Origin of the sequence: Nocardioides sp. NPDC000445 (genome assembly GCF_040300245.1) — a bacterium.
Classification (GTDB): Bacteria; Actinomycetota; Actinomycetes; order Propionibacteriales; family Nocardioidaceae; genus Nocardioides.
Map to the genome: position 1 here is coordinate 1 of NZ_JBEPDH010000031.1, position 53024 is coordinate 53024.

The 53024-nt window shown below is 67.3% G+C and carries 44 protein-coding genes and 1 pseudogene; 16 read left to right on the forward strand and 29 right to left on the reverse strand.

Annotation, left to right across the window (positions count from 1 at the left end; all coding sequences use genetic code 11):
• On the reverse strand, positions 1-205 hold a 205-nt coding region (locus ABT304_RS28845; protein ID WP_350720601.1), incomplete at its 3' end, for an aldehyde dehydrogenase family protein.
• 99 nt (positions 206-304) lie between these two features.
• Here ABT304_RS28845 and ABT304_RS28850 point away from each other — a divergent pair.
• On the forward strand, positions 305-958 hold the full coding sequence (locus ABT304_RS28850; RefSeq protein WP_350720603.1) for a TetR/AcrR family transcriptional regulator: 654 nt from the start codon (positions 305-307) through the stop codon (positions 956-958).
• A gap of 3 nt (positions 959-961) precedes the next feature.
• Here ABT304_RS28850 and ABT304_RS28855 read toward each other — a convergent pair whose 3' ends face one another.
• Both ABT304_RS28855 and ABT304_RS28860 read right to left on the reverse strand, forming a co-directional pair.
• Positions 962-1588, reverse strand: a complete 627-nt coding sequence (locus tag ABT304_RS28855) for a hypothetical protein (protein WP_350720605.1) — start codon at positions 1586-1588, stop codon at positions 962-964.
• An 84-nt stretch (positions 1589-1672) separates the two neighbouring features.
• Positions 1673-2896, reverse strand: a complete 1224-nt coding sequence (locus ABT304_RS28860; RefSeq protein WP_350720606.1) for an MFS transporter — start codon at positions 2894-2896, stop codon at positions 1673-1675.
• Positions 2897-2922: 26 nt separating this feature from the next.
• Here ABT304_RS28860 and ABT304_RS28865 point away from each other — a divergent pair, with 26 nt between their 5' ends.
• Positions 2923-3579, forward strand: coding sequence for a FadR/GntR family transcriptional regulator (locus ABT304_RS28865; protein ID WP_350720608.1), 657 nt, complete (start codon positions 2923-2925; stop codon positions 3577-3579).
• A 10-nt stretch (positions 3580-3589) separates the two neighbouring features.
• Here ABT304_RS28865 and ABT304_RS28870 read toward each other — a convergent pair whose 3' ends face one another.
• The 9 genes from ABT304_RS28870 to ABT304_RS28910 all read right to left on the reverse strand — a co-directional run bounded on the left by ABT304_RS28870 (position 3590) and on the right by ABT304_RS28910 (position 19308).
• Complete coding sequence (locus tag ABT304_RS28870) at positions 3590-5017, reverse strand: phytoene desaturase family protein (RefSeq protein ID WP_350720610.1); 1428 nt, start codon at positions 5015-5017, stop codon at positions 3590-3592.
• 22 nt (positions 5018-5039) lie between these two features.
• Positions 5040-7175, reverse strand: coding sequence for a DUF5005 domain-containing protein (locus ABT304_RS28875; protein WP_350720612.1), 2136 nt, complete (start codon positions 7173-7175; stop codon positions 5040-5042).
• Positions 7176-7257: 82 nt separating this feature from the next.
• Complete coding sequence (locus ABT304_RS28880; protein ID WP_350720614.1) at positions 7258-10833, reverse strand: TIM-barrel domain-containing protein; 3576 nt, start codon at positions 10831-10833, stop codon at positions 7258-7260.
• Between the two features lie 85 nt (positions 10834-10918).
• The gene (locus ABT304_RS28885; protein WP_350720616.1) at positions 10919-11770 is read right to left on the reverse strand and encodes a class II fructose-bisphosphate aldolase; all 852 of its coding nucleotides are present in this window, start codon (positions 11768-11770) and stop codon (positions 10919-10921) included.
• A gap of 1 nt (position 11771) precedes the next feature.
• A complete protein-coding gene (locus ABT304_RS28890) occupies positions 11772-12680 on the reverse strand; it encodes a 1-phosphofructokinase family hexose kinase (RefSeq protein WP_350720618.1) in 909 nt (302 codons plus the stop codon).
• The gene (locus ABT304_RS28895; protein WP_350720620.1) at positions 12677-13618 is read right to left on the reverse strand and encodes an ROK family protein; all 942 of its coding nucleotides are present in this window, start codon (positions 13616-13618) and stop codon (positions 12677-12679) included. The genes ABT304_RS28890 and ABT304_RS28895 overlap by 4 nt, the downstream gene beginning before the upstream one ends.
• 4 nt (positions 13619-13622) lie before the next feature.
• Complete coding sequence (locus ABT304_RS28900) at positions 13623-14543, reverse strand: SIS domain-containing protein (protein WP_350720622.1); 921 nt, start codon at positions 14541-14543, stop codon at positions 13623-13625.
• A gap of 91 nt (positions 14544-14634) precedes the next feature.
• Positions 14635-15417 carry a DeoR/GlpR family DNA-binding transcription regulator gene (locus tag ABT304_RS28905; protein ID WP_350720624.1) on the reverse strand — a complete coding sequence of 261 codons (783 nt, stop codon included), beginning with the start codon at positions 15415-15417 and terminating at the stop codon, positions 14635-14637.
• Positions 15418-15462: 45 nt separating this feature from the next.
• Complete coding sequence (locus ABT304_RS28910) at positions 15463-19308, reverse strand: endo-alpha-N-acetylgalactosaminidase family protein (protein WP_350720626.1); 3846 nt, start codon at positions 19306-19308, stop codon at positions 15463-15465.
• 104 nt (positions 19309-19412) lie between these two features.
• Here ABT304_RS28910 and ABT304_RS28915 point away from each other — a divergent pair, with 104 nt between their 5' ends.
• From ABT304_RS28915 to ilvD, 3 genes are all read left to right on the forward strand, one after another.
• Positions 19413-21221, forward strand: coding sequence for a glycoside hydrolase family 35 protein (locus ABT304_RS28915; protein WP_350720628.1), 1809 nt, complete (start codon positions 19413-19415; stop codon positions 21219-21221).
• A 73-nt stretch (positions 21222-21294) separates the two neighbouring features.
• Entirely contained in the window at positions 21295-22683 is a 1389-nt protein-coding gene (locus ABT304_RS28920) for an outer membrane protein assembly factor BamB family protein (RefSeq protein ID WP_350720630.1), read from the forward strand.
• Between the two features lie 130 nt (positions 22684-22813).
• A complete protein-coding gene (ilvD, locus tag ABT304_RS28925) occupies positions 22814-24499 on the forward strand; it encodes a dihydroxy-acid dehydratase (RefSeq protein WP_350720632.1) in 1686 nt (561 codons plus the stop codon).
• Here ilvD and ABT304_RS28930 read toward each other — a convergent pair.
• Positions 24489-25292: a helix-turn-helix domain-containing protein gene (locus ABT304_RS28930; RefSeq protein WP_350720633.1), complete on the reverse strand. Its 804-nt coding sequence runs from the start codon at positions 25290-25292 to the stop codon at positions 24489-24491. The genes ilvD and ABT304_RS28930 overlap by 11 nt on opposite strands.
• A gap of 9 nt (positions 25293-25301) precedes the next feature.
• On the opposite strand from ABT304_RS28930, the gene ABT304_RS28935 reads away from it, so the two are divergent.
• Together ABT304_RS28935 and ABT304_RS28940 are read left to right on the forward strand one after the other, a co-directional pair.
• Positions 25302-25676: a DUF4345 domain-containing protein gene (locus ABT304_RS28935; RefSeq protein ID WP_350720635.1), complete on the forward strand. Its 375-nt coding sequence runs from the start codon at positions 25302-25304 to the stop codon at positions 25674-25676.
• A 98-nt stretch (positions 25677-25774) separates the two neighbouring features.
• Entirely contained in the window at positions 25775-26257 is a 483-nt protein-coding gene (locus ABT304_RS28940; RefSeq protein ID WP_350720637.1) for an NUDIX hydrolase, read from the forward strand.
• 334 nt (positions 26258-26591) lie between these two features.
• Here ABT304_RS28940 and ABT304_RS28945 read toward each other — a convergent pair whose 3' ends face one another.
• From ABT304_RS28945 to ABT304_RS28955, 3 genes are all read right to left on the reverse strand, one after another.
• Complete coding sequence (locus ABT304_RS28945) at positions 26592-27275, reverse strand: uracil-DNA glycosylase family protein (protein WP_350720639.1); 684 nt, start codon at positions 27273-27275, stop codon at positions 26592-26594.
• 517 nt (positions 27276-27792) lie between these two features.
• Positions 27793-30771 carry a TrlF family AAA-like ATPase gene (locus ABT304_RS28950; protein WP_350720641.1) on the reverse strand — a complete coding sequence of 993 codons (2979 nt, stop codon included), beginning with the start codon at positions 30769-30771 and terminating at the stop codon, positions 27793-27795.
• A gap of 545 nt (positions 30772-31316) precedes the next feature.
• Positions 31317-32042, reverse strand: a complete 726-nt coding sequence (locus ABT304_RS28955) for a TetR/AcrR family transcriptional regulator (protein ID WP_350720643.1) — start codon at positions 32040-32042, stop codon at positions 31317-31319.
• A gap of 141 nt (positions 32043-32183) precedes the next feature.
• On the opposite strand from ABT304_RS28955, the gene ABT304_RS28960 reads away from it, so the two are divergent.
• The 3 genes and pseudogenes from ABT304_RS28960 to ABT304_RS28970 all read left to right on the forward strand — a co-directional run.
• Positions 32184-32969 (forward strand): aminotransferase class IV, encoded by a 786-nt coding sequence (locus ABT304_RS28960; RefSeq protein ID WP_350720645.1) that lies wholly within the window; start codon positions 32184-32186, stop codon positions 32967-32969.
• Positions 32970-32981: 12 nt separating this feature from the next.
• Positions 32982-33488 (forward strand): helix-turn-helix domain-containing protein, encoded by a 507-nt coding sequence (locus ABT304_RS28965; protein ID WP_350720647.1) that lies wholly within the window; start codon positions 32982-32984, stop codon positions 33486-33488.
• Positions 33489-33503: 15 nt separating this feature from the next.
• Positions 33504-33911: pseudogene (locus tag ABT304_RS28970) on the forward strand (formylglycine-generating enzyme family protein); the annotation flags it as partial.
• A gap of 74 nt (positions 33912-33985) precedes the next feature.
• On the opposite strand, the gene ABT304_RS28975 reads toward ABT304_RS28970, so the two are convergent.
• On the reverse strand, positions 33986-34363 hold the full coding sequence (locus ABT304_RS28975) for a nitroreductase family deazaflavin-dependent oxidoreductase (RefSeq protein ID WP_350720649.1): 378 nt from the start codon (positions 34361-34363) through the stop codon (positions 33986-33988).
• 1 nt (position 34364) lies between these two features.
• A complete protein-coding gene (locus ABT304_RS28980) occupies positions 34365-34820 on the reverse strand; it encodes a nitroreductase family deazaflavin-dependent oxidoreductase (protein WP_350720681.1) in 456 nt (151 codons plus the stop codon).
• 79 nt (positions 34821-34899) lie between these two features.
• On the opposite strand from ABT304_RS28980, the gene ABT304_RS28985 reads away from it, so the two are divergent.
• The 3 genes from ABT304_RS28985 to ABT304_RS28995 all read left to right on the forward strand — a co-directional run bounded on the left by ABT304_RS28985 (position 34900) and on the right by ABT304_RS28995 (position 36469).
• The gene (locus ABT304_RS28985; RefSeq protein ID WP_350720650.1) at positions 34900-35283 is read left to right on the forward strand and encodes an MmcQ/YjbR family DNA-binding protein; all 384 of its coding nucleotides are present in this window, start codon (positions 34900-34902) and stop codon (positions 35281-35283) included.
• A 96-nt stretch (positions 35284-35379) separates the two neighbouring features.
• Positions 35380-35934: a putative glycolipid-binding domain-containing protein gene (locus tag ABT304_RS28990; RefSeq protein WP_350720652.1), complete on the forward strand. Its 555-nt coding sequence runs from the start codon at positions 35380-35382 to the stop codon at positions 35932-35934.
• Between the two features lie 124 nt (positions 35935-36058).
• Entirely contained in the window at positions 36059-36469 is a 411-nt protein-coding gene (locus ABT304_RS28995; RefSeq protein WP_350720654.1) for an MmcQ/YjbR family DNA-binding protein, read from the forward strand.
• Between the two features lie 337 nt (positions 36470-36806).
• Here ABT304_RS28995 and ABT304_RS29000 read toward each other — a convergent pair whose 3' ends face one another.
• The 5 genes from ABT304_RS29000 to ABT304_RS29020 all read right to left on the reverse strand — a co-directional run bounded on the left by ABT304_RS29000 (position 36807) and on the right by ABT304_RS29020 (position 40609).
• The gene (locus ABT304_RS29000) at positions 36807-37232 is read right to left on the reverse strand and encodes an MmcQ/YjbR family DNA-binding protein (RefSeq protein ID WP_350720656.1); all 426 of its coding nucleotides are present in this window, start codon (positions 37230-37232) and stop codon (positions 36807-36809) included.
• A gap of 128 nt (positions 37233-37360) precedes the next feature.
• Complete coding sequence (locus ABT304_RS29005) at positions 37361-37888, reverse strand: hypothetical protein (protein ID WP_350720657.1); 528 nt, start codon at positions 37886-37888, stop codon at positions 37361-37363.
• The gene (locus ABT304_RS29010) at positions 37881-38246 is read right to left on the reverse strand and encodes a hypothetical protein (RefSeq protein ID WP_350720659.1); all 366 of its coding nucleotides are present in this window, start codon (positions 38244-38246) and stop codon (positions 37881-37883) included. Before ABT304_RS29010 ends, ABT304_RS29005 begins: the two co-directional genes overlap by 8 nt.
• 359 nt (positions 38247-38605) lie before the next feature.
• Positions 38606-39091, reverse strand: coding sequence for a toll/interleukin-1 receptor domain-containing protein (locus ABT304_RS29015; protein ID WP_350720661.1), 486 nt, complete (start codon positions 39089-39091; stop codon positions 38606-38608).
• A 624-nt stretch (positions 39092-39715) separates the two neighbouring features.
• A complete protein-coding gene (locus ABT304_RS29020) occupies positions 39716-40609 on the reverse strand; it encodes a restriction endonuclease (RefSeq protein ID WP_350720663.1) in 894 nt (297 codons plus the stop codon).
• A 278-nt stretch (positions 40610-40887) separates the two neighbouring features.
• Between ABT304_RS29020 and ABT304_RS29025 the strand changes: the two genes are divergently transcribed.
• The 3 genes from ABT304_RS29025 to ABT304_RS29035 all read left to right on the forward strand — a co-directional run bounded on the left by ABT304_RS29025 (position 40888) and on the right by ABT304_RS29035 (position 43489).
• On the forward strand, positions 40888-41403 hold the full coding sequence (locus ABT304_RS29025) for a hypothetical protein (protein ID WP_350720665.1): 516 nt from the start codon (positions 40888-40890) through the stop codon (positions 41401-41403).
• A gap of 328 nt (positions 41404-41731) precedes the next feature.
• Positions 41732-42379, forward strand: coding sequence for a ricin-type beta-trefoil lectin domain protein (locus ABT304_RS29030; RefSeq protein WP_350720667.1), 648 nt, complete (start codon positions 41732-41734; stop codon positions 42377-42379).
• Between the two features lie 192 nt (positions 42380-42571).
• Positions 42572-43489, forward strand: a complete 918-nt coding sequence (locus ABT304_RS29035) for a tyrosine-type recombinase/integrase (protein ID WP_350720669.1) — start codon at positions 42572-42574, stop codon at positions 43487-43489.
• Between the two features lie 185 nt (positions 43490-43674).
• On the opposite strand, the gene ABT304_RS29040 is transcribed toward ABT304_RS29035, so the two are convergent.
• The 6 genes from ABT304_RS29040 to ABT304_RS29065 all read right to left on the reverse strand — a co-directional run bounded on the left by ABT304_RS29040 (position 43675) and on the right by ABT304_RS29065 (position 52316).
• Entirely contained in the window at positions 43675-44241 is a 567-nt protein-coding gene (locus ABT304_RS29040; RefSeq protein WP_350720670.1) for a hypothetical protein, read from the reverse strand.
• A 186-nt stretch (positions 44242-44427) separates the two neighbouring features.
• Positions 44428-48522, reverse strand: a complete 4095-nt coding sequence (locus ABT304_RS29045) for a YobI family P-loop NTPase (protein ID WP_350720672.1) — start codon at positions 48520-48522, stop codon at positions 44428-44430.
• Positions 48523-48826: 304 nt separating this feature from the next.
• A complete protein-coding gene (locus tag ABT304_RS29050; RefSeq protein ID WP_350720673.1) occupies positions 48827-49384 on the reverse strand; it encodes a hypothetical protein in 558 nt (185 codons plus the stop codon).
• Positions 49385-49566: 182 nt separating this feature from the next.
• Complete coding sequence (locus ABT304_RS29055) at positions 49567-49899, reverse strand: hypothetical protein (protein ID WP_350720675.1); 333 nt, start codon at positions 49897-49899, stop codon at positions 49567-49569.
• Positions 49900-50063: 164 nt separating this feature from the next.
• Positions 50064-50681 (reverse strand): GIY-YIG nuclease family protein, encoded by a 618-nt coding sequence (locus ABT304_RS29060; RefSeq protein WP_350720677.1) that lies wholly within the window; start codon positions 50679-50681, stop codon positions 50064-50066.
• A gap of 117 nt (positions 50682-50798) precedes the next feature.
• Positions 50799-52316, reverse strand: a complete 1518-nt coding sequence (locus ABT304_RS29065; protein ID WP_350720679.1) for a patatin-like phospholipase family protein — start codon at positions 52314-52316, stop codon at positions 50799-50801.
• Between the last annotated feature and the right edge of the window lie 708 nt (positions 52317-53024).

Consider the following 53024-nt stretch of genomic DNA (forward strand, 5'->3'; position numbering starts at 1 on the left):
CGTCGTACGCCGCCCGCGCCGCGCGCACGGCCGCGTCGACACCGGCGGCGCCGGCGTCGGCGACCTCGGCCAGCAGCGTTCCGGTGGCGGGGTTGCGGTTCTCGAAGGAGCCCTCCGCGGTGTCGACGGAACGGCCGCCGATGAACGGTCGGGTCCGGGGCCGGACTTCGGCGGCGATCTCTCGCCAGTCCTGGTGGGTGTGCACAAGCAAGTCCTTTCTTTGCGCTTCACCGCAAATATGAGCCTCGCCACACCAGGTGTCAATCATTCGCCCACAGATTTCACATACGCGTTACGGTTGAGCATGGCTCGACGCAAGGACCAGGCCGCTCGGCGCGAACATCTGACCGCGGCAACACTCACCGTGATCGCGGCCCACGGCCTGGCCGGCGCCACGATGAAGAACATCGCCGCCGAGGCCGGGATCTCACCGCGCCTGATCGCCTACTACTACCCCGAGCTCGACGGCCTCATCGAGGCCGCCCACCAGGCCGCGACCGACCGCTACTACTGGTCCCGGCAGCGCGCGATCGAGGGCGACCTCTCCCCCGCCGAGAAGCTCGGCCGGCTGATGTACTCCGGTCTTCCCCGAGGTGAGGACCTTCTCCTGAGCCAGGTCCTCGACGAGATCTCGGTCAACGCGAGCCGCAGCCCGATGCATGCGACCCTGATGACGCTGCTCTTCGACCGCGAGGTCTCGCTCTACACCGCCGTGCTCGAGGTCGGGCGTGCCACCGGCGTCTTCACGCTGACCGACTCGGCCGAGGCCATCGCCCGCAACTTCGTGGCCCTGGAGGACGCCTTCGGCCTCCACCTGCTCGCCCACAACTCGTCGCTGACCCTCGAGCGCGCCGAGCAGCAGCTGTCCAGCTACGCCCACTCCGCCCTCGGCGTACAGGTCGCTCCGATCGACCCCGAATTGCCCAAGAAGGCAAAGAATCCGCCGGCTGCGAGGTAGTGGTCAGGCAGCCGCGACCTGGGCCGGTCGCGCCGTACGCGACAGCGCCTCGACACCCCAGCAGGCCAGGCAGCCGACGAGCGGGATGGCGACGGTCGACACCATCATGAAGAGGTCGGACACCACCAGCGGGCCGCCCAGCGTCTCCCAGGCTCTGTCCGCCCACCCGATCCACCCGATCATCAGCACCCCGGGCACCACCAGCCCGACCACCCACAGGAGGCCCCGACGCCGCGCGATCCCCCACGCGGCCGTCAGGCACAGCACGGTGATCACCATCTGGAGCCGGATCATCCACAGCCACCACTCGCCGACTGGCAGGTCGATCGCGCCGCGCGCCATGAGGAAGCTCGCGATCAGCCAGAAAGTGTCGAAGATCCACGGCACGAGCAGGAGGAGCGGCGCAGTGATCCGACGGACGAACGTTCGTCCACGCCACACCAGTACCGCTGCGTACGTCAGGTAGACCAGCGTGAACAGCACACCCCGGAACGCGTAGATCTCGGGATGGCCGAGCTCCCACTGGAGCCGGCTCAGCAGCACCAACCGCAGGGCCTCCGCTCCCGCGACGATCACCACCGCCACCACCGAGAGTCCGACCCGATCCGTCCGCTCCGAGATCTCCGCCATGCCCAGCAGTATTGCGGGTCTGACGACGTACGGGCGGGTGGACGACCGACGTGTCGGTCATTCCAAGATCAGCGAGCCGAGCAGTCAGTCCTCGGCAGGGTCTCCGATGAGGACCGGGCGCCCGGCGACGTACCCGGCGAAGATCTGGACGAGCGCGAGCCCCAGCAGGAGCGCGATCGGGACCGACCACGAGCCGGTGGACTCGCGCAGCAGGCCGACGAGGAACGGGCCGGCGGCAGCGAGCAGGTAGCCGATGCTCTGCGCCATCGAGGACAGCGCGGTGGTGCCGGCGGTCGTCGCGGTGCGGATGCTGAACAGGGTCAGGGCCACCGGGAAGACCGCGCCGCCGATGCCGACGAGCACGGCCCAGAGCCAGGCGCCGGCGACGGGAGCGAGCCAGAGGCCGGCGAACCCGATCGCCAGCAGCGCGGTCAGGACGGCGATCAGGTGGCCCTGGGACGACGCGCGGATCGCGAGCGAGGGGGCCAGGAAGAACACAGGTACGCCGACCAGGATGCTCACCGCGAGCAGCAGCCCTGCCGTCGCGTGGCTGAAGCCGGCGTCGGCGTAGATGCTCGGTAGCCAGCTCATCACCACGTACGCGAACAGTGACTGGGTGCCGAAGACGACCGTCACGGCCCACGCGGTGGGCTCGCGCCACAGCGCGATCCGGGTGCCACCGCCGCGGCGGTGACCGCGGTCGCGCAGGTGGGGCAGCCACGCCAGCAGGGCCAGTGCGGCGAGCAGCGCCCAGACGCCGAGGCCGGCCCGCCAGCTTCCGGCGGCGTGGGCGATCGGCACCGTGACCCCGGCCGCGATCGCCGCGCCCAGCGACATCACCGCGCTGTAGGCACCGGTGACCGCGCCGACCCGGTTCGGGAAGCCCTCCTTGACCACGGCGGGAAGAAGTACGTTGGCGAGCGCGATGCCGGCGCACGCGACGAACGTGCCGGCGAGCAGCAGCCAGGGGGCGCCGATCACCCGGACCAGCAGCCCGGCGACCAGCAGGCCGAGCGCGACGCCGATGCCACGATGCACGCCGAGCCGGCGCGCGAGCGTCATCCCCGTGGCACCGACGACCGCGAAGCAGAGCACCGGCAGCGAGGTCAGGAACGCCCGGGTGCCGGCCGAGAGCCCGTCGAGACTGTCGAGCAGGGCACCGAGGGACGTGATGCCCCCGCGCAGGTTGGCGGCGACCAGCAGGACCGCGACCAGCAGCCACACCGTCGACCGAACGGCTCTGTTCGACGGCGGAGAATCAGGGCGGGACTGGATGCGGGAGTTCACGCCCTCTAGGATGCCAGACATCGGATGATTGGATGAAAGGACGGCACGTGCCGCTCTCCACCACCACGCCTCGCTCCCTGGTCGACCAGGCGATCGACGGCATGCGCACCCTGCTCGCCGACGGCGAGTGGGCCGTCGGCGCCCGCATCCCGCCCGAACCCGAGCTCGCCGCGGCTCTCGGCGTCAGCCGCAACACGGTGCGTGAGGCCGTACGCGCCCTGGCCCACACCGGCGTGCTGGAGGTGCGCCGCGGGGACGGGACGTACGTCGCCGCCTCCAACGAGGTGGCCGCGATGATGCGGCGTCAGGTCGGCCGGGTCGACCTGGCGCACGTCCTCGAGGTCCGCCACGCGATCGAGACCCGCGCAGCGGCGCTGGCCGCCGAGCGTCGTACCGAGGACGACCTGCGATCCCTGACCGCCATCATGGAACGGCGCGCCACTGCCGTCGCGACCGGGGACGCGGACGCCTTCGCCGAGGCCGACGCGGAGTTCCACCTGGGCGTGGTCACCGCGACCCACAACCCGCTCCTCATCGAGCTCTACGCCGGCTTCGAGGACACCCTGCGCGCGACCATCCACCTCGACGACGAGACGGCCGAGATCGCCGACGAGCACCTCGCCGTCTTCGACGCGATCCGCGCCCAGGACCCCGGTGCCGCCGCGGCCGCTGTCACCGGCCTCCTCCACACCCTCGCGCGCTGACCGGGCCTGGTCAGCCCAGCCGCTTCAGCGCGGCCTCGGCCGCATGGAAGCCGCCCATGCCGTGGACCCCGCCGCCCGGCGGTGTCGCCGAGGAGCACAGGTAGACGCCCGGGACGCCGAGGGCGTACGGATCGAGCGCAGGGCGCGGCCGGAAAGCGATCTGGAGAGCGGTGTTCGCGCCGGCGCTGATGTCGCCACCCACCCAGTTGGGGTTGTACGTCTCGAACTCGGCCGGCGTACGTGTGGAGACCGCCACGATGCGCTCCCGGAAGCCGGGCGCGAAGCGCTCGATCTGGCCGAGGATCGCCTCGGTGGCGTCGCCGTCGTAGGCGTGCGGGACGTGGGCGTAGGCGTAGATCGGGTTGACCGAGCCGCGGGACCGGGTCGGGTCGGCGAGGTACTGCTGTCCGAGCAGGACGAAGGGCCGCTCGGCCATCACGCCGCGGGTCGTCTCCTTCTCGATGGCGGCGATCTCGGCGGCCGTGCCTCCCAGGTGCAGCGTGCCGGCGCGACGGCACTCCTCGTTCGTCCACGGGATGTCGCCCTCGATCGCGATGTCGACCTTGAAGGCCGCCGGACCGTAGCGGTATCGGCCCAGCGCGCGACGCACGCGGGCGGGCAACGTGTCGCCCACGATCTCGAGCACGCCGGCCGGTGCGGTGTCGAGCAGGACGACGTCGGGGCGACCGCCGGCGAGGTCGCGCAGCTGATCGAGGGAGGTGACCCGGACCCCGGTGACCACCTTCCCGCCGAGCTCGGCGAGCTCGGCCAGCAACGCGCGGGTGATGCTCTCACTGCCGCCTTCGGCCACCGGCCACCCCACAGTGTGGGTGGCCGCGGTCAGCATCAGGCCGACCGAGCTGCTGAGCGGGGTGTCGAGGCGCCCGAACGCATGGGCGGCGACCCCCATGAACAGCGCGCGAGCCGGGTCGTCCTGGAACCGGCGGACCGCCCAGGTCGCCGGCTGCAGGGCGTCGATGCCGAAGCGGCCCAGGACGACCGGGTGGCGCGGCACGTGCACCACCGGCTGGAACACCTCTGCGATGAGCGCCTCGAAGTTGCCCGTGGCGTTGGCGAAGAGCCGGTCCCAGCGGTCGGCATCGTCGCCCAGCGAGCGCCGGGTCAGCTCCCGGTCGCGGGCCGCGACCCCCGCCCGGCCGTCGTCGAGCGGGTGCGCGAGATCGATCTCCGGCCACAGCCAGCGCAGGCCGTGCCGCTCCAGCCCCAGCGAGGCGAAGAAGGGCGAGGCCACCCCGGTCGGGTGGAACGCGGCGCAGTCGTCGTGGAGCACACCGGGGACGGTGCGCTCGCTGGTCCGGGTGCCACCCCCGGGTCGGTCGTACGCCTCGACGACGGTGACGTCGATCCCGGCCTGGGCGAGACGGATCGCGCCGGCCAGCCCGTTGGGACCGCTGCCCACCACCACTGCCGTGCTCATGGCGTCAGCGTACGCAGGCTCGTCAATGCCTCGGGAGGAGGACGCGGATGAACGTCGGCCGATACAGGAGCGGGTTGCGCAGGACCGCGCCGAAGTCGGTGCTGTTGCGGCTGTAGGAGACGACCACCGAGCCGGGCTCCTCGAGGATGTCGGGGTGGGCCAGCGGCATGTAGCGGAGCTCGCCGCGGGCCACTCCGGAGGGAAGGGTGCCGACCGGCGGTTGCGCCCGGAACGGACCGGTCGGCGACGACGAGGTCCAGAAGACGAGGTCGTCCCCGAGGAACTCGTCGCTCTTGCTGAAGGCGTACCAGCGCCCGTCGCGCTCGAAGACGCTCAGCGTCTGGGAGACGCCGTCGGCGGCAGGGATCACCTCGCTCGAGGATCCTGCCCGCTTGGTCCAGGCCGCGCCGTCCCAGTAGGTCCAGCGGTCGGGGTCGGCGACGTGGTCCGGCGCGACGCGGGCGACGTGCAGGGCGAACCCGGTGCCGAGCGGCGGATCGGGCTCGCGGGCGGTGCCGTAGAGATAGAGCCACTCGCCCGAGACGGCCGCCGCGGCGCCCCACATCGGCCGGCGCGTGTCGGCGTCGTCGGCACCGATGTCGGTCACGGCGATCAGCTGCGGGACTCCCCCGTCCGGGACCACGAACTGGGCGATGGCCGGTCCGAGTGCCTCGAAGCCGAACGCATCCTCGGAGTCGGTCGTACGCACCCGCTGCGCGGCCACCACGACGAGGGCGTATCCCGGCTTGTCGAGCGTGGTCACCGACATCGGCCAGTAGCCCACGCCGTCGTCCCGGTCGGGGATGATCGCGCCGCCGGACTCCGGGAGGACGACCTGCAGACAGTCGGGCTCGACGAGCAGCATCGAGTTGCGTACGAAGCCGGCGCCGGAGAACTTCTCGTCCCGCAGGGTGTCGCCGAACATCCAGATGCTCCGGCCGTCGCCGAGCTCGGCGCTCACCCCGACGTCGCCGCCCTGGAGCGCCGGCTCGGCGCGGAGCCTGGTGATCCGGTTGAGGTCGTCGACGTCCTCGACGGGACCCGAAGGTACGCACTGGGTCGTCGAGGCGAGGCTGGCCAGCGGTCGCGGCACGGTCTCGGCACGCAGCGCGGAGGTCAGCGCGGTCGCCAGCACGGTCAGGCAGGTGGCCGAGACCAGGACCAGCCCGAGGGTCCTGCGCCACCCGCTCATCGACACAGGTTCTCCGTCGGGCGCGACGAGACCCCGGACCAGCCATCGGGTCGCCACCAGCACGACCAGGCCGAGCAGCGCCGAGCCCATGATCGTCACCACCGGTTGAGCGATGCCGGTGCGAGCGTCGACGGCCCACAGCAGCGACTCGCCCGCACCGGCGATCGTCCATCGGGAGCCGGTCGCCCACGGTTCGGTGAGCAGCAGACGGTCGCCGGCGAGGACGAGGGGCGCCGGCCCGGCGACGATCATCGCGGCCGCGAACAGCAGACCCGGCAACCCGCCGATGACCTCGCAGGCGAAGGTCAGCGCCCCCGCTGCGACCACCGTCGCGGCGAGGACCGATGCGACGAGCAGCCGTTCCCCTGCCGGTTCCGGCGCGGCGAGGAACCAGCCCCAGATGCCCGCTCCCACCGCCAGTGCGGCGAGCGCCGTCAGCCGCGCCAGGAGCCGAGGCAGCGTACGTGCCAGCGGCCCCCACACGAGCGAGACGACGCACACCAGCAGGAAGCCGGCCAGCGCGGTCGCGAAGGTGATCTGGGCCCACGACCGCTCCTCGTGCCGGTCATCGGTCGGGGCGAGCGCGACCGTCCGGCCACGGCTCGCCTCGATCCGCGCGACCTCGGCGTGGATCTCGCGCGCGAGCTCGTGCCGGTGAGCCGCCGCGATCCGCAGCTCGTCGCGCGTGCCTGACAGGTCGAGGTGGAGCGCCGCGACGACGTCGCCGCTCTCCAGCAGCTCCGCCGCCTCGGCCGGGTCGTCGACCCCTCCGGCCGTGAACGGCCGCCCGGGCACCGCGTTGACCTGCTTCACGAGGGGCGCCGTGACGACGTCGGGACCGACCAGCACGACCGGCACCTCGTGCAGCTCACCGGAGTCGGCGCGAAGCCCGGTGACGATCCAGCCCAGGGCGATCAGCACGAGGACAGCGCACAGCAGGACCTCACGACGACTCCCCGGCCGCACCCCTCACCGCCCTCCTCGGTCACCGCACGACGCGGTTCGTGAGGGTCATGTAAGCAGTGCGACCGGGTCGCCCGCCACCGGCCTAGTTCGGCGTGGCGCGCCAGCGCTGGGAGCCGGCAGCGGTGTCTGTCTGCTGGATCACCAGACCGTTGGCGCCGGCGGCCAGGCTGAGACCACTGTGCTTCGCCGAGAACTTCAGCGATGCGCCGTCGGCCACGATCACCCACCGTTGGTTGGGCGTGCCCGTGCAGGTGTACTCCACGACCGGGTCGCCGCTCGTCTTCGAGCTGTAGGCGACGTCGGCGCACAGACCGGTGCCGGCGTTCTTCAGCTGGTAGCTGCCGTCGTCCTCGTTGCGGGTGACCACCCACTTCTGCGACGCCGCCGCTCCGACGGCCGACGTGGTCAGCTGACCGTTGCTGGTCGCACCGGCGGCATCGAGCGCGAGCCCCGAGGCGACGTTGCCCAGCGAGTACTGGCCGTCCGCCAGGGCCGGCGGCACGATCTCCTCGTCGCCGACCGTCATCGCGAACACGTGCACGGCGGCGTTGGCGGGCAAGGTGACCGCGGCGATCTCCTTGGCCGGGTCGGTGCGCAGGGTCTTAGTGAACAGGCGGTAGGAGACCGTCGGATATGCCGGACCGTTCGGGGTGTTCTTCCCGAGCGTGGTGACGGCCACCTTGGCGCCGTAGCTGTCGGTCGCCGCGCAGCACCAGTTGGGGAAGCCGAGCGTCCCCGTGGAGGAGGTGCCGTCGGAGTAGTGCACCGTCGCCTTCGCGGAGGCCGACAGGCTGGTGCCTGTCCCCAGGAACGCCAGCGCGTTGCCCTTGCCGCTGATCCGGATGGTCTCGCCACCGGAGGCGACGTTGTCCTGGGTGCCGGGTTCCGAGTCCGGCCAGGTGAAGTCGAAGCCGTTCGCGCTCACCGTCGCACCCGGTGTGACCCCCTTCTCGGCGAGCTTGTCGGCGAGGAAGCTGCTGCCGCCGCCGTCGATGTCACCCGGTCCGGGATCCTCGGCCCGGGTGACACCCACGTTGTTGAACGCCGAGGCCAGGTCCGGATGCGCGACCGTGGTCGTGGCCGAGTCCGTCACGGCGTACGTCCGGTCGTGGGCGACGTAGGTCGCGGTCGCGTCGATCTTCACCCGGCCGGGTGAGGCGTCTGCCGGCGGCGTGACGCTGAACGTCGCGGTGCGGGAGGCACCCGGCGCGAGCGACCCGGACACCGCGTCTCCCGGGCGTACGTCCCAGCCCTCAGGCGCGGCGGCCGTGATCGAGCCGAGCTGCACCCGGGATCCGGTGTCGTTGGTGAAGGTGGCGGTGACGTCCGAGGCCTCACCGGCGACCGAGATCGCGGCCGTGGCGGCGTCGAGGGTCACGTTGCGGTCGGCCGGGTGGCCGCCGCCGACCGCCGAGGACCCGTTCAGCGCGACCACAGCCCCGGTGGAGGTGGACAGCTTCCCGGTCTTCACCTGGGTGATGCCCGTCGCGGAGTCATGGAACCAGCCGGTCGCCGCGCCCTCGAGGTCCTCCTTCGAGGCCCGCTGCGGCAGCTCCTCGCCGTCCAACTCGACGCTGCCCGGCTCGGCATCGGCGTGCACGCTGAGCCCGTACTCGCGGGAGGCGGGCTTGCCGGCGTACGAGCCGTCCACCTCGCCCAGCCGCACCACGACCCGCCCGCGGCCCTGCGACGGGGCGTCGACCTCGAACTTCTGCGTGGCGGACTCGCCGGAGGCGTGCGCCTGGCTGCGCCCGTCGTCCTCGTAGTTCACGAAGGACGAGGCACCCTGCGGGTAGATGTCCAGGTCGAGGCGGCCCGACTTCTTGCCCTGCTGCCAGTCGAGCGTGCCCTCGGGGAACTGCGGCACGACCGCACCGGCGCGTACGAAGAGCGGGAGCGTGTCCAGCGGAGCCTTGTAGCCGTCGATCGTGGTCGGTCCCTGGTAGACCCGGCCGCTCCAGTAGTCGACCCAGGTGCCTTCGGGGAGGTAGATCCCGTCGCGCGTGGTGGCGTCCTCGTAGACCGGGGCGACCAGGAAGTCGTCACCGGCGAGGAACTCGTACTTGACCGCGTCGCCCCAGGTCTTCGGGTCCTCGGGGTAGTTGAGGTAGAGCGGCTTGACCGCTCCCACGCCGTTGCGGTTGGCCCGCATCGTGTGCGTGTAGAAGTAGGGCAGCAGGCGCTCGTGCAGGCTCAGGTACTTCCGGTTGATCGAGGTGTACGGCTCGCCGTAGCGCCACGGCTGCTTGTCGGAGGCCGCCCACCCGCTCATCAGGTAGGTCATCGGCAGGAACATCTTCCACTGCATGTCGCGGACGTACGTCTCGGCGCTGCCGCCGAAGATGCCGTCGACGTCGCCGGTGGCGAGGTGCTGGCCCGACATGGTGGACCCGGCGTACGTCGGGATCTGCCAGCGGATGTAGTCCCAGCTTCCGGACTGGTCGCCGCTCCACACCGCGGCGCAGCGCTGGGTGCCGGCCCAGCCCTCGACCGTGAGCACGGTCGAGCGGTCGGCGCTGTTGGTCTCGATGCCGTCGCGGGCCTGCTCGCAGGCGTCGAGCGCGAAGCGGTAGCCGGGGCCGACCCAGGCGACGTCGGTCTTGCGGACGCGGACGCCGGCGGCCACCTCGGTCTCCTGCTCGGTCAGGTCGTCCTCGGTCCACAGGCCGAGCTCGGCGCCGTGGTCGTTCAGCATGTCGCCGGTCTCGGCGAGGTCCTCGTAGCCGCAGCCGTAGCCGTCGTTGACGAGCATCCAGCCCAGCGGCATCTCGTGCTCGGCGTAGCCGTCGGCGATCGCCTTCGAGTCCCGCAGGGTCTCGCGCTCGCCGCGGTTGGCGTTGTGGAGGTAGCAGTCGGCGTCGCCGACCTCCAGGGCGTACATCGGCACCGCGACCGGGCGTCCGGTCAGCTCGGTGTAGGAGTCGATGACGCGCTCGGCGTCGCCGACGAAGTAGTAGGCGTCGAAGCGCTGCTCGTCGTGGGTGGTCGTGGTCGGCGCACCGAAGTCGTAGCTGCCGGCCGCGAAGGTGTTGCGCAGCACGCCGTAGCCGCGGGAGGAGACGTAGAACGGGACCGCGTTCGGGTTGCCGCCGTCGTTCCAGTTGAAGTCGCGCGAGATCTTGATCGTCTCGCCGCGGTGGCTGAACCGGCCGTTCTGCATGCCGCCACCGAAGAACTGCTCCTCGGCGCCGCGCTGCAGGTGCTGCGCCGTGCTCTTGTCGTCCCAGGTCAGCGGCGAGGCCTCGGCCATCAGCACCTTCCCGTCCGGGTCGGTCAGTCGCAGGGTGATCGGCTGCTTGGTCACGGTGAGCACGGCCTCGTCGGTGCTGATGACGTACGCCGCACCGGTCTCCTTCACCGAGGACTGCCCACCGGGGTAGTCGCGCTTGACGACGATGTCCGCGTCGGGGGCGCCGGGCTCGGTGGGGTCGTCGTTGGCCGGGTCGGTGAACTCGCCGTCCGGGGCCAGGCGTACGCGCACCATGTCGGCGTCCTCGAAGGTCACGCGCAGCGCGGCCTCGCCGGACTCGAAGGTGTAGCTGTCGCCGTCGCGCTCGAAGCCGGTGACGTCGCCGAGCTCGCTCGCCTCGGCGGCCACGGAGCTCACCGGGCTGAGCGCGACCAGTGCGGCGGCCAGCGCCACCCCTGGGACCAACAACCGTCTGATTGAGTGATTGAACATGATCGCCTCACGCCCTAAAGAGTCAGAATCAATCGTAAGTTGGAGGCGACTGTAACGCAGGTCACACTGCCCGGTCCACCCTTGGTCCGCCGATCAGAGCGAGCAGTCGCGCGGCCTCGCCGGCCACCGCATCGCGGCCGGCGCCGAGGTACTTGCGCGGGTCGACCTTGCCCTCGTCAGCGATCGCCGCGCGGACGGCGCGGGTGAAGGTCGCGTTGAGGTGGGTGGCGATGTTGACCTTGGTCATCCCGGCGGCGATGGCCGCGACGATGCCCTCGTCGGGGACCCCCGAGGAGCCGTGCAGCACGAGCGGCACGTCGACGGCGGCGGCGAGCCGGGTGATGAGCTCGTTGTCGAGCGAGGCCGTACGGGTCGTCATCGCGTGCGAGGAGCCGACGGCGACCGCGAGCGCGTCGACACCGGTCGCCTCGACGTACGCCGCGGCCTCGGCAGGCCGGGTGCGGACCCCTGGTGCGTGCACGCCGTCCTTGCCGCCCACCTCGCCGAGCTCGGACTCGACGGAGGCGCCACGCTCGTGGCACCAGGCCGCGACCTTGGCCGTGGCGGCCACGTTGGAGTCGTAGTCGAGCTTCGAGGCGTCGAACATCACCGAGGGACACCGCAGCTCGACGGCCTCCTCGACGAGCTCGACCCGGGTCGCGTGGTCGAGATGTACGCAGACCGGCACCGTCGCACTCTCCGCGATCGCGATGGTCGCCCGCAGCAACGGCGCGAGCCGGCCGCGGTAGTCGACGGTGTTCTCGGAGATCTGCAGCACGACCGGACGGCCGGCCTGCTCGGCGCCGGCGACGATCGCCTCGGCCAGCTCGAGCTGGATGACGTTCATCGCGCCCAGGCCGCGGCCGGTGCCGCGGGCGTGGTCGAGCAGCAGCGACATCGGTACCAGGGGCATGTCAATCTTCCTCGTGGTCGATTCGGCTGACCCTGACGTCGGCCAGGAACGATGCGTACGCGTCAGGGTCGATCTCGCCGGCGACCGGGGTGACCACCGCGGCGGCGCCCAGTGCGGCGGCGTCGCGAAGGATCTCCGGCCACGGTCTGCCGTGGGCCAGGCCCCGGGCGAGACCGGCGGCGGCCGCGTCCCCGGCGCCGGTCGGGTTCCCGGTGACCCCGGCGGGCGGGCTCACCTCCCAGCAGCTGCCGTCGGCGTACGCGACCAGCCCGTGGTGGCCGCGGGTCAGCACGACCGGGCCACCGTGGCGGGTGGCGAGCTCTGCGACCGCAACGGCCGGGTCATCGAGGGGCCGGCCCAGCAGGCGCGCGGCCTCGTCCTCGTTGGGAGTCAGGACGGCGCCGGTGCCGACCGCGGCGGCCAGCGCCGCGTCGTCGAGATCGAGAAGCACCTGTACGCCGGCGGCGGCCGCGAGCCGCGCGATCCGTGCCGGGAGGTCGGTGGACACGCCGGGCGCGAGGCTGCCGGAGACGACGAGAGCCGTCGCCTCGGCGATCCGATCTGCGAGGAGGTCGAGCAGTCGCTGGTCCGCTCCGGGGGTCGCCTGCCTGCCGGGCTCCCACAGCGAGGTCGTCGAGTCGGCGACGACGACCAGCGTGCGGCGTACCTCCTCCAGCTCGGGCAGGAAGGTCGATGGCAGCTCCCGGGCGAGAGCATCGCCGAAGTCGTGGTCGGCGAGGCCGACGGCATGGGTCGGCTCGCCGAGCTGGTGCAGCACCCGGGCGACGTTCACGCCCTTTCCGCCGAGCCGGCTGGTGACCTCGGCGACCCGATGGACCTCGCCCACCCGCAGCCGGGGCAGCCGGTAGGTCACGTCGATCGCCGGGTTGAGCGTGACGGTGATGATCATGCGTCCGTCCCCGTCGATGCCAGAGCCAGGCGCGCGGCGCCGACCAGGCCGGCCCGGCCGCCGAGGGCGGAGAGGCGTACGGGCGGGACCGCCGTCACGCCGGCGCGCTCGCGCATCCGGGCCTGCAGCGGTTCGAGCAGGTAGCCCCTGGCCTCGGCGACGCCACCGCCGAGGATGATCTCGCCCGGCGCGAGCAACGCACCGACCGCGAGGAAGCCGTCGGCGAGGGCGGTGATCGCTTCGGACCAGACCCCGGCGGCCAGCGGGTCGTGCTCGGTCCGCGCGACCAGCTCGGCGACGCCGGTGATCCTGGTGTCGCCACCCAGCGAGGCGTACCTCTCCAGCATGCGGCGGGCGCCCGCGCGCGACTCGACGCAGCCGCGCAGGCCGCAGGTGCACGGCGGCCCTGCCGGGTCCACCACCAGGTGGCCGAGCTCACCGGCCTGACCGGAGGCACCGACGATCGGCCTGCCCTCGACGTACGTCACCGCAGCAACCCCCGTCCCGAGCACCGCGACGAACGCCGAGGCCGGCGACCCGGCGTCGGCCCAGATCGCACCCGCGGCGGCGGCCGTGTCGTGCGAGACCGCGACTGGAAGGCCGAGCCGCTCGGCCAGCGGCGCCGCCACCGGCGTGTCGACGAGACCGAGGTTGACCGCCTTGAGGGAGGTCCCGGACTCGGTGTCGACGAGGCCGGGGAAGGCGACCCCGACCCCGGCGACCTGCGTCCTGGCCGCGGGGCTCAGGCCGGCGAGCAGCTCCTCGCCCAGCTGCGCGATGTCGTCGAGCACGGCCGGGCCGGGGCGGGTGGCCCCCCGCGACTCCGCCCACGACACATCGCCGGCGCCGACCACCGCTCCGCGCACGGAGGTGCCGCCGACGTCGAACGCGAGGGCGAGAGCTCGCTCCGCGGCAGGTTGCGTAGGAGACTCGCTCATCGGTTCACTCGGGGTCGGCAGCGGCCGGGTTCAGGATGATCGAGCGGGTGAGGTTGCGCGGTGCGTCGGGGTCGAGACCGGCCCGACGGGCGCGCTCCACACAGAGCAGATGCACGCGCACCAGGTCGGCGAGCGGGTCGATCTCGTGGTGCACGAGGTCGGCGCCGGTGACCGCGACGTCGTCGGCGAAGCCCGGCACCAGGTCGCCGAAGGCCCACACGACCCGGCCGGGCGCGCTGATCGACAGCGGGCCGTGGCGGTACTCCATCATCGGGTAGGACTCGGTCCACAGCTGCGCGGACTCGCGGAGCTTGAGCGCCGCCTCCTGGGCGACCCCGTTGGTCCAGCCGCGACCGACGAAGGTGAGCTGCTCGGCGGTCAGCGCCGGGCCGTACGCACTCTCGCCGGCGTCGATGATCTGCTGGGCCTGCTCGGCGGCCAGGCTCAGGTCCTCGCCGAGGTGCCAGCGGAGCAGGGCGAGCGTCGTGGTCGCGAAGCGGGTCTGGACCACCGACTTCTCGTCGATCTCGGGCATGAGGATCGGCTCGGCCAGCTCGAGGGCCGGGGTGCCGGGCGAGGAGGAGATCACCGTCGCCGGGATCGTGCCCCGGATCCGGGCGAGCAGGTCGACGACCTCGGTCGTGGTCCCGGACCGGGTGATCGCGACCAGCCGGTCGTAGTCCCGGTCGAGCCGGGCCTCGGTCGGCGTCCAGGCGTCGGTGATGCCGTGACCCTGCTCCTCGCGCAGCGCGGCGTACGCCTGGGCCATGTAGAGCGAGGTCCCGCAGCCGATGACCGCGACCTTCTCCCCCGTCTTGGGCAGGGCGTCGGCCGATCGTTCGGCGGTGCTCCTGGCGGCCAGCCAGTTGGCGGGCTGCGTCGCGATCTCGGCTGCGAGATGCGTCGTCGGTGCAGATGCGGTCATGGTCTCGGGTCACCCTCCGATGTGTTGCCGGCTGGACCCGAATCATCCAACGCGCTGCGCGTTTCTGTCAATAAAGCACCACAAATGATCATTATCGCTCAGTCGTGACGATGATCTCCGTCCCGCCATCGGTCAGTGCCTTCGCGAGCGACTCCGGCACCGGCTTGTCGGTGACGAGCATGGAGACGCAGGAGAGGTCTCGGATGCGCGCGAAGGTCGGATGCTCGAGCTTGGTGCTGTCGGCCACGACGATGGTGCGCTGCGCCGCCGCGATGAAGTCGGCGCTGATCTTGGCCTCGGCCGGGTGGATCGTGGTGAGCCCGGCCCGGGTGCTGATGCCGTCGACACCCAGGATCGCGGTGTCGATGTGGATCTTGGACAGCACCCCCTCGCTCAGCGGGCCGACCAGCTCGTACGACTGAGTGCGAGCGGCCCCGCCGGTCACCACGATGTTGACGTTGGGCCGGATGGAGAGCTCGTAGGCGATGTTGAGCGCGTTGGTGACCACGGTGATGCTGTCGTCCTCGGCCAGGTCGGGGTGGCGCCCGATCGCGCGGGCCACCTCGCTGGTGGTCGTGCCGCCGTTGAGCGCGACCGTCTCGCCCGGCACGAGCAGGTCGGCGACCGCGGTCGCGATCGCCCGCTTCGCGTCGGCCTGGCGACCGATCTTGTACTGCAACGGGAGCTCGTACGCCGAGCCGAGCGCGGTCGCGCCGCCATGTGTCCGGGTGACCAGCCGCTGGTCGGCGAGGTGCCCGATGTCGCGGCGGGCGGTCGCCGCCGAGACACCGAGCGCGCTCTCCACCTCCGCGATCGACACGTGCCCGTGCTCGCTGATCAGCTCGAGCAGCTGGTTGAGTCGCTGTTGTCTCATGGGCCCCCTTCCTGGGTCCCGGACAGCCTACGCAGGTCCGGCCTCTCAGGGGCCGCAGTGGAAGGTCGCGTCGGCCCAGTCGGCGTGGTCGTTGCCGTTCCCGTCGCCGGCATCGCCGGCCACCAGGTCGACATAGTCGGCACCGGTGACGTCGGCGGTGATCGCAACGGTGGCACTGGCCGGCCCCAGGGTGCCGGTCTCGGTGACCGTCGTCCCGTCCGCGACGACGGAGAACCTCACCGACCCTCGCGACGTCTGTACGTCGTCCACCCCGACGTCGGCGGTGAAGCTGGTGCAGTTGCCGGCCAGGTAGTAGCGCACCTTCGAGACCGCATGCGCCCCCAGCCCCTTGGTGTAGACCTTGCCGGCGAGCGTGATCGGCCCACCGTCGCCGGCAGCGCTCTCCCCCACGCTGGTGTCGCGCTCGACCGGTCCCCAGCCGTTGGTGGCCGAGATCCAGCCGAGATCGCTGGCGTAGGTGTCCGCGGTCGGCGGAGGCGGCGCGGTCTGCACCGTGGCCGAGCGGGTCACCGTGCGGGTCTCGCCACCGACGTCGTACGTCGCCGAGCCGGTGAGCTGATAGCTCGACTCGGCCGCGTCGGCCGGCGGCGTGACCTTCCAGGTCACCGCGTGGCTCTCCCCGGGAGCGAGCGAGTCGAAGGTCGCCGGCGTGGTGGCCTCGGCCGTCCAGCTCTCCGGCACCTCGAGACCGACCGTCCCTGCGCCGGTCTCGGACGCCTCGTCGCTGGTCAGCGTCGTGGTGACCTCGGTGACCGCGCCCGGCAGCAGCTTGTCCTCGCCGGCGTCGACGGCGAGGGTCGCGCAGGCCGGCAGGTCAGCGGCCGCACCGAGGTCCTCGACGGTGAAGTCGTCGATGCTGATGTCGCCGTTGGCGCCGTTGTCGTCGGCGGTCCGCAGACCGACCCAGTAGTCGCCGCAGCCGCCGGCGACGAGCTCCTCGCTGAACCTGGCCGTCTCGACCTGCTTGCCGATCGGGCGGGCAGCGACCTCGACCGAGCGCGGCTCGCCGCTCGCGACCGAGTCGTAGCCGGTGACCCACTCGTAGTCGTCGGCCCGCTCGGTCTGGTGGTCGAAGGAGACCCGGTAGCGGTGGCCGGGCTCGAGACGCACGGTCTGCGGGACGGTGCGGTAGACGAGGCCGCCGTTCTCGGCATGAGACTTGAGCGACCACTCGCCGCTGATCACATCGTCGGTGACCTTGCCGTTCCAGCCGCTCTGCGTGTACGGCTCGTGCCGCTCGGCCAGGTGGGTGCGCGGGTCGGTGACGCCGCCCGAGGTGCCCTTGACGAAGGGCGACCAGCCCTGGACGACCTCCTCGAAGTCCTCCTTCACGATGACCTTCGCGCCGGGCGCGGCCGGCAGGTCGCGCTCGACCGCGACGACACGTACGTCATCGAGGCGGACCTTCGCCGATCCCGCGTCCGCGGAGATCCTGACGGTCGCGGTGCCGTCGCCGCCGACGTCGAAGGGCACCTCGACCCGCTGGAAGTAGGTGCTGTGCAGCTCGTCTGCGGCGACCAGGTTCTTCGCGGTGGAGCGCTCGACGCGTCGGGTGTAGGTCTTGCCGCCGGAGGTGACGGCGACGGTGGTGGCCCGGCTCCGGCCGGGCTCGACCTCCACCCAGACGCCCAGCGCGTTGCGGCCGCTGCGCAGGCCGTTCAGCCGCTGGCTGATCGCGGCCCTGCCGCCGGCGCCCAGGACGGCTACCTGCTGACCGGTCGAGGTACGCCCGGTCGTGGCCGGTCCGCTCGGGTGCCAGGCGTCGAGGTCACCGGCGTTGAAGCCGGGGTCGGCGACGCGGCTGCCCTGACCCCACTGCGGCGTGGGCGAGCCGCCGGGAGCCTTGGTCAGGACGTACGCCGTCCCGGCCTTCGCATCGAGCGTGACCTTGCCGGCTCGGACCGGCACGCTGCCCGCCGCGACCCGGCCCTGCTCGGTGAGCTCGTAGACGTTGAGCCGACTGCTGGTGCTCCACGCGTCGGTCAGGCTCCAGGTGGTCCGGCCGCCGTCGGTGTTGTGGTGGTAGAGCTTCGTGTCGTCCTTCCACGGGAGGAGGTAGGCGTCGCCGTCGAGCACGAGGTCGCCGTCCTGATAGATCTTCCGGGTGGCGTCGGTCTGGCCGGTGTTGACCACGCGTACGCCGCCGTCCTGGACGATCTCGTCGCGGCTCCAGCGCAGGATCGGGTTCTGCTGCAGATACTTGGTCGGCAGGTTCGTCTGCCAGATGTTGTCGTAGAAGGCGTCGACGTCGTTCTCGCCGGTCCATCCCTCGAACTCGACGATCTCGGTGTGCCCGAGCAGCTTGTCCGGGTTCCAGGTGTCCTTCTGCCCGTTGCGTACGAACCGGATCATCTGGCTGTTCAGGCCCTTGTTGGTGGCGCCGCCGTAGGACTCGTCGTTGGCCCAGTGGGACCAGAGCGCGTCCTCCTCGAAGTGGTAGGACCACTCGGTGCCGATGTTCCAGCCCTGCCCGCGCAGTGAGTGGGCGAGGCGCTCCTGGAGCCAGCCGAAGGAGTAGTAGACGTCGATGTAGAGGAAGTCGAGGTTCGGGTGCGTCTCGCGGCGCAGCTGGGCGAAGCGGTCGACGATGTTCTTGGTGGCGAGGTCGGTGCGCTGGTCGATGTAGTAGGACTGGTCGATCCAGTCCCAGCCGGGGCTGCCCTCGTTCACGAGGGTCTCGTTGAAGGTCTTGGCCTCGGGGTAGGCCTCGGTCGCGTTCACGTGGACGCCGAAGTCGGCTCCCCACTTCTCGCCCGCACGGACCAGGGTGTTGAGGTCGTCGAGCCCACCGGCGCGGGTGTTGTAGTTGCCGCCGTAGTCGGGGTGCGCGGAGTCATGGCCCTCCGAGCCGTACCCCTTCAGCACCGCCAGCTGCCCCAGCCCGTCGGTGGCCAGCGAGACCCGCTTGACGTCGTCGAGCGTACGCAGGAACGGATGCGTCGCCTGGCTGGCGAAGTTGAACGGGATGTGGGTGACCACCCGCTCGGGGGTCTCGTCCGCGCCGTTCATCGGCCGCTGGATGTCGCGCAGCGCGATCGCGCCGTCCTGCCAGTCGACGGACTGGTCACCGTTGGCGTCGGGGGTGATGGTGACCTTCGCCCACGGGAGCTCCTCGGTGTAGGGCGAGCCGGTCGCCCGGTAGGTCCACTGGCCGCTCCACAGCCCGACCCGGCGGCCGTTGTCGGTGGCACTCACGCTGCGCCAGATCCGGCCACGCTCGTTCGTCGCGTCGCCGCTGCTCTGGTCGTAGACCGAGTTGGTCTCGATCGCGGCGGCCAGCTGGTCGGTGTCGACGATGGCGTACGCCGATCCGACCGGCTTCTCGGTCGTGGCCAGGTCCGCGGTCACCTCGGTGTGGGTGTCGCCGGCGGTGGTGCGGTCCGCGCTCACGACGGCGGTGCTCACGGTCGCGCCGGCCTGGTCGGAGCTGACCGAGAGGAGGTCGTGCCCGGGGATGTCGAGGGTGCCGACCCGGTGCTCGGCGGTGTCGGTCACCTTGGTGACCGCGAAGGTGACGACGTCGCCGGCCACCTCGAGCTTCGCGTCGAGCTCGACGCCGGGCAGGTCGGCGAAGGTCAGCCGGTAGGTCGCGGTGTCGGTGTCGGCCTGGGTGCCGGTCACGGTCGCCGTGTGCGCCGTGCCGTTGATCCGCACGGCGGTCGGCGTCGTCGCGGCGCCGCTGATCTCGCCGCCGGCGGTGTGCCGATAGCCGAGCACGGCGGGGAAGTCGTCGGCCACCCGCACGCTCAGCACGGGCGACGTCAACGTGAAGCCGCCCGTCGGGGCGGCATGGCTTTCTGGCGCGATGGCGACCACGCCGGCGAATGCCGTCACGGACGCGAGGAGGGCTGTGGGGAAACGCTTCGGCATCGTGACTCCCGAGGGTGGGGGTGGGCCTGACGAGGTCCGTCCATCATGCAGAGTTTTGCGCGGATTGGCTACGTTATGCGCAAAAGTTGTCATACGCTCGGCCGGTGACCCCCACCTTGGCCTGGCGTGACGGTGAGTTCCTGAAGCACGGCGTCCCCCACCGGATCCTGTCCGGGTCCATCCACTACTTCCGCATCCACCCGGACCTGTGGGAGGACCGGCTGCGCCGGGTAGCCGCCACCGGGTTCAACACCGTCGACACCTACGTCGCCTGGAACTTCCACGAGCAGGACGAGGGGTCCCCGGACTTCACCGGGCCCCGCGACCTGGCCCGCTTCGTCTCGATCGCCGGCGATCTCGGGCTCGACGTGATCCTGCGCCCCGGGCCGTACATCTGCGCCGAGTGGACCAACGGCGGGCTCCCGTCGTGGCTGACCGCGCGCACCCGGGCACCGCGCAGCACCGATCCGGTCTACCAGGACGCGGTCTCACGCTGGCTCGACCTCCTGCTCCCCCAGCTCGTCCCGCTCCAGGCCGGTCGCGGCGGGCCGGTCGTGGCCGTGCAGGTGGAGAACGAGTACGGCTCCTACGGCGACGACGCCGCCCACCTCGCCTGGCTCCGGCGGGGGCTCCTCGACCGTGGCATCACCGAGCTCCTCTACACCGCCGACGGCCCGACCGAGGTCATGCTCGACACCGGCATGATCGACGGCACGCTCGCCGCGGCGACCTTCGGAAGCCGCGCATCGGAAGCCCAGGCGATGCTGCGGTCACGACGACCCGGCGAGCCTTTCCTGTGCGCCGAGTTCTGGAACGGCTGGTTCGACCACTGGGGCGAGAACCACCACGTACGCTCCCCCGCGAGCGCCGCCGCGACGCTGCGCGAGATCGTCGATCTCGGCGGCTCGGTCAGCGTCTACATGGCGCACGGCGGCACCAACTTCGGGCTCTGGGCAGGCGCCAACCACGACGGCCGCCGCATCCAGCCCACCGTCACCAGCTACGACTCCGACGCCCCGGTCGGCGAGGACGGCCGGGTCTCGGAGAAGTTCCGGCTCTACCGCGACATCCTGGCGCCCGCCACCGGGGGCACGGTCGACGCGCTGCCTGGTCTGCCGCCGGATGCGGCGCGTCATGCGTTCTCCTCAGCGCCGCTGTCACCGAGCGCTGGCCTCCTGTCCCTGGCGACCCGCGGTCCCGCGACGCGCGCCGCGGGACCGCTGAGCTTCGAGGAGCTCGGCATCGACACCGGCCTGGTGACGTACCGCTCCTCGGTCACGCTCCCCAGCCACGACGTCCATCTCACCGTGCACGGCCTGCACGACAGGGCGTACGTCTTCCTGGACGGGCGCGCGCTCGGCCTGCTCGAGCGCGACGACGCCGAGCCTGCGGTGCTGACTCTTCCCGGCTTCGGCAGGGCGGCCGAGCTGACCCTGGTCGTCGAGGCGCTCGGCCGCGTCAACTACGGCCCCCTGCTCGGCGAGCACAAGGGGATCCTCGGCGGCGTCCAGGTGGACCGACGCCTCGTCCACGGCTGGGAGCACCACCTCACACCCCTCGACCGCTGGGTGCCTGACGACCTCGACGGCGTCGCACATGCGGTCATCGAGGTCGACGGCCCCGCCGACGGCTGGCTCGCCGTCCCTGGTGACGGCGACCGGTTCGTCTGGCTCAACGGCGCCCTGCTCGGCCGCTTGTGGAGCCGCGGACCCCAGCGTCGCCTGTACGCCCCCGCTCCCCTGTGGCGTCCCGGCGCCAACCAGGTGGCCGTCCTCGACCTCACCCACCCCGCGACGTACGTCGAGGTCCACCCGGACCCGGACTACGGGCCTGCCGAGGAGTACGTCGAGTCACTCCCGACCGGGACGGACGATGTGGTCCAGGAGCTAGACGACACAGCCCGGCTTGCTTGACCATCTCGAGTCGACGCTTTACGTTGCGCCATGGGCACGCCGGATGCCTACGGTTATGTACTCGGGGGATCACATGCGTGGGTTGGCTTTCAAGATCGGCGGAGGTCTTGCCGCACTGGCGATGGCGGTCAGCGCCTGCGGTTCGCCCGGATCCGGCGACTCCAGCGGCGATGAATCATCAGCGTCGAAGCAGGCCGAGCCGCGCGAGTCGCCGGAGTACGAGGAGATCGCGGATCTCGCAGCGATGAAGGTGGTCAAGCAGCAGTACGTCTTCGGCGACACGCTCTACCTCGACGACTCGCTCCTGCTGATCCAGGCCCGGCCACATCCAGAGGTCAACTACCTCAGCGTGGTCACCGGCATCGACCCCGCGACCGGGAAGGTCAAGTGGGAGATCGACGAGGAGGACCTCCCTCCTTCGGTCGTGGAGTCAGGCGTCTTCATGAGTCGAGGTCGTCTGCTCGTCTCAAACGGGATGGCGTACGTACCTCTCAGTTCGTCGGCTGGCACCGAGAGCACCTACGGCTTCGTTGCGCTCGACAGCGAGACCGGCGAAGCCAAGTGGGTTGCGCAGCACCCGGTCTGGGAGCCGAAAGGGAGCGGCCCAGGCGGGCGAAGCGCTCGAACGGTCGTTGACATCGTGGGTGCTGTGGGCGACACGGTTGTCTACTCGGCTCACAGCTATTGGTCCGACGGCGACCTGTCCTCACTCAACGATCCGAACGCCAAGATCAAACCGAACATCCTTCACCGTGCGGAGACAGTGGCGGTGGACGGCGAGACAGGCAAGGTGCGCTGGAAGAAGGACGGCTTCCTCGGAAGGTACGTCACCCTGAGCCACGTGATCGGGACGATCCCGGCCAAGCAGGAGGCGCGCCGCAACGAGCCTCTGGCAGCAGTCGAGGCGGAAACCGGTGAGGACGCATGGAAGACGGCGTGGAAGTCGAACGTCGCGGACCTGTCGAAGGACTGGCTGCTCGTTCGCCAGTCGGAGTCTCCAGACATCGGCCCCCACGACGGTGTCTACGAGGCGGCCACCGGCCGTCGGGTCGCGAAGCTGGATGCCGACAACCCACCTTTGCTGAGCGGGGGCTGGGTGAACGAGATGCCGGAGGCGAAGAGCCATGGCGTCGCCTGGATCGCCACGGAGCAGGGCAAGGACGGACCCCAGACGCTGTACGTCGCCAAGGACGGGGAGCCCAAGCCGCGCAAGGTCGCCCTCCATCCCAACGAAAGGCTCGAGCTCGCCCACCCCATGGTGACCGAGGACGACTACGCGATGGTTCAGGCGGCGATGTCCGATCCCATCGGACAGCAGTTCGCAGACTTGGAGAACGGCGAACTCGGTTTCCCGGTCGATGCCACCGAGGACGACCGCGAGCCGGTCGCCTACTCCGACAACTACCTGATCACCGGCGGACCCCAAGCCGAAGAGACCATCCTCTACAAGCGAGCGCCCTGATCACTCGGTCCATACGGCCGTGCGCGCCTCGCGCCGAGCGGCGTGATCGACACCAGCCCAACTGACTCGCGCAGCGCCGGGCTGGCGATGCTCACCTCGTCCGAGTCACCTCGCGGTTAGCCTCGTACTTGTGAACCCCAACACGCCTGACATCAAACCCAGGTCGCGCGCCGTCACCGACGGTCTGGAAGCCACCGCTGCCCGAGGCATGTTGCGGGCCGTCGGCCTTGGAGACGACGACTTCGCCAAGCCACAGATCGGCGTCGCGTCGTCGTGGAACGAGATCACGCCGTGCAACCTGTCCCTCGACCGGCTCGCAAAGGCGGTGAAGAACGGCGTCCATGCGGCCGCCGGCTACCCGCTGGAGTTCGGCACGATCTCCGTCTCCGACGGAATCTCGATGGGCCACGAGGGCATGCACTTCTCGCTGGTGTCGCGCGAGATCATCGCCGACTCGGTCGAGACCGTGATGAGCGCCGAGCGACTCGACGGCTCCGTGCTGCTCGCGGGCTGCGACAAGTCGTTGCCCGGCATGCTGATGGCGGCCGCTCGGCTCGACCTCGCCTCGGTCTTCCTCTACGCCGGCTCGACCATGCCCGGGCAGGTCGACGGCCGCGACGTCACGATCATCGACGCCTTCGAGGCGGTCGGGGCCTGCATCGCGGGGAAGATGAGTCGCGATGAGGTCACCCGCATCGAGAAGGCGATCTGTCCTGGCGAAGGTGCCTGCGGAGGCATGTACACCGCGAACACGATGGCTGCCGTCGCTGAGGCGATGGGCATGTCGTTGCCCGGTTCGGCCGCTCCCCCTGCGGTCGACCGCCGACGCGACGGCTTCGCCCACCGTTCGGGCGAAGCGGTGGTCGGGCTGCTGCGCAAGGGCATCACCGCGCGCCAGATCATGACCAAGGAAGCCTTCGAGAACGCCATCGCCGTCGTGATGGCCCTCGGCGGTTCCACCAACGCCGTGCTGCACCTGCTGGCCATCGCCAACGAGGCCGAGGTCGACCTGACTCTCGACGACTTCACCCGCGTCGGAGAGAAGGTCCCCCACCTCGCCGATCTCAAGCCGTACGGCAAGTACGTCATGAACGACGTCGACAAGATCGGCGGGATCCCGGTCGTGATGAAGGCGCTCCTCGACGCGGGCCTGCTCCACGGCGACTGCCTCACGGTGACCGGGAAGACCATGGCGCAGAACCTCGCGGAGCTGAGCCCGCCCGCACTCGATGACGAGGTGATCCACTCCTTCGAGCGGCCGATCCACCGCACCGGTGGTCTCACCATCCTGAAGGGCTCGCTCGCTCCCGAGGGGGCTGTCGTCAAGACGGCCGGCTTCGACGACACCGTCTTCCGCGGCACCGCCCGGGTCTTCGACGGCGAGCGGGCCGCGATGGACGCCCTCGAAGCGGGGCTCATCGTCGCGCGTGACGTCGTGGTCATTCGGAACGAGGGCCCGAAGGGCGGCCCGGGCATGCGGGAGATGCTCGCCATCACGGGAGCCATCAAGGGCGCCGGTCTCGGCAAGGATGTCCTGCTGATCACCGACGGCCGGTTCTCCGGAGGAACCACGGGACTCTGCGTCGGCCACATCGCCCCAGAGGCCGTCGACGCCGGCCCGATCGCCTTCGTCCGCGACGGCGACCCCATCGTCCTCGATGTCGTCAACCGCACCCTCGAGGTCGAGGTGGAACCCGAGGAGCTGGAGCAGCGGAAGGTCGGCTGGGAGCCACTTCCCTCGAAGTATCAGCGCGGCGTGCTCGGCAAGTACCGGCGCACGGTGCAGTCGGCCGCGGTCGGCGCCGTCACGAGCTAGTCAGCTGCCCCATCACGATGATCCGGAGCTGGTTGGAGAGCAGCTGCGTGGCGGTGAGTCCGAACATCGCCCGGAAGGTGTCGCTGAAGTGGCTCGGGGAGGCGAACCCCGCGTCGCTGGCGGCCGTCGAGAGATCGGCACCCTGACTGACGGCCGCGGCGGCGTACCGCATCCTGGCCCAGAGACGATAGCGGCGAAAGCTCGTCCCCGACTCCGCCGAGAACAGGTGCAGGAAGCGCGACTGGGAGAGGTGGACCGCGGCGGCCAGCTCCGCCGCACTCCCCCGCTCGCCGGGTCGGTCACGAAGGAGCTGCATCACGGCGCGGATCCGATCGTCGGTCGGCTCGGCCTCACCGGCATCGAGCAGACGTCGTGGCAGCATCTCCGGATCCGTGACCGGCCCCTGGCTCCAGTCCGCGATCAGCGCCGCCTCGTCGCGATGGTCGTACGCGATCGTGCTCGTCCGGTCAGTCATCTGCCCGAGCAGGTGGGCCGTCCCCGAGGCGCCGGGGTCGACGTAGAAGAACAGCATCGTCTGCTCCTCCCCCGCGACGATCTGATGGGACGTACGCGGAGGGATCAGCGCGCTCCGCACCTGCCGTGGCTCGGCCCGCCCTGATCGCAGCACGAAGGGAGCGTCCAGGCCCAGCGCGAAGCAGGTGACCGACCCCGAGTGCGTGCCCAGCCGCATCGACGGGCCTCGGTACGCCGCATGTCCCGACCAGAGCCACACCGTCGGCCGCGCGTCGTCGCAGCACGAATCCGGAAGCGCCTCGGTCGCCATGCGCGTCATGATCCCACGGTGAACACCGTGGCCAGCCTGACCATCGCCGTCGTCGGCATCTTCTTCCTCGCGATGGGGACGTACGCCCTCATCACCCCGAGCACCCTCGCCGCCCCGTTCCACCTCTCGGCGAAGACGCCCGAGTCCCGCTCCGAGATCCGCGCGGTCTACGGCGGGTTCGGCATCGCGATGGCCACCGTGCTCGGCGCCGCCGCTCTCGACATCGGCGGCATCCGGACCGGCGCCGTGACCGCCGTCGGCCTCGCCCTGATCGGGATGGCCGGCGGCCGACTCATCTCTCGCCTTCTCGATACCCCGGTAGGTTTCTATCCGATCTGGTTCTACTTCGGGATCGAACTCGTGGCCGGCACGGCCCTGCTTGCGTGCGTTTGACCTCGGCAAATTCGGCTATGCTCGCCACCGTGGGATCTCGGCCGACAATGGACACGTCTGTACATCCGCCACGCCCTCGCGCCCCTGGCGGGAGCCGCATGGCCCGACGAGTCGACTGGCACAACGATCCCTCGGCGCCGGAGGTCAACAGCATCCGACCCAGCGCCGGCGCCTTCGTGCTCGACGACCCGGGCAGGATCCTGCTGATCCGCCGCGACGACACCGGCAACTGGACGATGCCCGGCGGCGCGATGGAGCCCGGCGAGTCGCTGACGGCTGCCGCGGTCCGCGAGACGTTCGAGGAGACCGGCATCACGATCGAGGTGACCGGCCTGATCGGGATCTGGACCGACCCCCGCCACCGCATCGAGAACACCACCAACGGCGAGGTACGCCAGGAGTGCTCCATCATCTACGCCGGCCGCTACCTCGCCGGCGAGCCCACTCCATCAGCTGAGAACACCCACGCCGAATGGGTGTATCCCACGATGGTTCCCAGCCTGCAGATGGACCGCAGCCAGCGCGTACGGATCGACTGGGCCCTCAACCGCAACTTCCCCCACCTCGACCCCAACCCCTGATCGCCCGAACGCTTCTCGACTTCCGCCTCATGTGACGCATCTCAGCCTCCTTATGAGGCTCGATCGAGTCCGATCGGGGCGCGCACGCTCCCGTCCCGGTCCCGCAACAGTCGAGATACGGCATGCATCGCATGGCGGGCATAACGTCCAGATAGTCACGGCATCCGCTCAAGACACGTCGTCGCCACAAGGTTGTCGCAGCACATCGGACTGGTACAGGCATCCATGGCTTGGAAGACCCGGTGACGTGGATCGCCCCGCAACTTGGCTGACGGGGCACAGGCAGTCTCCGTAGCCCCGACTCGGGCTTCGAGGTGGCCTGCTTCGCTGTCTGTCAGTGGCCGTCGTTGGCGCACCAGTCGCGGACGTACGGCGACGGGTCGCGCTCGACTCCGAGCCAGCTAGTCGAAGACGTGTGACCCAGCTGGACGACGCGGACGCCGGGGCCGTCGTACTTTTGACTGATTCGCCGAAGACCCTTCGTTGAGGTGAAAGACGTGCTGGTCGGCCTGTGCTTGCTGAACGCGTCACGACCCAGAACGAAGTCGGCAGTGGCTTTGCCGACGCACATGACGATTTCGATATCAAGGCTCTTGATTACGTGCGCGTGGAACGGCCAGCACTCCTCCTTCCACTGCTGCTTCAGTTCTGCGGGGTGCTGATCGGCGCGCGAGCTGCGAGCGAAGAACAGGTTCGACGCCGGAACCTGATTTGGGTCATAGCCGAGGTTGCCGAGGACGTGCCGAACGCTCGCCTGCATGGATGTACCCCAGCGGGGCTCGTTGACCGGATTGCCCTCAGTCACGTACGCCGAGTACCGGTCGTGCCGAAGAATCGTCTCTGTGTCATCCATGACGGTGCCTGGGTCGTTTGCGTCGCCGCCTGGGTTGTAGCCGATCAGATAAATGCGCGAGGGCTTGGCCCACGCTGCGCGTCCTGAGTAGAACGCGCGGCCGCTGCGTTCGCGCTGCGACTCCGGGATCAGGTCGATCAGCTCAGAAAGCAATTGGTCAGACAAGGTAACTCCATCGACTAGTTTGTTCGAGCCAATCTCGGCTCAGACGACCTGCGACGCGGCTTGCGTCGTCGGCCATCAGTTCCTACCGGACGAGTCAGTAAGCCGAGGGTCCGCGAACCCAAGCTGATATGTCGGCGTCGAGTCATTGTGCGCGAAGTCCTCGTCCTCCGCGCACAAGTTCCAGGTTCGATTCCTCGGTCCGGTCACCGAAGACACGCGTTCAGTCAGGATAATGGCGGGATGACACTCACCGCGACCGTGTGCATGGCAGTGCGCGACTTACCGCCCAGTAAGACGCACGGCACCCCCAGATCGCGGGCCAGGTCTTGGGCCGAACCGTCGGAAGTCCACGAATGAGTTCGTCTACCAGGACAATTGATCCACGGTCGTCCTCTTAAAGAACCGCCGGAACGGGGGCAACCACCTCTCAAGAGGAAGTCGAGCCCGGTACAACTCGCCGCTCCACGGAGCTGCGCAGAGATGTCCCAGAGAGCGCTTCGCCGGAGTTCAGGGGTCTCTACTTCTGTGTGAGCCGTATCCGCAGTCGTCGGGCGCGTTCCTCGAACGCGGGCTTGCCACCTTCCAAGATCTCGCACACTTCGTTGCGTACCGCCGGGTTCTCGAGTCCGCCGCTGAGGTACGACAGGTTGGGCAACCCGCCTGGTACATGCGCACCAGCGCTCGCGACAATGACCTGATCTGCATCGGTGTTCACGACTAGGTTCGCGTTGTGAGTGACGATGATGATCTGGCGCCTTCTACGTGTCTCCACGAACCGCCCAACCAACTCTACGAAGATCGACTTCGGGTCGAGATTCTCTTCCGGCTGATCGATGATCAGTGGTCGGTCGTCTGATTGGTCTATTGCAAGATATAGCAGCAGGAGGACGATGCCGCGGGTGCCTGGCGATAGCTGCTCAATGTCGACGCCATCGTATTCAACGCCGTAACTGACCGAGATGTGATCGGTGCTGTTCAGCCATGCCGACACGTCGTTAGCCCAAGCACGGTACGCAGCAACGTTGGACTGCGGCACCCTCGATTGCTCGATGATGTGCTGATCGTGATCTGCGCGGAACGTCGCCATAGCGTCGGCGACGTCCGCACTGGCACCGCGTTCCCATGCGGGCACTAGGACCTCTGTTGCGATGCGAAGCAGTTCACCGCGTCCCCGGAATGTTGACCCAGTTCGTAGGTCCATCAGATTTTCGCCGCGCGCTGCCCAAGCTTCTGCATTGACCACGCGGCGGACGCTGAAACTGAGTTTGCCTAGCGTTCCGAGCTGGGATGCGAGCATCTCGGACACCGGCGCGTACATCTTGGTGAGCTCTGCCTGCTCGGAGGCGAATCCGTCGAAGAGGGACGCGTATGCGGCTTTCCGGTTCTCCGCGAGGACGTTGATCCGAGCCTGAGCGCTGCTGGCGTTGGTAGCCGCGGCGGTTGCCGCCGCGAGCGAAGCCTCGTTCTTCGCGATCCTCTCGTTAAGTGCGGTGAGTTGCTTTTGCTTCACATCGTCCAGACCGATCAGCTGACCCAAGCGCACGGACTCCGCCTTCAAGGCGCTGAGGGACGTGACCGAGAGGGACGCGCCGTTGGGGATGAAGGGCGGCCATTCCGCCGTCGGGGTCGAAGGCTTGGGAATGGGTTGCCCGCTGAGCTGGGCAATCTGCTGGCGCACCGCAACCAGATGTTGGGCTACGACATCGACCGGATCTCCCGAGAACTTTAGGTCAAAGGCTCTCCAGTCGGTCACGCTCAGGCCAGCACCGGCATGGGTGCGCGCAAGGTCAGCCACCAAGCCAGGCAGTCTGCGGGAATCGAGATCAGAAACTGCCGCTTCGAGGTCAGCGAGCGCCTGCTCCCGTCGGCGGAGCGTGTCGACCGATCCTTGTCGGACCGCCAACTCGGCGTTGACCGCCTCAAGCCGCTTCGAACGTTCTTCTCCACCGACGACCACCAGCGCCGTGCGTGCCCTCTTGTCCTCGTCAAGAAGAGTCCTCAGTCGGTCTTGCTCTGAGGTGAGTGTTGGAAGCTGCGTCTTGGCGGAGCGTTCGTTCTCGATCTGCTCGGAGAGGCTCTCGATCTCCTGTGTGGCGTGCGCGCGCAAGTTCCGTCCGTGACTTGCCCGAATGTTCAACAGGTCACGGAACGAAGTGGTTCCAAGCCTGTCCTCGTATGCATGCGCCTCAAAAATGACGCGTTCGATCTCAGCGAGAAGCTCGTCGGTAATTCCTTCTGCTGAGCAGAGACGCTCGACGAACTGTTGTGACAGGTATTGGACGCCCGGGACGTCGTTTTGATCGCGAGCGGGGGGCAGTGCAGCGGTCGTTGTTCGTCCGTCAGCCCACGTCAGATCGACTGATGAGCCGGCGACGTGAGTACGGGCGCGCTGCAGAAACGTCTTGTCGGTGTCGTCCTCACTGGAAGCCCCGGCGCCAGCGGCGATCAGGTCCGCCAAAGCGGTCTTTCCGGATCCCCGGGCACCGATGATCGCGACGAGTCCAGGCGACAGCGGAATCCGGTCGCTGGTGAACCACGACGCACCCTTGACAGTGATTTCTTTGATGACACGGTGCGGCAGTGCTCCTGAGGGGGGCAGTTCGGCCACGATGGCACGCTCACGGGGTTCCAAACACGCCTGACGAAGGGCTTCGAACGTCGCGTCGCCCTTGATCCAGGAGTATCGATTCTCCGCAGGATTCCCAACTGCGGCAAGGGAGTGCGCGTCGCTTCCATGAAGACACACCTTCACACCGTCGTACTTCTCGGCGAGTGACTCGACGGAGGAGACGCCGTCGCCGAGCCAAAACTCACGCTGCTTCGGCGAGCTCGCGAATATGACACGAGCGACTCGCTCGATCTCGGTGCGCACAGCCGAGAGGGAACCACTGCTGTCGCGGACCCCGGCGGTACCGTCCGTGGAGCTCGCAGCCACCGCGACAATGATGTTCTGCTGCGCCCACGCACTCTCGGAGAGCGACCTTTTCAGGTTCTCCATCGTGACCTTGAAGAGGTTCGCTCCCGCACTGCGCCCTGCATCATCGTCGATGATTCTGGCGTCCGACCTCTTGCCGAGACGGGTCAAGTCCCCGGTATTGCAGGCGTAGGTTTCGCCGCCGTACTGGAACGTCAACGTGTTCAGGAACCGCTTCGTCTCTTCAGTATGGTCAGGATCCTCTGGCGAAATCAGCAGGTGGATGTTGACGGGATTCGTTGCTGTCGCAGTTGGCAGGCGCATTTCCACGTTCGGGAACATCATCCCCACGTCCGGGAGCCGACCCTTCGCCTTGAAGGCGGCCATGGTCTCGTATCCCGCGATGCTGTAGTAGTCCGTGACCCCGAGGGCCTCGATTCGGGGTTCGGAACTCTCGATGCGACTTAGATACGCCTCCCAGTCGTCCGGCCCGAACTGGTTGTTGAGCGCCGTCCCAGGAGCGTGAATGTGCGGATCCCACCGACGCCAGATGGACCCTCGCGGGTCAGCTGTCGGGGTCACAAGAGCATTCCTCGATGCGCGGCGGACCTGAGACCGTACGCCGAGTCAATTTGCTCGCTTCTGCGCGCGCCCTTTCGTGAGTCCTCAGACGGCGCTGCTCCGACGAGGGTCTGGCGTCGGATGCTGGTGTTGCCCTGGGGTCCGTTGATCCGCGCTCGCCGCAAATGGCCAGCGCGTTGCCCGTGCTTCAGGCCGTTCAGCACGAGGCAAGCAACGGCTAGTGAGGTCATGGGGCGAGCATATGGGCGTTCACACCTCGACCGCCGTGGTTTCTGTTTAGCCGCACAATTGGCTCTCTCCATGACGCACGCATGCTTAGGCGGCGTGCGACCCGCTCGGCCGAGGAGCGAGTCGGTGGAGTCCTGGATAGTGTGTACGACCCCGGTGGGTGTGTCGCTGACGAAAGCAACGACAGTCACCGGGGATCCTTCGAGTCAACCTTCCACAGCGCCCTCGAACAGACAACCCACGAGGACCGGTGTCCGACTTCCGGTGCTTCGACGGAGGCGTGTCAATGCGCCGCATGTGGGTCAGCGCCCGCAACTTCACCCGTTCCGTTGCGCCAGCCGCTCCTCGCCAAGCCTCGGCAAGAGCTCGTCGGCCGTAACTACCGCGCGGGCGATCCTCTCCTCGGGCACCCCACAGATCCGCAGACAGGCAGTTGCGATCGCCTGCGCCTGGGCACAGGTGATCTCGTCACCGCGGGAGCGGGTCCGGATCACCACCTCGACCACCTGGACCAGCAGCCCACCCAGCTGGCTCACGCCCACCGTCGCGGCGACCGGGCCGCTGACGACGTCGGCACCAAGACGACCGTACGCAGCAGTCAGCTCCTGCAGCGCAGGCTCGAACTCCTCGAAGACCTCGCTGCTCCTGACGTCGGGCATCCGATAGAGCTTCCCGATGTTGTGCGGCACCGTCGCGAGAGTGTGCGCGTCGATCAGCGCGAGCAGATAGAGCGCTGCCTCCGGGACTTCGGTCGGACACTCCCGTTCGATCGTCTCGACCTTCTCGAGGCTCGGCCTCACCGAGAGCTCGAGGAGCTCAGCGAGGATGCCAGGCTTGCCTGCGAAGTGGTAGTAGAGCGACGCCTGCCGGATCCCGCACGCCTCAGCGATCTCGCGCGTCGACGTGCCGGAGAAGCCACGTTCGGCGAACAGACGCGCGGCATGATCGAGTATCTCCTCCCTCGCTGGCCGCTGGGTTGATGGCGACCCGGTATGCCGCGGGCGCCCGGGACCTGTCGGCACGTTCGAGAGTTGGCGGGTCATAACGGTAGGCATCGCGGATCGACGTCCTTGAGGAGGCGGATGAGGTTGACTCCCACGCTCGCTTCAGACGCGCTCAGCCGGAATGATCCGACCTCGACCACCTCCTGAACTTTTCTGCACTTTCGTGGCAGGGTGATCGTCATGGCGACCATCCATGGCATCGACGCGACCGCCGCCGAACTGAACGCGCTCGCAATGACCGGCTACGGCCACTTCACCTCGATGCATGTCGAGGACGGCGCCGTTCGCGGCTTCGATCTCCACCTCGAACGCTTGGTCAGCAACGCGAAGACGGTGTTCGATGCCGATCTCGACCGAGATGGCCTGGTTGCCGACATCCGTGCGGCGATCGCCGGATCAAGCGGGTCCTACACGTTGCGGGTGACGATGTACGACCCCGCGATCAACCTCGGAAACATCGGCACGGTGGCCGCGCACCCCGTTCCTCTGATCACCTCACGCCCCAGTGGCGGCGGGTCGCTGCCACCGCTGCGGGCCAAGACGATCGCCTTCCAACGCGACACCCCTGAGGTCAAGCACGTCGGCCTGTTCAGCACGCTCCACCATCGAGTCACCTCCAAGAAGGCCGGATTCGACGACGTCCTGTTCACCGATCCGATCAACACAAACATCTCCGAGGGCAGCACCTGGAACATCGGCTTCATCACCGCCGACAGGCACGTGATCTGGCCCGACGCACCCGTCTTGCCGGGGGTGACGATGGCACTCCTCCAAGCCGCCGGCGCGCACGACCTACGGAGTGTCCCGCTCGACGAGCTCGGCGAGATCCCCGCCGCGTTTGCAACCAACGCCAGCATCGGCGTACGTCCGATCAGTGCGATCGACAACCACAGCTTCGATCCAGATCACCCCGTGATCGCTGAGCTGCAGCGGGCCTACGCTGCGATCCCGGCCCAACGGATCTGAGGCAAACCAGACATGGCGATCGTGCCAGAGTGGTCAGGCGTCGAGCTGCGTGCCTTCAGGGTGGCAGCACGCTGGAGCCAGGCCGACCTGGCCGCCAGGCTCGAGGTCTCCGAGCGCGGCATCGCCAAGGCCGAAGCGGCCGGTTCTGGCCACAGCCTGCGACCGATCACCCAGGCCATGCTTGACGACCTCCTTCGTCAAGCCCCCTCCGACGTCCACGCCCGATTGGTCAACCTCCTGACCCGCGACGGCGAGACCACCTACCCCGTCGTGGCCGATCCCGAACCCGATCCCGTCCTGGGCGACCACTTCGTCAAACACCCACGCGACGGCAAGCTCATGGTCGAAGTCACCGCCGGCATCTACCTCGCCGGCCCCGAAGACGAACCCCGCTGGGAAGACACCTTCTGGCTCGACGCCCACCCAGTGACCGGCTCTGACTACGCCCGCTTCATCGCCGCAACTGGACACCGCGCCCCCGAGCACTGGCCCGAGGGCCGCTGCCCCATCGACCTCTAAACCCACCCTGTCACTCACGTGACCTGGCACGATGCCACCTCCTACGCCGAGTGGGCAGGCAAGACCCTCCCCACCGCCGCACAGTGGGAGAAAGCCGCCCGCGGACCCAACGGCAACATCTGGCCCTGGGGCAACGAACACACCGCCGCCAAATGCAATGTCAAAGAGACCGGCCTCGGCACCACCTCCAAGGCCAGCCGCTTCCAATCCGGAATCAGCCCCTTCTACGCCTACGACATGGTCGGCAACGTCTGGGAATGGACTCAGACCACAACAACGGCCGGCCGACACGAACTCAAAGGCGGAGCCTGGTCCAGCCCTCTGTTCACCGGCCGCCCCAGTACCTTCAACGACGCCGACGCGACCATGCATGACAACGACACCGGATTTCGCTGCGCCACCGTCGGGAACCCTGCGCGCTAGAGGGCTGAGCACCGCCCTCGCCTGCGGCACAAAGTTCCGCAGCCACGAGCCGCTCTCAGGGGCGCCCGGTTTGTTCAGGCCGTACGCAGCAGCCTGAACTCGTGCTTCTGCAGCACCTGCAGCACCAGCTTCGCCGGGTAGCCGAACGCATCCCGCCCCGCCTCGGACGAATAGGGCTCGATCGCGGAGACCTGGTGCCACGTCCCGTCCACGAACACCTCGCAGCCTCCAGCCGCGACGATGTTGCGGTACCAACTCACGTCCTCGCCGTACGTCAGCTCCGCGATGAAACCTTCCGGCACCCGCGCAAGCATGATCGGCGTCTCGTACGTCTTCCCCGACTTCCGGCCCACGTGACGCACGAGCGAGAACGGCCCGTGTCCGGAACGAGCGACCCGCGTCGTCACCCTGTTGAGCGTGTTCTTCATCAACCACAGCCACTTGCGACGCATCTCAGTCTCCTATGAGTCTCAGGTTCACCATCGGCAGTCCCTCGACCTCGTGACCGACCGCCGTCTCGATCGCACCGCGCAGGCGCCGCCAGGCCTTCGGGTGTGCCTTCTGATAGCGACCCAGCACCGCAGCGGACTCCTGTTCCGAGAGTAACGTCGCTCGCGCCGCGACGCTCGTACGCTTCCCGACGCTGACGCGACATGCAGGCTCGGCCAGGAGGTTCTGATACCACTGCGCCCCGGTGCCGAAGCCGCTCACCACCACGATCTCGTCCACGCTCGGCCGCTCGACGACCTCGAGACAGACATATCGCGGGACACCTGATCGGCGTCCGATGTGCTCGAGCATCAATATCCGGGATCCGAAGAGCCACCCGGCCCGGTGCCGATAGAGCCAGATCGGCGCGCGCACGACAGCGCGGGTCCGCAACAGCCGGGACACGACCGAGTCGACCATGGACGTCACCGAACCGACCTTACTCATCGGCTTGGTCGATCCGGCCCGATCGCGCAGCGCCACGAACTACGCTCCAAGCATGGCAACGCTCCAAGACGTGGCTCGGATCATCGGTAAACTGCCGGAGGTCACCGAGGGCGAGCGCCACGGACACCCGACCTGGTCCGTACGCGGCAAGGGCTTCGCCTGGCTACGCCAGTTCAGCAAGGCCGACCTCAAGCGCTTCGGCGACCAGACCCCGCCCGATCCCCCGATCCTCGCGGTCAACACCGCCGACCTGCACGAGAAGGAAGGCGTCCTCGCCGCCGGCATCGACGGCGTCTTCACCATCGAGCACTTCAACAACTACCCCGCCGTGCTCATCGAGCTCAGCGTCATCGCCCCAGGAGACCTCCGCGACCTGCTGGTCGACGCCTGGCTCGCCGCCGCCCCAGCTGAGCTGGTCGAAGGATTCGACGGCTGAAGCTCTGACTCGCCGAGATCGTGTGCGTGACGGGGCGAGACATACCGCCCACAAGATGCGCCACCTCGCTTGGGCGTTTGCTGGTTTACTCCCAACATGGCATACGAGGAGCTCCCGCCGTTCGCTGCGTGGCAGTTCGTCGACGCCGTCGACGGGTTCGAGGTCGTCTATCGAGACGCCTCCGGCATCCGTGGATACACCTCAGCCGTCGAGGCGGGCCAGGCCTACGCGGTCCACTATGAGATCTCGGTTGACGCCCTCTGGCGTACGCGCGAAGTCCACGTCCACAATGACACCGCTCGCGGGCGACGGTCCACTGTACTTGTCTCCGACGGCAAAGGTTCCTGGACCGTCGATGGCCGGTCGGCGCCCCAGCTCGACGGGCTCTACGACGTCGACCTCGAGGCATCTGCCTGCACCAACACCCTTCCCATCCACCGGCTGGACCTGCCGCTAGGCGACGTCGTCACCGCGCCCGCCGCCTACGTCCAGGCACTTGACCTTCAGGTCAGACGCCTCGACCAGTCCTACCGACGCCTCGACGACCACCGGTTCGACTACCACTCCGAAGGCGGTTTCAACGCCGTGTTGGTGTACGACACGTATGGGCTCGTCCTCGACTACCCCGGGATCGCGACGCGCTTCGCCTGAGAGACGAACCGTCCTGAGCCCACGGGCCGAGCACACAGCTCCAGACTGCCCTCTCGTTCCGCACAGGTCGCGTCGCGAGGACCTACCACGCCGTCATCCCCGCAGTCGCTGACAGACTTGCGGCATGTCCCGGCCGCCGCGCATCGAGCCCACCGCCGACGTAGTCGCCAAGATTGCGTCGACCGCGTCGTCGCTTCCCGACGCCTACGAGGAGGACGCCTGGACCGGCGTCAGGTGGCGAGTCAGGAAGAAGACCTTCGCTCACGTCCTGGTGGCTCAAGAGGGGTACACGTCGGCGTACCGCGATATGACCGGGGTGACCGAGCCCACCACGGTGCTGACCTTCCGATCCTCCGGCGACGAACTGCTGGCCCTGGTCCACGCCGGGCCGCCGTTCTACCAGCCTCCGTGGTCGCCCACCGTTGTCGGCATGGTGCTCGACGGCGATACAGACTGGGAGGAGGTTGCCGAGCTGGTGACCGAGAGTTACCGGTTCTGCGCTCCGAAGAAGCTGAGGCACCGGCTGGATCGATGATCGTGCGGTCCGTAGGGCGGTCACTGTGACAGAGCAACATTGGAGCCTGTGCCAGCTCGGCATCGCCGCGCGCCCCCAGCAGGAAACGTACCCCGGAGATGCTGATCGCGCGTGCCAGGCGCATCGAGCCCGTCGGTCGGCCGGGCGTCAGCGCCACTCCTCCCCCGGCTACTTCCTCCTGGGCCGTGTGCCCGATCACCCAAGTTGGGGGGCAGCCACGGCCGCGCGATCTCCGTTCTGCCCCGGCCGACGGCTGATGCATAGAGCCCCGGCCCGCCGTCTGTACGGTCGGAGCCATGCGACGCCTGCGTCATGGCGCCGCCAACGAGTCCTCGCGCTAGTCGGGTAGGTGCTCCCCGAGCCAGGTCGCTCTTCGGCGAGCTGACGCACGCGAAAGCCAAGCCTCCTGTACGACCTCAGCGAGCTCGTCATAGTTGATCTCCCCAAGCCGGCTCGCTCGGACCAGAACCGACAGGTGGCCGTCGAAGTGCGGGGTGGTGAAGAACGGCGAGGACTCGTCCTGCACCATCGCCAGCTTGTCACCCTCGCTAGGCACCCAGAAGACGATGACGTCGTCGTAGCGCTGGCCGGTGTCCGGGTCGAACGCGTCAGGACGGGGGTTCCGGAAGAAGATGAACGACTTTCCGCCCACTTGATAGACGGGCCTGTTCTGGGTGCCCGCGTAGACGCGGACGTGGGGCATGCCAAGGGCAAGTTCGTGCACGTCTTCGACCCGCGCCGGCCGGCCGCCTGTACTCCTCACACAGTCAGGTTAGGTGTCACGGTCAACGCGCGGGCGGCCTCCGCGTGCGTCACTTCGCCCACAAAGACGCAGCGAAAATGCGGCGGAGTCCAACACGACGACGGCACCTTGGTTGACGACAAAGGCAATCAGGCAACCAGAACGACGATTACTGCGATCGCGAGTACGGTCGCCGCAGCCAGCTCGACCCTGACTGCACGGTTGAGATGGTCGGCCTTCTTCTTGTTGCCTGTCCGGGCCCCATCGATGACTTCGACCAGCGCGGCAGCAATCTTCGGTTCCGCCTCCGTAGCAGGCGCGTTGAACGCCTCGACGGTCGCGACGGCTTGTAGCGACTTGACACTCAACTCCGAGTATGTGGCAGGTGCCGCAGCCCGAAGGGCGAACAATATCGCGAGCAGGAAGCAGAACACCGCCATAACCAGCAGCCCCTTGGCAAGGTCGGGCAGATCGTAAGTGTTGGACTTAGTCGCCAGAGCTCCCAACGCGAACAGGAGAGTGGTCAGCGTTCCGGCGCTGGTGATGACCGTGTTCGCGCGTGCTTCAAGGGCGGCCTTCGTCGCCCGCTCCTCCGCCAGTTGGTCCTCGATCAACTTCAGGGCCGCGGACGACGCCGAGGCTGGCTTGTCACCGTCCCCGTGTTGGAGGTTAGTCATCTGAGGCCCCGCGGATCTCGGCGACCGAGACAATCACAGCCCAGTCGCCTTCGTCCGCGAGAACAGTCACATCGACCGCTCCCAACGCTTCGGGCTCGGCCAAGGCCGTGGCTTCCACTGCTTCTGGGGCCTCGATAACGGAGCCGATGCGCAGTCCCTCGTCGCCAGGCAATGGCCCCAGAATCACCAGGCTCAGGTTGTCGCCTTCGTCATGCGGGTCGCCCAGCTCGTCGCGATGGATCTTGAGTACCTGCCCGATCTCGATGTCTGGGAACGCCTTTAGGACCCGCTCACTTTCGAGGTCCGGGAACCCCTTCAACACCTTCTCAGTGCCCAGGGTAGGGAAGTTGCCTTCCATCAGAGCCTCCACTTCTCGACCCGCTTGCGCTACTCCAAGAGATCAAGCCATCCTGACTGCCTGATCACGCAATGGGAATAGCCCGAGCGAGCCATCAACGCGGCCATCGCTACCGTCCAGCCACATGCACACGCGCCCGGGTCGTCGGCAGGAAATGCAAACAACTCTCGACTGGTGGCCATCGCGCCGCTCCTGCGACCAACTGCTCTCGACATTGGCCCAACGTCGTCACCGGCACCGCCAACGTGTAGTCGGTCGATCTTGCTGCCCAGCGCCGAGTTGATCCGGATCCCCGCGTATATGCCGGAAACCGTGCCATTTCCGTTGGCCTCAGCCAGCCGGGCACTACTCGGCCGATGTCAGTCGTGTTCTTGAGCCTGCTCGTCGGCGATCGTCCTAACGAGCTCGGCGATCTTCACCGCAATGTCTCCAATGGGCTCCTCGGCCGTGCTGAATCCGCCGCGCGACGCGAGCATGGGGCTCACCTGATCGAGATCTTCGAAGGCCACACCGTGCAGTACCGGCACGAGCAGGTTGCGGCGTAATAGAGCGCTGAGCTCAGCGTTCGCGATGCTTCGATCGCTACGAAGCTTGTCGAGCATCGAGGGCGTCACCAGGACGATCCCCATGCGCGAACTCACGAGCCCTTTCTCGATAGCCAGTCGCATGTCCGTGCCAGGCCGAAGGCTCACCTCGCTGAACCACACCGACACGTTCTCCTCGATGAGCAAGTCGAACACGTCCTTTGCGTCAGCCAGACGATCGGGCCACGCATGGCAGAGGAACACGTCGTTGGCCTGGGTGCGTACCACCGTGGCCGCACGCACCGGCTGGAGGTCGCGCACCTGCTGCGGCGTGTAGGAGACCTTCGAGGCACTCGGCTGCCAAGACGGCCGAGCACCGCGACGTCCGCCGCCACCGGCCGATGAGCGCCCGCGGCGTTGCATCGGCGCGGCCGGTGCCGAGGAGGCCGGGTACGAGGGAGCCGGCGTGTAGCCGTACCCCCGTCCGCGTCCGTGGACTGGGCAGTCAGCGCCGCCGCCCCTGATGTGGCCCATCACGGGCGCAGTGCACTTCGACATGGGATGAAGACTAGTTGGGGCCACCGACATGACGCCGAGGTTCGGCCGGCCGCTCTCCCGCGAGAAGTGGCTGGCGTAGGAGGCTGAGCAGCGGCGGTACCCGTTTGCGATAGTCCTTTGTGCCGGATGCTCCCCCTGCTGGACGACGTGTGAGAGGCCGGGGCTACCTGTGTCTATCCGCCGCGACAGCCGCCAGTGTCATATCGCCGCGAGCTCCTACGCTCCTGTTCCGCTGCGATCCGCAGTCGGTCCGCACGCACGAAGGTTAAGCAAGGCCGAGGCCCGCGACTCTCGCGCGCCTCCCCGGTCCAGCGGTGGGACGCCCCTTGAGCGGAGTCGACGGCGGGTAGAACGCCGACACAGCGTCCTACGTGTGAGGCGGATGGATCAGAGGGTCAAGAGCGACAGAAAAGGCTCACCTTGGATGGAGGCTGCTCGGACCTTCTCTCGCAGTGCCTCGGACAGGTCCATTCGCCCGTCGAGTATCCACTGCAGGTCGGCACCGTCGACCAAGACCAACCGGTTATCCCTTGAGAGCCGGAAGAGATCGACCGCCTCCTTCCGGAAGCCTGCCATGGAGATGAACAGGCCTCGCGTGGCGTCGATTCGGCGCTCGACCTTGTGCGCCAATCCCCCTAGGTCGGCGTCGGCAGCAGGAGCCTTTCGCCACCGCGCCTCAATCAGGTAGGTGAAGGCATCCAGGGTGAGCGCCCCATCGATCTGATCGGTCTCCGTCTTGTAGGACCCGTGATACTCGAGCTCCTCGAGCCGGAAGAGCGCTGTCAGCAGCTTTTCAAGTGCGTAGCCACGACGCTGCTTGTCGGGCTCAGCGTGCAGTGCGCGAAACGTCTGGTTCAAGGAGTTGAGTTCATCCCGTTTTGCGCTCACCTGCTGGGCGACGGCTGCCGCCGCACTGCGGCGCTTCTGCCTCGCCAGATCTTCCGGGTCGACCAGCAACTTCGCCTGCGTTGCGAGGCGACACAGGTCATCTATGGCCCTCCGTCCCGCTGCAGGGTCGGGAGCCTTGCTGTGCGGCCCATCGAGGTTGGCCAACGAGTCGATGAGGTTGCGTTGAACGGTCCGCCCGCGGCTTCCATCGTTGTTCAGGTCGTCCCAGACGTTTCGAAAGATCTGATACTTGCTCAGGTCCGAGTACCTCGCATAGCCGTTGTCGCTTACGCCGGAGTTGCGCATGATTTGCTTGAGCGAGTCCTTGTAGTGCAGCGCTTCGCCCGCCACTCTGACAGCGGCCTCAAACACAGGGAACGGAACAGCATCCACGAGTGCCATTCTGGCGGAGGTGCGTCGTTGGCGCAGCAAACTCGAGTATCAACGCTCCGTTCACGTGATTGACCGGACCCTTCGCGACGCCGTCGCGGTCGGCGCTGTGCCCCACCGCCAGTCCGGTCGCCGTCGCCAAGAAACTATGTGTCACTCCGCCGCCTAGCTACTTGCAGTCCATCGAACGCGATGAGGCAGTGGTACCCGCGCCAGACGGCCAATCAGGAATAGGTGCGCAACCCCAGCGCGAGCACCCCTGTCAGCCTTAAAGTGCGGGTATGGCTGAGCCGACAGACTGGTGGGTGGGGCTGCTGGACGGTGCTCTTGGAGCATTCGTCGGCGTCGTCGCGTCGGTCGTCATCGCGCTCTACGTCATCCATCGTCAGATCAGCCACGAGCGCAGCCTGGCGCGCGAGGAACGGCGCAACTCGGCATGCCTTGCGCTGCTTGGTGTCATCGACGAGATGGCGCGGATCCGTCAGACGCTGGTGCGTCAGTTGGAGGCCGACCGGACCCAACTCCCGCCCGACTGGGACATCCAAGTCGCCCAACTGATTTCGAGGGACCAATACGCGCTTCCGCTGGCCGCTGCCGTTGGGGGACGCGTACTCAACAACTATGGGAGCGTCAATCGAGCCGCCGTCATGGTGTGGGCTCTTCCCGACGTGCTCCACGACGTTAACCACGTACCCCCGGGAGACCTCTACTCCGCGATAGCCGCGCTCGAGGAGCCCCTCGACGATGCATATGGCGCGATTCGGGACTACCTGACTGCACTTGCCGCAGGTGACTGAGCCGAGCGGCGGTCACACGGCAAGCGACAGCTGGCAAGTCAGATTCGGACGTCCTGCTCGACCTCCGGAGGTGGCTAGTTGGCACCTAGCTCACCGACGTCTTCCCGCCGCCTGCCGGACATCGTGGCCGGGTCAATCTCCAACACCTACCTGGGTCCCTTCGTGCCATGCCTCAGGGTGCACTTGGACAACGGCCGGAGACGACCGTGCCCGTTCTGGTCCTCGCACAGGCGGAGGTTTCGGCGCCGACGCACGATGTCCGGATGTGGACAATTTCGGTGACGGCCAGGGCGCGCCACTGCGAGAGTGTTACTCCGTGAATCCACTCATGCTCAGCAACTGGTCGAGCTTTGTTCCGGATCTGATCGTAGGTGCCGTCACAGGTTCCCTTGTCGCTCTGGCGCTATACATCTTCGAACGCAGAGCTGCGACTGAGCGTCGCAAAGCTGAGGCCCGAGCAGTGAGCCGACGATTGGTGCACCCACTGCTCATGGTCCTGCAGCGCCCTCGCCTCCTTGAGGACTACACCTCCATCGTCCCGATACCGAAGAAATCGAAGCGCGCGCTTGAACTGATTGAGAACGCTGACCTTGACCTCTGGCATGAAATAGCAGCCAGTGACCTGACCGCCAACCTCTGGCGGTTTCGAAGCGCACTTTGGGATCTCGAAACCGACGCCGAAAACTTGCATGACGCGGTGCGACGTTGGAGCGCCATACATTCGCAGAACTCAGACACTGCCAATTATGCGACTGCCAAACTCTTAGGCGCCCCAAGGCAGTATCTCGAGGAGAACTTCGCGGACCCGGCCACCCGACCAATTATCGAAGGCGAGGCAAAGCGTCTTCTGGGCAGCAAATTTGTCAAGAAGCACGCCGCCGCCTACCGCCGTGCTCGTGGCCGCGTCGAGCGGGCACAGGAATCGCTCGTGCAAGTCCTGATCATCGAGATCCGCGCGAGACATTCAGACGCATGAGGCGGAACACAACGTGCCGGAAAGCACGCCCTCCTAAGGTCAAGCTGCGATCTGTCGCGAGCGCGCGAGGCGCGGCTTATCGCCGCCAGCGGCGTTGGCCCCAACGTCGTTAGCGTTGATCTGTCCGAGTGCCTCGCCGTGTTAGCGGCGAGCATGGCCTGGCCTCGCTTGGGTCGTCGCGTGAGGTGTCGCATGTCCACCACCACATCGAAGCTGCTGCCGTTCCAGCCACTGTCGATGACGACCGCCGAGCTGGCCGCGGTCTCGTTCCTGGCACGCTACTCCGGCCATACCCACGAGCTCTACTCCTACCAGCTGCGCCGCTGGCTCACGTGGTGCCAGACCAACGGGCTCGATCCATTGACCGGGATCCAACGTGCCCACGTCGAGCTCTACATCCGCAACCTGGGCGAGGCCGGTCTGATGGCGTCCTCAATCAACACGATGATGCACGGGCTCCGTGGCTACTTCCGGTTCGCCCACATCGACGGCCTGATCCCGGCCGACCCCGCCGTCTACGCACGGCTGCCCAAGGTGCACACAGACGAGTCCCGAACCCAAGGCCTCGACCGGCTCGAACTGATCCACTTCCTGCAGGTCGCCCAGACCATCACCGTCCACCACGGCGCCCTGGCCTACCTGTTGGGCATCAACGCACTCCGTGCCTCCGAAGCGGCAGCGGTCCGGATCGAGGACTACACCGAAACACTACGGGGCCACCGAGTGCTCCACCTGATCGGCAAGGGCAACAAGCCCGCAACCATGCCGATCACCGTCCCCGTCCTCCGCGTTCTAGAGGCCTGCCGCGGCGAACGGACCACTGGACGACTCATCTTGCGACCGATGTCGGGCAAGCCGATCGACCGACGCGACGCGTACCGGATGGTCACCCGGGTCGCAAAGGCTGCCGGAATCCCTCGGCACATCAGCCCGCACTCGCTCCGGCACGCAGCGATCACCAACGCCCTCGACGCAGGTGTCCCGCTCCGTGACGCCCAGATCCTGGCCCGGCACGCAGACCCCAGAACCACCGAACACTACGACCGCGCCCGCGGGAACCTCGACCGCCACGGAGTCCACTTCCTCACCGCCTACGTCGCCGGCGTCTGACCGCTCAGCAAGGGAAGGTCAACTTTGCCCACATTGACCCGGTCGAGTCCATTCGATTGCCTTCATATTCGCATGAGAAGATGAAGACTCGAATCCCGCGGTTATCTCCATGGGCTTGCGCCCAGATCGGCGCGGTCCGAGTTCCACGAGCCGACTACATCGGCGGGTCGACAAACCTGGAGTCCCTATTCCCGGCCAATCAGCTCGCTGTACGGGACTTTCGCGCTGAGGTTCGCGAGTTCGTCGTCTCCCAGATAGATGAGATCGCCCGTCTTAAGCTCTCGAGACAGGACCGCACCGGCGCATCGAACGCTCCTCTTCGCCAGACCCCTGCTGTGGGCAATGTCGTTTCTGAGCAGCCGCAGATCGCCGAAGTAGTCCGACCTCAACTCATCAGTCTCGAGTCCCCGCGCCGTCGCGATCCGCGCTCGGTGATGTGCGTCCCACCCGGTGAACACAGTGACTATGAGCTGCTGAGTGAGTCGCGCATGAATCATCCCGCCCATGGACACCTCACGGAGAAGGGTCTGTGCGCCGTTCAATCCCGTGATGCGCGGAACGAAGGTGAACCCCTCGACCTCCGCATCGATGAGTCGAACGCTCTCATGGTCACCGGACGTTCGAATGTGGCTCAAGGTCTGCGTGGCTATCGCCCGTAGGCAACCAATCGCAACGGAGGTTGCCGCAATCTCGTCACGCACAAACTTCCCAAGCTCTGTCACGGCGCGATCGAGCGCCTCAGAAGTCTCCACGCCGCATACTCTGCCCCAACCCGATGCGGCATCCACGCCTTGACGCCCAGATCGACGCGCCAACTACCGTGCCACCGTTCCCGGTCGTCAGCCCGCGGGTTGAGCCGCCAGTTCGGCACTCTGTGGCCGACGTCAGCGTCGGCCGGGCCGCCGGTGCTTCAGCGAACAGCCGGGTCCGCCGCGCGGTCAGGCGACCGTGACGATGTACTTCGGCCGATTGATCTTCTTGCGGTAGTCGACCAGCCCCGCGCTCTTCAGCGTCTGAAGAAGGTCGCCGTGCAGCGAGTCGTGGGGGACGGCAAACTTGGCCCCGGGGATAGTCACCTTGGCATAGTCGCCGCCAAGGGCCGCGAACACCTCGACAACGACGGCCGCCCCGGCCGCGGGGAGTGCAGCTCGGAGCAGACTTAGTACGAGCAAGCTCTCAATCGGCTGAGCACGGGCGACGCGCAGCACCGTCTCGGGCGAGAGTGAAGCTGACGTCCGACGCGCGTTCCGCGCGACGGCACGCAACGCGTCGGGGTCGCTGTCGGGGGCGTAGGCGTCGGGATTCGCCATCACAATGGGTCCCAACTTGCTCCGAACCGCCGCGTCGTCGAGGAGGTCGACGACCATACCTTCAACTAGGTCGGGGCTGAGGAACGAGACGATGTTGTTGGACGCCTTGATGGCCGGTCCAACAGTGCCCCAACCACAGATTCGGAAGTGCGCGAAAGATCCGGCCGAATCCTCGACCAAGCCCGCCGCGAGAAGAGGTGCGAAGAGGCCAGCCTCCGGGGCGATCTGGTCGACAGGGAGAGGCTTCGAGGGCTTAAGGCTCTCGACGAGGGCAACCCGCTTCGCAACGTCCTTGATGGCGGACGCATTAAGGACCGCGATGGCCTCGGCGTTGACGTCGTGGTCGCCGGTGCCGGCACTAATGTCGATGCTGTTGGCCGCAGTCAGGAGTCTCGCGAGGCTAGCGTCAACCTCGCCGACTCCTGTGCGGTAGGTGTACACGTTCTCCAGTGTCGGATCGAACAGGCGCTGTTCGGCGAGCGCAGGCCAACTCAAGGTCGGCGCATCCCGCAATGACGGTACGCGGACGCTCCGTTCGGTGCGCTCGGCGACCTCGCGGGCGAACTTGACGAAGGTCTCATCCTCGTAGATCTCGGTGATATCGGTCAGTGCGTTGGTGAGCGTCTCGGGTGTCCTGACGGCCCACTGTGTCGGGATGTGCGTGCGACAGGCTTCCAAGTACGTGTCGAACTCGTCGACGCAGTACCTGTAGACGGCATCGGTTCCCCTGACATCATCGAGGGAGATCTGCTTTGTGCCGAGGGCCTCGAGGAGGTTTTCGACGCTGAGTTCGTAAGCCCGGCACGCGATCACTCCGGACCGTAACTTGGGTGCGAGGGGCTTCAACTGCGAGAGCTGGATCCCGGTTCGCTCGAGCACCGTGAGGACGGCCGCGGTGGGCTTCTCACCTTGGGGCTGCGTGAACGCAGTCATATCGCCATAGTTCGCCCGGAGGAAATCGCCGAACTCATCGGGAAGCTCGTAGGTCTCGGGGGCGTCGGCGGCCACTAGCGCGGCACTGACCAAGGCCGGCCGCACGTCGTCCGGAACATCGTCGCTCGTGCCGAGGTAGATGAACACGTGGGGCCAGGGGCGTGCGGCCAAACGGGTGGCCAACTGTTCCCGGTGCTCTCCGGCGGTGAAATAGGCTGCGAGGAAGGTCCGTGCCTCCTCGTCGTCATCGACGACAAGGCGCTCGATGACACCGCGGGCACCGACGTGGTCAGTCTCGAGCAGATAGTCGACGATATTGAGGTTGTAAGCGACGACCGTGCCGGTTAGATCTTCGCCTGCCTCTTCGACTTCGTCGAGGAGGTTGGCGACTGCGCCCGAACGACTGAGGTCGTAGTCGATGTTCATCGTCATGGTCTGTACGTGCTGTACCACGAAGGTCGCGACGTCGGTGCCGGTGAAGTGACCGTAGAACTGAGCGGCATACAGTGAGAAGTTGCGGTCGAGGTAGCCGCGTAGGACAAGATCCCTGGCAAGCGGTGACTTCAGTGTGGCTCCGACCAAGTCCGCGAAGGTGCGCTTGACCAGATTCGGGCTATCCTGCTGCGGCTCCTCCTGACTTCCGGAAACGACCAACTGGTTCTCGTCAGGGAGTGCGAGAGTGAACCTCCGCAGTTGCGCGAGTTGGATGAAGTCGGCGCTGCGGAGCGCTCGGATGTCGCGCTCATTACGAAGCAGTTCGACACGTGTCGCTTGCTCATCGAGCTTCACCCACTTGTCGGCCTGCAGCCCCTCGGGAAACATCACCGCCAGGTCATCAGCATTCAGGGTGACTACGGACGTCGAACGCGAGCGGCTCGCGTCAGGCGAACACAGGATCTCTAGGCAGTTGTGGGTCGCGACTGAGGCCCAGAACTGGTGGCCGGCAGCGTCCTCAAGGCTGTACGCGCCAGCGGGCGTCCGAAAAAACAAGTTACGCCAGCCCTGCTGAGACAGAGCCTGACCCCGAGCTTCGGCGTAGCGGGTCAGCCGTGTCCCAAGCATCTGAGCCGTTCTGTTGCGCGCCGGCCCAGCGCCTTTGCTGACGAGAAGGCGGCGATTCCTCGTCTCGAGGGTCTCGATCGAGACCCGCACGAGGTCCTGGTGGAAGCTGTAGAGACGATCGAGGTCGCTTTCGCGCCGCGAGATGCGCTCGAAGTCACCGAGGTGAAAGTTCTTGTACGCCACGAGCGCGAAAAGGCGACTCGGATCCAGGCCGGGGGCCACCCTGTCGGACTTCAGCAGTCGCTCTTCGAAGACCAGGTACTCGTTGCACATATTCCGCATGAGCCGCATGTCCGTTGAGTGTTGCGCCACGATGTTGATCAACTTCTTCTCGATGCCTGTGATGCCGGCTTCGTCCAGGAGATCAATCAGCAGTTCGCGGGCATTGCGATGCGAGATGAACGGCACCAGAGGGATCACCACATCAAAGAACTTGGTGCGGTTGGCCCGCAACGTCTCGCCGGCCGCAGCATCGCCTGCATCGACAGCCTCGACGGTCTCCGCCCCCAAACGCTCGAAGAGGGAGTCCTTGACGGCATACACGAACCGCAGCGGCACACCACGCCCAAGGAACACGGCCGCCCAACGGTCCGAGAGCTTTGCATCCAGGCGGCCGTAGAGGCTCACCCAGCGCAACACCTGCCCGAGTACGCGAGCGGGGAGGCGTCCGCGGCGCCGGGCTCGGCGCCGCGGTGTGTCGTTCAGCAGGGTGTTGAGCTCCCGGAGGGCCTCAAAGATCTTGGGGTCCTCGAAGCGGTCGAGATCTTCGAAAACGACAATGTCCTTGGAGCCGTAATCGAAGTAATGGATGATCTCGTCGAGGTACTTGTCGAAGAATGTCTGTGGCCGCTCGGTGAGGCTCACGGCGGCCCCCGCCGCCTTCACGTCGGAGACGAACCGTCCATGGGTGGCGACACGGAGGACCGTGCCCAACAGAGTCACGAGGAGCGCCGTCGCGAACCAGGCGCCTACCCGAACCCATATGGGCTCGCTCTTCTCGGTCCACTTGATTTCGGGTAGCCAACCGAACACGTACAGGAGCACCCCAACGGAGCAAACCACCAGGGCGGCCTGTATGAACGCCCGAGGGAGGCTCAGGACAGCTATGCGACTGAACCGCGAGCTCTTGCCGATCCGGTGTGACGCCCCGTAAAGAAGATGCTTAACCACCTCCTTCTGGATGCGGTTCGTCGTGTCCGTTCGAGGTTTCGCGGACGTGTCATCGACCTCAGCGTCAGGTGTCAACGTGGAGATCGCCAGCCGCTGCGTAACTCGGGGATGCTCGGCCTGGAACTCATCGAGCACACTAGACTTGCCTGCTCCGTACCGACCAGTGAGAGCGATATTCAGGTTCTTCGGGTCCTTGACGACCTCCTCCAGACGCCTCAGGTAAGTGCCGTGCTGGTCAGGGTCGAACCGCGGCGTAAGCGAGCTCAGCGACGGCCTCTCGGCGGCTTTGCTCGCGCCGCTACCTTCCGCCTCGTTCTTCCGGCGACGGAACAGCCTCTTCGGTTTTCGAGTGTCATGAGCACCTCCGGCCTCCACGTTGGCACCCTGCACTTTGCTGAGATGGCCACTGCCGACGTCCACCTCAGCGGCCACGTCCATTTCCTGGTCGGACGGCACGCTGATGGCCGCCTTTTCGGCTCGGGGAGCCTGCTGTTCCGTACCGGACTGGACGTCGCTGCCCATGTTCTCTCCGCACTGCTTGTCCTTGATCCTGCCCACCCAAGCCCCGGTGCCTAACCGAGATTGGGTCGCCGCACGACGCGACGCCAGCGTAGCTGCAGCCACCGACACCGGCGCGAAGTCGCCGCGCCTTTCTTGATCGAGCCATCAGCGGCCGAGCTCGCCATCGCGACCTGCAGGACTCTCGGTCGCACGACGTCAAGCCGCCTGCCGATCGCCGCGCCAGAAAGCAGCCAGCTTATGCAGCGTGGGGTGCGTCATTTCGCCGCCGGTGGACCGGCTATCTACAACTGATCGACCTAATCAGCGCGATTGGCCTGGACGCGTCGCGGCAGCGGCTTGCCTATCTCAGCTCGTTTGACACCTGAGCAATCAGAGACGCGCGCGCTTCCAGTTCAGCTGGCCTCAGCTTGTCTTCCAGTTCGCCCCATGGCGTGAGGTGGTCTAGCCAATCGGTCTGATCACCTTCCTTGGGTTGGTAGTTCGAATGTCGGTCCTGCGCGTCGAGCCGCAGCCCGATCAAGTGATCCGCCTTGCGAATCTCAACCACCGAGCTGATCCATGTCTCATACAATGTCCTTACTTCGGCTGACGCGTAGCCGAAGACCTTCGCCCTGACGGTGTGCTCGACGTCCGGTTCAGGCAGGGCGGGAGGCGTTCGCGGCGGACTCGTGTCAGACACAGGACGGACCAGTTGAGCCCAACGGCCAACAGCTTCGACGTATTTCAGTAGGTCGATGTACGCGTCCGCGAGCCTCTGCTGTACTCGTGCGGTGTCCGCCAGTTCTTTCGCAGCGGCGCGACCCTTCGACGAGGTCACCGCTGTGGCGATGATGCCGGCCATGCCCAAGAGCGCAGTAGACCCCATTCCAGTCATGGCCAGAACTGTTTCAGTCTTCACACGACCATCCTGCCAGCGTTGCCCCTGACGGAGCGCGTAATGCAATCGAGTCCCACATCCGGAGCTGCTTCGTCCCAGACGGAAGTTGCACCGCGTCACACCGCCGCGAGCGCGCTGCATCGCCGCGATGGGTCACTCACCGAAGGGGCTGGCTGTCGACGTCTCCCTTCCCTATGGCGTCCCTATGGCGTCGTCGTGGCGAGGAGGCGTCGCGCACGACGACCCAGATCGCTCAGATCCACCCGACCCTCCTCAGCCGCGGCCGCCAGACGCGCGGCGAGGTCCATTGCCTCGTCGAGCTCCGGTGCGGTGACTGCGGACTCCTGACCCATATCGCGAAGGATTGTGATCTCGGTCCTGGACGCGATCAAAGGGTCGGTGACCCCGTCGACCCAGACTCGAGTGCGACGGCCATCGCCGCGTTCCTCCCCGGTGATGCGCTCCAGGGCGAAGATACGGTCGGCGCGCGCGAACTTTCCGAAACCCAATGCCACCATCCGGGAGTCCGATGCCATGTAGTCATCTTGCCATTACGCATCGAACTTTGATCTGGCGTGCAACCCCGGCTGACAGAAAGGGTCCCGCGTCATACCGCCGCGTAGCGCCCGCCCGCGCTGGTTGGCTCCCAGTTCCGCGAGAAGCCGGGGTAGCAGCGGCGAGGAGTGGCGTCACGTTCTGATCATCTCGGTACGACCGGAAGCTCCTTCGCCCGCGCACGCTGAACCGCTCTCGCGGTGCTGAGTTCAACTCGGAACGGTGAATGTGCGTTCTGGTCCAGGTTGAGCGGCAGAACGAGGTCCCTGATGAGGGCGTGCTCCAGAACCCACGGCGCCGAGTCCTCAATCCAACACACGCGGGCGTGGCTGCTCATCCAGTCTGAGAGCAAAGCTTCGCCGTCACTGAAGGTCAGGCGTGTTCCCGACCCAACTCGACGCAACGTAAGGCCGATCTGATCAGCAAGGAGTGCCCCAAGCGTCAGACGAAGCGTGGACCCGTAAGCATTACCCCGATAGTGGTACCGAACCCGCGTGCGCAACGTCTGTCGACTCGCAGGACGGCCGTTCGCAGGAGGACGCGATGGCGAGATGCCGACGTACAACAAAGTGTGTCCACGCGCCGTTACGCAACCGGCGGTCGGAACGCCGGGAAGGTCGCTGAAGTACCAGGCATATACGCCGCCTGTTGCCGGGACAGCCGACGGCCGAGCTAACGCTTCTTCACGGGTCCACAGACGTGACGGATTCAGGAGGTGCGCGGCTGCATCGCGCCCGGGAACCGAATCCACAGTAGAGACCATGCCACATTCATAGGCGCTACCGGCCGATATGCGTCGCTCCGCCGCGAGCCGTACGCTCGTTCATGTCGGTTGATCGGGTGCTCAGGACAGCCAGCACGCCCGCCTGAAGATAGGTCGCTAGTGCTCGTGCACCGGTTCGGCGCCTACCTCGACACCAACCCCGCTTTGCACGCCCGTGTTTGCGGTTCCGGGCACCAGTTGGTTCTCGTCGACCTGCCCGTCAATGAGGTCTTGGAACCATCGGTCAGTTGGCCAAGTCTTGGGTCCGCCTGTCTCGAACCGCACGTGACATGCGGCAGCGGTGCCGAAATAGCCGAGTCGAACCAGTCGGACTGCCGACGCTCGGCCGACCGGGCTAAGGACTGTTTTCGTGCACGCGGCCCGGTCGGCGTACTCATCCCACTCGTCACGCGTCACCGTTTTCAGCAGGCTTTCACGAACCTCGGCGGCGCGTTCCGCTTCGTCCTGTTTGGTGCTCTGGCCCAGGCGCTCGAGGAGTCGGATTGGGGATTCGGAGATGTCCACGACGAGCGGGCCACCCTCGCGCTGTTGGTCCTCCAATAGGCTCTGGATCCGCGGAGTCAATGTGTTCTCGTAGAGCACAGACATGATGCGCGCTGAACTCGTCACCGCGCGGACGATCGGCCAGTTCGATCCCACCCACTTCTTGGGCGGGGCCGAGGCGTTGACGATCAGTTGTTGATTGACGTCGGGGAGAATCGCGAGAGATGGGTCTGGAAGGTAGATCTCCTCAGGGGCTCGGTCTGCGGCGAAGGCATCGGTCCCGAGGTTGTTGAAGACGCCTCCGTCAGAGAGAACAAGGCGCGTCGGGACCATGTCATCGACCCCGCCGGCGAACCGCATCCGATCCGACTTCACACGGAGCGGAGGAAACCCGATCGGGAAGGCCGCTGAGGCGTAGATCGCCTTCTGCAAGGGCAGTTCCGGATCATCGCCACGCCCGTATCGAGGAGAGAGAATCATCTCCCGACTCATGTAAATGGGTTGGCCCGAAGTGAGTTCCGTCGCGCACAGTACGTGGGTAACCGCAGACTCCGGCATCTGGCGTAGCTGAGGTCTACGCAGCGCCTTCTTGTCATGCCACGGGCGGAGGGTGTGGAGGATGCACTGCCCGTACGCTTCCTGCTGGACGCTCTTTCGACCGAAGACCGTGAAGCCGAGTAGGAAGAAGGTCATGGGCACCGCATAGCCAACTTCGAGGAACCAGAAGATCTCCCAGGTCCCGACCCAAGTCCCTTCAATCAGGCTCATCAAGCCCAAGAACAGCGGCCCGAAGAGCAGAAAGGTCAAGAGGCTGATCACGAGGCGCTTGATCCCGGCGAAGAAGAACACCCCGCGCTTGGATAGACGATGCCCGAGGCGGCTCGCCAGTTTTGTGAACCGCCGGGCGTCGACTCGCGTGAAGTCACCGTCGAGCGCGAGGATCGCGTTGAGGATCGACCCTCCCGAGACCGAGCTGATGAGTCGTACCTTCTCGTTTAGGCCAGAGTGGACCAAGAACAACGTGGATCCGAGCGCATAGAGCGCGGCCCGAAGCCCGCCGCCGGAGATCGCCATCCCCAATGCGAGGTTGGGTTGATCCGGTTGCAGCCAGTTGCCCCCGTCCGTTGTCATCGCAACCCCCGGTGAGACGTACCGCGCGAAGCGCGCGACTTCATGGATCCGTCATACCTGCCCAACGTTCGAAACGCATGTCGGCAATGGGAATTTCACCAACGTAGGGGGCAGGCGACGGGCGCGTCTGAGGGCCCTGTGCCACGACGTCTGCCGTGTCAAGATTGGGCCATCCTCACGGTCGCGAATGCTGCACACGCCTTGTGAGGGGCGCTCGGCGCAGGCCCTGAGGCGCAGGCGCTCTACTCGATGTGCGCATCCTTGATCGCGGAGCTTCGCCTGCTTTCGCCCAAAACCGCCGACGCTATGCGTGCGTCGGCGTGCGTCGGCGTGCGTCCTTCGGCCGCCAGTGGGGCGCACCAACTGTGTCGAGGCTTGAGGCGGGGGTGGACGGAAGTACGAGTGACCGATGCTGCACCGATCGGCTGGAGCGCTGCGGACGCAGGATAGCGACCGGCTGGAGACGCGACGAGCCTGAGACACATGGCCCTTCGGTACTGCTTCCCACATCCACCAGTCCCAGATCGTCACCTCCGATGCGATGCGTCGGACGATGGGCTCGTCTGCTCGGGCGTCGTCGTGGTGACAGCCCTCGGCGCCGACGCGACACCGGCCGAGGCACGTCAGGCACACTGCAGGTGTGTCCGACGCTCTGCGCAATCTGCTCGCCGCGCCGCCCGATCTCCCGGTCACCGCCGGCTTGGCCGC

What these genes read in the sequence shown, in the direction of transcription:
- ABT304_RS28850 (WP_350720603.1), top strand. Translation starts at nt 305, where the DNA reads ATGGCTCGACGCAAGGACCAGGCCGCTCGGCGCGAACATCTGACCGCG.
- ABT304_RS28855 (WP_350720605.1), bottom strand. Translation starts at nt 1,588, where the DNA reads ATGGCGGAGATCTCGGAGCGGACGGATCGGGTCGGACTCTCGGTGGTG.
- ABT304_RS28860 (WP_350720606.1), bottom strand. Translation starts at nt 2,896, where the DNA reads ATGTCTGGCATCCTAGAGGGCGTGAACTCCCGCATCCAGTCCCGCCCT.
- ABT304_RS28870 (WP_350720610.1), bottom strand. Translation starts at nt 5,017, where the DNA reads ATGAGCACGGCAGTGGTGGTGGGCAGCGGTCCCAACGGGCTGGCCGGC.
- ABT304_RS28885 (WP_350720616.1), bottom strand. Translation starts at nt 11,770, where the DNA reads ATGCCCCTGGTACCGATGTCGCTGCTGCTCGACCACGCCCGCGGCACC.
- ABT304_RS28890 (WP_350720618.1), bottom strand. Translation starts at nt 12,680, where the DNA reads ATGATCATCACCGTCACGCTCAACCCGGCGATCGACGTGACCTACCGG.
- ABT304_RS28895 (WP_350720620.1), bottom strand. Translation starts at nt 13,618, where the DNA reads ATGAGCGAGTCTCCTACGCAACCTGCCGCGGAGCGAGCTCTCGCCCTC.
- ABT304_RS28900 (WP_350720622.1), bottom strand. Translation starts at nt 14,543, where the DNA reads ATGACCGCATCTGCACCGACGACGCATCTCGCAGCCGAGATCGCGACG.
- ABT304_RS28905 (WP_350720624.1), bottom strand. Translation starts at nt 15,417, where the DNA reads ATGAGACAACAGCGACTCAACCAGCTGCTCGAGCTGATCAGCGAGCAC.
- ABT304_RS28910 (WP_350720626.1), bottom strand. Translation starts at nt 19,308, where the DNA reads ATGCCGAAGCGTTTCCCCACAGCCCTCCTCGCGTCCGTGACGGCATTC.
- ABT304_RS28920 (WP_350720630.1), top strand. Translation starts at nt 21,295, where the DNA reads ATGCGTGGGTTGGCTTTCAAGATCGGCGGAGGTCTTGCCGCACTGGCG.
- ABT304_RS28930 (WP_350720633.1), bottom strand. Translation starts at nt 25,292, where the DNA reads ATGACGCGCATGGCGACCGAGGCGCTTCCGGATTCGTGCTGCGACGAC.
- ABT304_RS28940 (WP_350720637.1), top strand. Translation starts at nt 25,775, where the DNA reads ATGGCCCGACGAGTCGACTGGCACAACGATCCCTCGGCGCCGGAGGTC.
- ABT304_RS28955 (WP_350720643.1), bottom strand. Translation starts at nt 32,042, where the DNA reads ATGACCCGCCAACTCTCGAACGTGCCGACAGGTCCCGGGCGCCCGCGG.
- ABT304_RS28960 (WP_350720645.1), top strand. Translation starts at nt 32,184, where the DNA reads ATGGCGACCATCCATGGCATCGACGCGACCGCCGCCGAACTGAACGCG.
- ABT304_RS28965 (WP_350720647.1), top strand. Translation starts at nt 32,982, where the DNA reads ATGGCGATCGTGCCAGAGTGGTCAGGCGTCGAGCTGCGTGCCTTCAGG.
- ABT304_RS28975 (WP_350720649.1), bottom strand. Translation starts at nt 34,363, where the DNA reads ATGCGTCGCAAGTGGCTGTGGTTGATGAAGAACACGCTCAACAGGGTG.
- ABT304_RS28980 (WP_350720681.1), bottom strand. Translation starts at nt 34,820, where the DNA reads ATGGTCGACTCGGTCGTGTCCCGGCTGTTGCGGACCCGCGCTGTCGTG.
- ABT304_RS28985 (WP_350720650.1), top strand. Translation starts at nt 34,900, where the DNA reads ATGGCAACGCTCCAAGACGTGGCTCGGATCATCGGTAAACTGCCGGAG.
- ABT304_RS28990 (WP_350720652.1), top strand. Translation starts at nt 35,380, where the DNA reads ATGGCATACGAGGAGCTCCCGCCGTTCGCTGCGTGGCAGTTCGTCGAC.
- ABT304_RS28995 (WP_350720654.1), top strand. Translation starts at nt 36,059, where the DNA reads ATGTCCCGGCCGCCGCGCATCGAGCCCACCGCCGACGTAGTCGCCAAG.
- ABT304_RS29005 (WP_350720657.1), bottom strand. Translation starts at nt 37,888, where the DNA reads ATGACTAACCTCCAACACGGGGACGGTGACAAGCCAGCCTCGGCGTCG.
- ABT304_RS29010 (WP_350720659.1), bottom strand. Translation starts at nt 38,246, where the DNA reads ATGGAAGGCAACTTCCCTACCCTGGGCACTGAGAAGGTGTTGAAGGGG.
- ABT304_RS29025 (WP_350720665.1), top strand. Translation starts at nt 40,888, where the DNA reads ATGGCTGAGCCGACAGACTGGTGGGTGGGGCTGCTGGACGGTGCTCTT.
- ABT304_RS29030 (WP_350720667.1), top strand. Translation starts at nt 41,732, where the DNA reads ATGCTCAGCAACTGGTCGAGCTTTGTTCCGGATCTGATCGTAGGTGCC.
- ABT304_RS29035 (WP_350720669.1), top strand. Translation starts at nt 42,572, where the DNA reads ATGTCCACCACCACATCGAAGCTGCTGCCGTTCCAGCCACTGTCGATG.
- ABT304_RS29055 (WP_350720675.1), bottom strand. Translation starts at nt 49,899, where the DNA reads ATGGCATCGGACTCCCGGATGGTGGCATTGGGTTTCGGAAAGTTCGCG.
- ABT304_RS29060 (WP_350720677.1), bottom strand. Translation starts at nt 50,681, where the DNA reads ATGGTCTCTACTGTGGATTCGGTTCCCGGGCGCGATGCAGCCGCGCAC.
- ABT304_RS29065 (WP_350720679.1), bottom strand. Translation starts at nt 52,316, where the DNA reads ATGACAACGGACGGGGGCAACTGGCTGCAACCGGATCAACCCAACCTC.